Source organism: Amycolatopsis sp. MEPSY49 (assembly GCF_051337345.1).
Lineage (GTDB): Bacteria > Actinomycetota > Actinomycetes > Mycobacteriales > Pseudonocardiaceae > Amycolatopsis.
This window is the reverse complement of record NZ_JBDLYJ010000013.1, coordinates 1-55665: the sequence shown is the minus strand read 5'-3', so window position 1 is coordinate 55665 and position 55665 is coordinate 1. Positions and strand designations below refer to the sequence as shown.

At 70.5% G+C, this 55665-nt stretch carries 53 protein-coding genes (1 of these 53 only partly in view); 21 read left to right on the top strand and 32 right to left on the bottom strand.

What is annotated here, in order from left to right; all coding sequences use genetic code 11:
- From ABFJ78_RS39910 to edd, 4 genes are all read right to left on the bottom strand, one after another.
- Nucleotides 1–74 carry the 5' portion of an MFS transporter gene (locus tag ABFJ78_RS39910; RefSeq protein ID WP_436392658.1) on the bottom strand. It extends 1246 nt beyond the left edge of the window, so only the first 74 of its 1320 coding nucleotides appear in the window; its start codon is at nucleotides 72–74; its stop codon lies off the left edge, out of view.
- 17 nt (nucleotides 75–91) lie between these two features.
- Nucleotides 92–2059, bottom strand: coding sequence for a PEP/pyruvate-binding domain-containing protein (locus ABFJ78_RS39905; RefSeq protein WP_436392657.1), 1968 nt, complete (start codon nucleotides 2057–2059; stop codon nucleotides 92–94).
- Nucleotides 2060–2263: 204 nt separating this feature from the next.
- Nucleotides 2264–2869, bottom strand: a complete 606-nt coding sequence (gene eda / locus ABFJ78_RS39900; RefSeq protein WP_436392656.1) for a bifunctional 4-hydroxy-2-oxoglutarate aldolase/2-dehydro-3-deoxy-phosphogluconate aldolase — start codon at nucleotides 2867–2869, stop codon at nucleotides 2264–2266.
- Nucleotides 2866–4755: a phosphogluconate dehydratase gene (gene edd, locus ABFJ78_RS39895; RefSeq protein WP_436392655.1), complete on the bottom strand. Its 1890-nt coding sequence runs from the start codon at nucleotides 4753–4755 to the stop codon at nucleotides 2866–2868. Before edd ends, eda begins: the two co-directional genes overlap by 4 nt.
- A 249-nt stretch (nucleotides 4756–5004) precedes the next feature.
- Here edd and ABFJ78_RS39890 point away from each other — a divergent pair, with 249 nt between their 5' ends.
- Genes ABFJ78_RS39890 through ABFJ78_RS39865 form a run of 6 tightly spaced genes read left to right on the top strand, consistent with a single transcriptional unit; the run spans nucleotide 5005 to nucleotide 10494 of the window.
- A complete protein-coding gene (locus ABFJ78_RS39890) occupies nucleotides 5005–5292 on the top strand; it encodes a hypothetical protein (protein WP_436392654.1) in 288 nt (95 codons plus the stop codon).
- Entirely contained in the window at nucleotides 5289–6113 is an 825-nt protein-coding gene (locus ABFJ78_RS39885; RefSeq protein WP_436392653.1) for a hypothetical protein, read from the top strand. The genes ABFJ78_RS39890 and ABFJ78_RS39885 overlap by 4 nt, the downstream gene beginning before the upstream one ends.
- A 51-nt stretch (nucleotides 6114–6164) precedes the next feature.
- Nucleotides 6165–8081 (top strand): fumarate reductase/succinate dehydrogenase flavoprotein subunit, encoded by a 1917-nt coding sequence (locus tag ABFJ78_RS39880; RefSeq protein WP_436392652.1) that lies wholly within the window; start codon nucleotides 6165–6167, stop codon nucleotides 8079–8081.
- A complete protein-coding gene (locus ABFJ78_RS39875; RefSeq protein ID WP_436392651.1) occupies nucleotides 8078–8830 on the top strand; it encodes a succinate dehydrogenase/fumarate reductase iron-sulfur subunit in 753 nt (250 codons plus the stop codon). Before ABFJ78_RS39880 ends, ABFJ78_RS39875 begins: the two co-directional genes overlap by 4 nt.
- A gap of 27 nt (nucleotides 8831–8857) precedes the next feature.
- The gene (locus ABFJ78_RS39870) at nucleotides 8858–9382 is read left to right on the top strand and encodes a GNAT family N-acetyltransferase (protein WP_436392650.1); all 525 of its coding nucleotides are present in this window, start codon (nucleotides 8858–8860) and stop codon (nucleotides 9380–9382) included.
- On the top strand, nucleotides 9379–10494 hold the full coding sequence (locus tag ABFJ78_RS39865) for an amidohydrolase family protein (protein WP_436392649.1): 1116 nt from the start codon (nucleotides 9379–9381) through the stop codon (nucleotides 10492–10494). The genes ABFJ78_RS39870 and ABFJ78_RS39865 overlap by 4 nt, the downstream gene beginning before the upstream one ends.
- Here ABFJ78_RS39865 and ABFJ78_RS39860 read toward each other — a convergent pair.
- Entirely contained in the window at nucleotides 10478–10660 is a 183-nt protein-coding gene (locus tag ABFJ78_RS39860; RefSeq protein ID WP_436392648.1) for a DUF397 domain-containing protein, read from the bottom strand. The genes ABFJ78_RS39865 and ABFJ78_RS39860 overlap by 17 nt on opposite strands.
- 3 nt (nucleotides 10661–10663) lie before the next feature.
- A complete protein-coding gene (locus ABFJ78_RS39855) occupies nucleotides 10664–11515 on the bottom strand; it encodes a helix-turn-helix domain-containing protein (RefSeq protein WP_436392647.1) in 852 nt (283 codons plus the stop codon).
- Nucleotides 11516–11769: 254 nt separating this feature from the next.
- Here ABFJ78_RS39855 and ABFJ78_RS39850 point away from each other — a divergent pair, with 254 nt between their 5' ends.
- The 4 genes from ABFJ78_RS39850 to ABFJ78_RS39835 all read left to right on the top strand — a co-directional run bounded on the left by ABFJ78_RS39850 (nucleotide 11770) and on the right by ABFJ78_RS39835 (nucleotide 14292).
- Complete coding sequence (locus tag ABFJ78_RS39850) at nucleotides 11770–12702, top strand: DUF4037 domain-containing protein (RefSeq protein WP_436392645.1); 933 nt, start codon at nucleotides 11770–11772, stop codon at nucleotides 12700–12702.
- Complete coding sequence (locus ABFJ78_RS39845; RefSeq protein ID WP_436392644.1) at nucleotides 12695–13369, top strand: YoaK family protein; 675 nt, start codon at nucleotides 12695–12697, stop codon at nucleotides 13367–13369. Before ABFJ78_RS39850 ends, ABFJ78_RS39845 begins: the two co-directional genes overlap by 8 nt.
- A 111-nt stretch (nucleotides 13370–13480) precedes the next feature.
- A complete protein-coding gene (locus ABFJ78_RS39840) occupies nucleotides 13481–13870 on the top strand; it encodes a hypothetical protein (protein ID WP_436392643.1) in 390 nt (129 codons plus the stop codon).
- A 29-nt stretch (nucleotides 13871–13899) separates the two neighbouring features.
- Nucleotides 13900–14292, top strand: coding sequence for a hypothetical protein (locus ABFJ78_RS39835; protein WP_436392642.1), 393 nt, complete (start codon nucleotides 13900–13902; stop codon nucleotides 14290–14292).
- 1 nt (nucleotide 14293) lies between these two features.
- Here ABFJ78_RS39835 and ABFJ78_RS39830 read toward each other — a convergent pair whose 3' ends face one another.
- From ABFJ78_RS39830 to ABFJ78_RS39810, 5 genes are all read right to left on the bottom strand, one after another.
- Nucleotides 14294–15031, bottom strand: coding sequence for an SDR family NAD(P)-dependent oxidoreductase (locus tag ABFJ78_RS39830; protein ID WP_436392641.1), 738 nt, complete (start codon nucleotides 15029–15031; stop codon nucleotides 14294–14296).
- A gap of 99 nt (nucleotides 15032–15130) precedes the next feature.
- On the bottom strand, nucleotides 15131–16036 hold the full coding sequence (locus tag ABFJ78_RS39825) for an amino acid ABC transporter permease (RefSeq protein ID WP_436392640.1): 906 nt from the start codon (nucleotides 16034–16036) through the stop codon (nucleotides 15131–15133).
- A complete protein-coding gene (locus ABFJ78_RS39820) occupies nucleotides 16033–16719 on the bottom strand; it encodes an amino acid ABC transporter permease (protein WP_436392639.1) in 687 nt (228 codons plus the stop codon). Before ABFJ78_RS39820 ends, ABFJ78_RS39825 begins: the two co-directional genes overlap by 4 nt.
- A gap of 76 nt (nucleotides 16720–16795) precedes the next feature.
- Nucleotides 16796–17647, bottom strand: coding sequence for a glutamate ABC transporter substrate-binding protein (locus tag ABFJ78_RS39815; protein WP_436392638.1), 852 nt, complete (start codon nucleotides 17645–17647; stop codon nucleotides 16796–16798).
- Nucleotides 17648–17700: 53 nt separating this feature from the next.
- Nucleotides 17701–18429 carry an amino acid ABC transporter ATP-binding protein gene (locus ABFJ78_RS39810; protein WP_436392854.1) on the bottom strand — a complete coding sequence of 243 codons (729 nt, stop codon included), beginning with the start codon at nucleotides 18427–18429 and terminating at the stop codon, nucleotides 17701–17703.
- Nucleotides 18430–18704: 275 nt separating this feature from the next.
- Between ABFJ78_RS39810 and ABFJ78_RS39805 the strand changes: the two genes are divergently transcribed.
- The gene (locus tag ABFJ78_RS39805) at nucleotides 18705–19379 is read left to right on the top strand and encodes a response regulator transcription factor (protein ID WP_372668997.1); all 675 of its coding nucleotides are present in this window, start codon (nucleotides 18705–18707) and stop codon (nucleotides 19377–19379) included.
- A gap of 2 nt (nucleotides 19380–19381) precedes the next feature.
- Nucleotides 19382–20779 (top strand): HAMP domain-containing sensor histidine kinase, encoded by a 1398-nt coding sequence (locus tag ABFJ78_RS39800; protein ID WP_436392637.1) that lies wholly within the window; start codon nucleotides 19382–19384, stop codon nucleotides 20777–20779.
- On the opposite strand, the gene ABFJ78_RS39795 is transcribed toward ABFJ78_RS39800, so the two are convergent.
- Nucleotides 20776–21702, bottom strand: a complete 927-nt coding sequence (locus ABFJ78_RS39795) for a TAXI family TRAP transporter solute-binding subunit (RefSeq protein ID WP_436392635.1) — start codon at nucleotides 21700–21702, stop codon at nucleotides 20776–20778. The two genes, ABFJ78_RS39800 and ABFJ78_RS39795, sit on opposite strands and share 4 nt — an antisense overlap.
- Before the next feature lie 83 nt (nucleotides 21703–21785).
- On the opposite strand from ABFJ78_RS39795, the gene ABFJ78_RS39790 reads away from it, so the two are divergent.
- Nucleotides 21786–22991: an FAD-dependent oxidoreductase gene (locus ABFJ78_RS39790; RefSeq protein WP_436392634.1), complete on the top strand. Its 1206-nt coding sequence runs from the start codon at nucleotides 21786–21788 to the stop codon at nucleotides 22989–22991.
- 301 nt (nucleotides 22992–23292) lie between these two features.
- Entirely contained in the window at nucleotides 23293–24654 is a 1362-nt protein-coding gene (locus tag ABFJ78_RS39785; RefSeq protein ID WP_436392633.1) for a beta-1,3-glucanase family protein, read from the top strand.
- Between the two features lie 50 nt (nucleotides 24655–24704).
- On the opposite strand, the gene ABFJ78_RS39780 is transcribed toward ABFJ78_RS39785, so the two are convergent.
- Both ABFJ78_RS39780 and ABFJ78_RS39775 read right to left on the bottom strand, forming a co-directional pair.
- Nucleotides 24705–24938, bottom strand: a complete 234-nt coding sequence (locus tag ABFJ78_RS39780) for a hypothetical protein (protein ID WP_436392632.1) — start codon at nucleotides 24936–24938, stop codon at nucleotides 24705–24707.
- A 58-nt stretch (nucleotides 24939–24996) separates the two neighbouring features.
- On the bottom strand, nucleotides 24997–25653 hold the full coding sequence (locus ABFJ78_RS39775) for a TetR/AcrR family transcriptional regulator (protein WP_436392631.1): 657 nt from the start codon (nucleotides 25651–25653) through the stop codon (nucleotides 24997–24999).
- Between the two features lie 62 nt (nucleotides 25654–25715).
- On the opposite strand from ABFJ78_RS39775, the gene ABFJ78_RS39770 reads away from it, so the two are divergent.
- Nucleotides 25716–26807, top strand: a complete 1092-nt coding sequence (locus ABFJ78_RS39770) for an FAD-dependent oxidoreductase (RefSeq protein ID WP_436392853.1) — start codon at nucleotides 25716–25718, stop codon at nucleotides 26805–26807.
- Here ABFJ78_RS39770 and ABFJ78_RS39765 read toward each other — a convergent pair.
- The 16 genes from ABFJ78_RS39765 to ABFJ78_RS39690 all read right to left on the bottom strand — a co-directional run bounded on the left by ABFJ78_RS39765 (nucleotide 26785) and on the right by ABFJ78_RS39690 (nucleotide 45973).
- Nucleotides 26785–27936, bottom strand: a complete 1152-nt coding sequence (locus ABFJ78_RS39765) for an SMI1/KNR4 family protein (protein WP_436392630.1) — start codon at nucleotides 27934–27936, stop codon at nucleotides 26785–26787. The genes ABFJ78_RS39770 and ABFJ78_RS39765 overlap by 23 nt on opposite strands.
- Nucleotides 27937–27940: 4 nt before the next feature.
- Nucleotides 27941–28414 (bottom strand): hypothetical protein, encoded by a 474-nt coding sequence (locus ABFJ78_RS39760; RefSeq protein ID WP_436392629.1) that lies wholly within the window; start codon nucleotides 28412–28414, stop codon nucleotides 27941–27943.
- Nucleotides 28414–28842, bottom strand: a complete 429-nt coding sequence (locus ABFJ78_RS39755; protein ID WP_436392628.1) for a hypothetical protein — start codon at nucleotides 28840–28842, stop codon at nucleotides 28414–28416. Before ABFJ78_RS39755 ends, ABFJ78_RS39760 begins: the two co-directional genes overlap by 1 nt.
- A gap of 27 nt (nucleotides 28843–28869) precedes the next feature.
- Nucleotides 28870–35202: a phosphotransferase gene (locus ABFJ78_RS39750; protein ID WP_436392626.1), complete on the bottom strand. Its 6333-nt coding sequence runs from the start codon at nucleotides 35200–35202 to the stop codon at nucleotides 28870–28872.
- Between the two features lie 215 nt (nucleotides 35203–35417).
- Entirely contained in the window at nucleotides 35418–35690 is a 273-nt protein-coding gene (locus tag ABFJ78_RS39745) for a hypothetical protein (protein ID WP_436392625.1), read from the bottom strand.
- Between the two features lie 50 nt (nucleotides 35691–35740).
- Nucleotides 35741–36280 (bottom strand): hypothetical protein, encoded by a 540-nt coding sequence (locus ABFJ78_RS39740; RefSeq protein ID WP_436392624.1) that lies wholly within the window; start codon nucleotides 36278–36280, stop codon nucleotides 35741–35743.
- Nucleotides 36264–37358 (bottom strand): SPFH domain-containing protein, encoded by a 1095-nt coding sequence (locus ABFJ78_RS39735; RefSeq protein ID WP_436392623.1) that lies wholly within the window; start codon nucleotides 37356–37358, stop codon nucleotides 36264–36266. The genes ABFJ78_RS39740 and ABFJ78_RS39735 overlap by 17 nt, the downstream gene beginning before the upstream one ends.
- Nucleotides 37355–39607: a hypothetical protein gene (locus tag ABFJ78_RS39730; RefSeq protein ID WP_436392622.1), complete on the bottom strand. Its 2253-nt coding sequence runs from the start codon at nucleotides 39605–39607 to the stop codon at nucleotides 37355–37357. The genes ABFJ78_RS39735 and ABFJ78_RS39730 overlap by 4 nt, the downstream gene beginning before the upstream one ends.
- Nucleotides 39597–40676, bottom strand: a complete 1080-nt coding sequence (locus tag ABFJ78_RS39725) for a toll/interleukin-1 receptor domain-containing protein (protein WP_436392621.1) — start codon at nucleotides 40674–40676, stop codon at nucleotides 39597–39599. The genes ABFJ78_RS39730 and ABFJ78_RS39725 overlap by 11 nt, the downstream gene beginning before the upstream one ends.
- Before the next feature lie 32 nt (nucleotides 40677–40708).
- Nucleotides 40709–41731: an OmpA family protein gene (locus tag ABFJ78_RS39720; protein WP_436392619.1), complete on the bottom strand. Its 1023-nt coding sequence runs from the start codon at nucleotides 41729–41731 to the stop codon at nucleotides 40709–40711.
- Nucleotides 41732–42572: 841 nt separating this feature from the next.
- Entirely contained in the window at nucleotides 42573–42767 is a 195-nt protein-coding gene (locus ABFJ78_RS39715) for a hypothetical protein (protein ID WP_436392618.1), read from the bottom strand.
- Complete coding sequence (locus ABFJ78_RS39710) at nucleotides 42764–43489, bottom strand: hypothetical protein (protein ID WP_436392617.1); 726 nt, start codon at nucleotides 43487–43489, stop codon at nucleotides 42764–42766. The genes ABFJ78_RS39715 and ABFJ78_RS39710 overlap by 4 nt, the downstream gene beginning before the upstream one ends.
- Nucleotides 43490–43605: 116 nt before the next feature.
- Entirely contained in the window at nucleotides 43606–44019 is a 414-nt protein-coding gene (locus ABFJ78_RS39705; RefSeq protein WP_436392615.1) for a hypothetical protein, read from the bottom strand.
- Between the two features lie 148 nt (nucleotides 44020–44167).
- Complete coding sequence (locus ABFJ78_RS39700; protein WP_436392614.1) at nucleotides 44168–44899, bottom strand: hypothetical protein; 732 nt, start codon at nucleotides 44897–44899, stop codon at nucleotides 44168–44170.
- Nucleotides 44900–45035: 136 nt separating this feature from the next.
- Nucleotides 45036–45377: a hypothetical protein gene (locus ABFJ78_RS39695; protein WP_436392613.1), complete on the bottom strand. Its 342-nt coding sequence runs from the start codon at nucleotides 45375–45377 to the stop codon at nucleotides 45036–45038.
- A complete protein-coding gene (locus ABFJ78_RS39690) occupies nucleotides 45374–45973 on the bottom strand; it encodes a toll/interleukin-1 receptor domain-containing protein (protein ID WP_436392612.1) in 600 nt (199 codons plus the stop codon). Before ABFJ78_RS39690 ends, ABFJ78_RS39695 begins: the two co-directional genes overlap by 4 nt.
- A gap of 380 nt (nucleotides 45974–46353) precedes the next feature.
- Between ABFJ78_RS39690 and ABFJ78_RS39685 the strand changes: the two genes are divergently transcribed.
- The 3 genes from ABFJ78_RS39685 (at nucleotide 46354) to ABFJ78_RS39675 (ending at nucleotide 48664) form a co-directional block, all read left to right on the top strand.
- Complete coding sequence (locus tag ABFJ78_RS39685; protein WP_436392611.1) at nucleotides 46354–46920, top strand: NUDIX domain-containing protein; 567 nt, start codon at nucleotides 46354–46356, stop codon at nucleotides 46918–46920.
- A gap of 120 nt (nucleotides 46921–47040) precedes the next feature.
- The gene (locus ABFJ78_RS39680) at nucleotides 47041–47223 is read left to right on the top strand and encodes a hypothetical protein (protein ID WP_436392610.1); all 183 of its coding nucleotides are present in this window, start codon (nucleotides 47041–47043) and stop codon (nucleotides 47221–47223) included.
- A 133-nt stretch (nucleotides 47224–47356) separates the two neighbouring features.
- Entirely contained in the window at nucleotides 47357–48664 is a 1308-nt protein-coding gene (locus ABFJ78_RS39675) for a helix-turn-helix domain-containing protein (RefSeq protein ID WP_436392609.1), read from the top strand.
- Here ABFJ78_RS39675 and ABFJ78_RS39670 read toward each other — a convergent pair.
- A complete protein-coding gene (locus ABFJ78_RS39670; RefSeq protein WP_436392608.1) occupies nucleotides 48661–51630 on the bottom strand; it encodes a tetratricopeptide repeat protein in 2970 nt (989 codons plus the stop codon). The two genes, ABFJ78_RS39675 and ABFJ78_RS39670, sit on opposite strands and share 4 nt — an antisense overlap.
- A 280-nt stretch (nucleotides 51631–51910) precedes the next feature.
- Here ABFJ78_RS39670 and ABFJ78_RS39665 point away from each other — a divergent pair, with 280 nt between their 5' ends.
- From ABFJ78_RS39665 to ABFJ78_RS39655, 3 genes are all read left to right on the top strand, one after another.
- Nucleotides 51911–52564, top strand: coding sequence for a vWA domain-containing protein (locus ABFJ78_RS39665; protein WP_436392607.1), 654 nt, complete (start codon nucleotides 51911–51913; stop codon nucleotides 52562–52564).
- A gap of 234 nt (nucleotides 52565–52798) precedes the next feature.
- Nucleotides 52799–54292 (top strand): tRNA (N6-isopentenyl adenosine(37)-C2)-methylthiotransferase MiaB, encoded by a 1494-nt coding sequence (miaB, locus tag ABFJ78_RS39660; RefSeq protein ID WP_436392606.1) that lies wholly within the window; start codon nucleotides 52799–52801, stop codon nucleotides 54290–54292.
- Complete coding sequence (locus tag ABFJ78_RS39655; protein WP_436392605.1) at nucleotides 54289–54762, top strand: Rv2732c family membrane protein; 474 nt, start codon at nucleotides 54289–54291, stop codon at nucleotides 54760–54762. Before miaB ends, ABFJ78_RS39655 begins: the two co-directional genes overlap by 4 nt.
- 3 nt (nucleotides 54763–54765) lie before the next feature.
- Here the strand turns inward: ABFJ78_RS39655 and ABFJ78_RS39650 are convergent, their stop codons facing one another.
- Complete coding sequence (locus ABFJ78_RS39650) at nucleotides 54766–55224, bottom strand: hypothetical protein (RefSeq protein ID WP_436392604.1); 459 nt, start codon at nucleotides 55222–55224, stop codon at nucleotides 54766–54768.
- Nucleotides 55225–55665 lie beyond the last annotated feature (441 nt).

Genomic DNA, 55665 nt, shown 5'->3' with positions numbered 1-55665 from the left:
AAGAACTGGAACCCGTAGGTCAGCCGGACGGTGCGCCGGACGGCGGGGTTCGCGGGCAGGCGAAGGCCCAGCATGACGGTTTCTCCCGAACTCAGGCGGAATACGGACGCAGCTGCACGAGGTGGAGGTGCTCGCCGTCGGCGAGCCACTCGACGTCCACCGGTGAGCCGAACGTGTAGTCGGGCGAGAAGTGGCCCTGCAGCAGGCGGCCGGCGATCGCGAGCCGCTGCAATTGGTCGTGCGCCCGCGGGTCGAGATCCGCCGTGGCGTCGCCGAGGGACACCGTGCGGCCGCCGCCTTCGACCGTCGAGTACAGGTATTGCATGGGCAGCGCCGAACCCTCGACGACGTCGGTCACGCGCGGCGACACGTTGACGTACACCGTGCGGAAGTCCGCGCGGTTCATCGGGTTCGTCGTCACGAGCACGCCGCCGAAGTCGGCCGCGACCTGCTCCTGGATCACCACGCCCATGTAGCACTCGTCGAGGGAGATCCCCGCCTGGTGCCGCAGCCGGACGCTCCGCACTGACACCAGCGACGCCCACACCTCCTTGACGCTGGCGAAGATCCGCTCGGCCGTGGTGACGTGGTTGAGCGACTCGTAGATCCCGGCCGCCGAGAACCCCGCCAGGTCTTCGGCGTTCGAGGAACTGCGCACGACGAACGTCCGGACCCCGGCGAGCTGCGACACCAGCGCGGAGTCGATCTCCCCGGCGAGCGCGCCCGGCAGCCGCGCGGACCGGATCAGGCCCTGCAGCTCGACGCACAGCGGCTCGATTTCGCGGGCGTCCAGCTCCAGGGCCATCTTCAGCTTGCCGATGGCCTGCTGGATCCGCGGCGACGACTCGAGGAACCGCCGCTGCAGCGAGAACGGCAGCGCGATCCCACGTGGCACGCGGACGCGCTCGTCCAGGAGCCGGTGCGCGGCCGCGGTGAGGTCGGAGCCCGAGGGGACGTCCAGCAGCCGGGCCAAGTACGGCAGCAGGTTCTCCCGCGGCGGGCGCGGCACCTGGTAGAACCCGAGCAGCCGCTGCGAACCGTGCGCCAGCACGTGGTGCAGCTCGCCGAGGTTGGCCGCCTTCGTCCCGTACCGGTAGCGGTCGGTCGCGCGCAGCCGGTTCAGGTTCACGATCGGGCCGGCCCCGGACTCCGGCTCCTCCAGCGTGACGCGCTGGGCGTACCACTTCGGCGGCGAGGCCGACGCCGGCTCGGCGACCTCCCGCAGCGTGAGCCCCTGAGCGTCCACTGTGTACTCGACCCACTTGCCGTCGAGGCCGCGCCGCTCGATGTCGGCCACGGCGCCGACCTGCACGGCGTTCGGGATCTGCCAGCCGGTGGCAAGGACGTTGGTGTGCGACAGCGGGGTCGTGTGGCGGGCGTTGACGATGCCGGACAGGCGCGGGATGTCGTCGGGGACGCGGTCCATCACGATGATGTCCGACCACTCCAGCGTCGCGGTGCGGTACTCGGCCTCGGTGCGGAACGCGCGCAGCCGGCCGGTCGCCGTGCCGGGGTTCAGCGCGACGAACGGCGCCGTCGAGAACAGCTCATGCGCGAACACCCGCGGCAGCTCGCCCGGCGGGATCTCCCGGACGATCCGCTCCTGCAACTGGTTGGCCGGCTTGAACACCAGCGGCAGCGCCGGGTCGACGTACCGCGCGACGAACGCGTGGAACTCGCGGATCAGCGCGGCCGGCATCGTGTCGACCTCGACTGTCTCCAGCGAAAGCAGCTGCGGGTGGCGGGCGAGAATGCCGAGCAGGAACCGGCGGTCCGGGGCGTGGTAGAAGTCCTGGTTGTAGGAGTCGATCTCCGCGCGGACCCGTTCTTCGGGAATGCCGAGGATCTCTTCCCCGATATAGATCGCGTGAAAGGAATGGCGGGCGTCGTTCAGGAAGTGGATCACCGCGTTTTCGCGGTCGACCACGACCTTGACGAAGGAATAGCCGCCGAGGGTGCCGCCCAGCTGGTGGAGGGCGGACAGCGAAAGGCGTTCGCCGACGAGTGCGGCGACGTTCTCGGGGGCAGGACTGGGGGCGACCACATCGGTCAGGGACACCGGATCTCCTCGCTCGAAACAGCGAGGGGGAACGATAACAGGCCGGTAAATCACCCACCGAGGCCGCGATTGCTCCATTCAGCGGGATTCATGACCGCTGCCACACCCGCTCGGAGCACCGTTCCAGAAAGCTGGAACGGTGCTCCCGGAATGCGGACGCGCATTCCGCCGTTCGGGCGCGGCGATGACGCGGGGTGATCTCCGCTACAGCTGCGCGGCTTCGGCGGCCAGCTTTTCGATCGTGGCGGGGTCGAGCGACGCCGTCAGCCACGAACCGCCGATGCAGCCGACGTTCGGCAGCGCCAGGTACGACGGCGCCGACGCGACCGTGATCCCGCCCGTCGGGCAGAACTTCAACGACGGCAACGGGCCCGCGATCGACTTCAGGTACGCGATGCCGCCGGACGCCTCGGCCGGGAAGAACTTCAACGCCGTGATGCCGCGCTCGGCCAGCCGCATCGCCTCGGACACCGTGCTCGCGCCGGGCAGGAACGGCAGCCCGGTCTCGAAGCACGCGTCGACGACCGCGTCGGTGCAGCCCGGCGTCACGAGGAACTTGGCCCCCGCGTCCGCCGCCTGCTTCGCGTGGTCCGCCGCCGTGACGGTGCCGGCGCCGATGACGATGTCCGGCACCTCGGCGGCGACGCGCTCGATCGCCGACAACGCCGCCGGGGTGCGCAGGGTCAGCTCGATGACCCCGATCCCGCCGGCGAGCAGGGCCCGGGCCGTGGGGACCGCGTCGTCGGCGTCGTCGATCACCACGACGGGCATCACGGGGGACAGCTCGAGCAGGTCCTGACCGGTGGTCACTGACCGACCTCCTGGATTGTGAAAGCGGGCATTCCGAAGTGCTCCGGCGTCAGCGGTCCGAACACCGAAGCGCCCTGGTCAGCGGGGCCGACCGCCCGGCGCAACGCGGCGAACAGCTCTCGGCCGGTGCCGGTCCAGGATGCTTCGGACGGCGGTGCGTCCACAAGCTCACGGCGGGCGAGTTCTTCGTCACCGACGAGCACGTCGAGGCTGCCGGTGGCCGCGTCGAGCCGGATGACGTCGCCGTCCGCGATGCGCGCGATCGGGCCGCCCGCCGCGGCTTCCGGCGTCACCTGGATCGCGGCCGGGATCTTGCCCGACGCTCCCGACATGCGGCCGTCGGTGAGCAACGCCACGGCGTGCCCGCGGTCCATCAGCACGCCCAGCGCCGGCGTGAGGCCGTGCAGCTCCGGCATGCCGTTGGCCCGCGGCCCCTGCTGCCGGATCACCACGACGACGTCGCGATCCAGCTCGCCCGCCTCGAACGCGGCCTTGAACGCCTCCTGGGTGGTGAACACCCGCGCCGGCGCCTGGACGACCCGGTGCTCGGGCGCCACCGCCGACACCTTGACCACCGCGCGGCCGAGGTTGCCCTCGACCATCCGCAGCCCGCCGTCCGCGGCGAAGGGGCGCCAGACCGGGCGAAGCACGTCCTCGTCGAGGCTGCGGGTGGGGACGTCGCGCCAGACCAGCTCGCCGTCGGACAGGATCGGCTCGGCCCGGTAGCGGTGCAGCCCGAACCCGGCGACCGTGTGCACGTCCTCGTGCAGCAGCCCGGCGTCGAGCAGCGTGCCGACCAGGAACTGGATGCCGCCGGCGGCGTGGAAGTGGTTGATGTCGGCGCTGCCGTTGGGGTAGACCCGCGCCAGCAGCGGCACGACGGCCGAGAGGTCGGAGAAGTCGTCCCAGGTCAGCTGGATGCCGGCGGCCGCGGCGATCGCGACCAGGTGCATCGTGTGGTTCGTCGAGCCGCCCGTGGCGAGCAGCGCGATGACGCCGTTGACGAACGCCTTCTCGTCGAGGATCCGCGAGACCGGCGTGTACTCCTCGCCGCGCGAGATCGCGACGATCCGTCGGCCGGCTTCTTCGGTGAGCGCCTGACGCAGCGCCGAGCCGGGCTGGACGAAGCTGGCGCCGGGCAGGTGCAGGCCCATCACCTCGACGACCATCTGGTTCGAGTTGGCTGTGCCGTAGAAGGTGCAGGTGCCGGCGGAGTGGTAGGACGCTGCTTCGGCGTCGAGGAGGTCTTCGCGGGTCGCGAGGCCCTCGGCGTACAACTGCCGGACGCGGGCCTTCTCCTTGTTCGGCAGCCCGGAGTTCATCGGGCCGGCCGGGACCAGGACGGCGGGCAGGTGCCCGAACGACAGGGCGCCGATCAGCAGGCCGGGCACGATCTTGTCGCAGACGCCCAGCAGCAGCGCCGCGTCGAACATGTCGTGGGAGAGCGCGATCGCCGTCGACATCGCGATGACCTCGCGGCTGAACAGGGACAGCTCCATGCCCGCGCGGCCCTGGGTGATGCCGTCGCACATCGCGGGCACGCCGCCTGCGAACTGGGCGACCCCGCCCGCGGTCCGCACGGACTTCTTCAGCCACGCCGGGTACTCCTGCATCGGCTGGTGCGCCGACAGCATGTCGTTGTAGGACGAGACGATCGCGACGCCGGGGGCGCGCGCGGCTCGCAGCGCTTCCTTGTCGACGCCGTCCATGGCGGCGAAGCCGTGGGCGAGGTTGCTGCACGCGAGGCCGCGGCGGACCGGGCCTTCTTCGTGGGCGGCGGCCATGCGGCCGAGGTAGGCGGTGCGGGTCGCGGCACTGCGGGCGGCGACGCGCTCGGTGACGTCGGCGACGACTCGGTGCAGCTTCGTGGTGGGGGTGGGGCTCATGTCCGGCTCCGGATCACTGGTGTGGGGTGGTCCGCGGGACGGCAGCGCTGACGCCTCTGGGTCGTGACACTGGCCACAGTACCTCGGGAAAACGCCGAATCAAAATCGATTCAGAAGATCGACCCGCGTGACCCCGATCACCCCCAGAACCGTTAGTGTGCTAGTTGTCACACTGCACGACGCACGGTAAAGCCGTAGAGGGCGAGTGATCGCCCGGCTCCGCCGGCCCCACCACACCCGGGAGGATTGATGTCCACCTCCGAGATCGCCGAGCTGCGGCGAACCATCGGCCAGCTCAGGCAGTGCGTCGGCGCACTGCGCTCTCGTTACGGCGACGCGTCGGCCGTCCGCCGGCTCGCCAACGACGTGGAGCGCCTCGACATCGATACCGCGGACCTCGACGGCACGCCGCTCGCGGTGCCCGCCCAGGCGAAGGCGGCCGAACGCGTCCCCGTACCGGACACCCCGTACGACCCGTCCTTGTGGCACGGCGCCGATGACGAAGGCGTCGGCGGCTACCAGCGCGACCAGCGGTGAGCGCTCCGGCTGACAACGGCGTCGGCACCGGCGTCCGGGCCCCCAAGCGGGCCCGGATCGCCGAGCGCACCCTCCGGACGGACCGGTGGTGGCTCCAGCCGCTGCTGACCGTGCTCGGGCTGTCGGCGTTCATCATCTACGCGACGGTCCGGTCGTTCGTGCGCACCGCGTACTGGGTGCCCGACTACCACTACCTGACGCCGTTCTACTCACCCTGCCTGTCCACGTCCTGCGTCGAGGGCTCGAGCCACTTCGGCCACTGGTTCGGCGACCTGCCCGGCTGGATCCCGCTCGGGTTCGTCGTGCTGCCGTTCCTGCTCGGGTTCCGCCTGACCTGCTACTACTACCGCAAGGCCTACTACCGGGCCGTGTGGTTCTCCCCGCCCGCCTGCGCTGTCGCGGAACCCCACGCGAAGTACACCGGCGAGACGCGGCTGCCGCTCATCATCCAGAACGTCCACCGCTACTTCTTCTACGTCGCGCTGATCGTCTCGCTCGTCAACACCTACGACGCGATCACGGCGTTCCACGGGAAGACCGGCGGCTTCGGGTTCGGGCTGGGCAACATCATCCTGCTCGGCAACGTGATCCTGCTGTGGGCGTACACGCTTTCCTGCCACTCGTGCCGGCACGTGACCGGGGGCAGGCTGAAGCACTTCTCCAAGCACCCGGTGCGCTACTGGATCTGGACCAAGGTCTCGAAGCTCAACACCCGGCACATGGCGCTGGCCTGGACGACGCTCGGCACGCTGGTGCTGACCGACTTCTACGTCATGCTCGTCGCCAGCGGCGCGATTTCGGACCTGAGATTCGTCAACTAGCGCACCCCTCTCCCAGCAGCCAAGTCCCCAGTTCCGAGGTGGAATTCTTCTATGACCGAGGTCGAACGCCACAGCTACGACGTGGTGGTGATCGGGGCCGGTGGCGCCGGTCTGCGTGCGGTGATCGAGGCGCGCGAACGCGGTTTCCGCGTCGCCGTCGTGTGCAAGTCCCTGTTCGGCAAGGCGCACACGGTGATGGCCGAGGGCGGCTGCGCGGCGTCGATGGGCAACGCCAACTCGAACGACAACTGGCAGGTCCACTTCCGCGACACCATGCGCGGCGGGAAGTTCCTCAACAACTGGCGGATGGCCGAGCTGCACGCCAAGGAGGCGCCGGACCGCGTCTGGGAGCTGGAGACCTACGGCGCGCTGTTCGACCGCACCGCCGACGGCCGGATCAGCCAGCGCAACTTCGGCGGGCACACCTACCCGCGGCTCGCGCACGTCGGTGACCGCACCGGCCTCGAGCTGATCCGCACGATGCAGCAGAAGATCGTTTCGCTGCAGCAGGAGGACTTCGCCGAGACCGGCGACTACGAGGCCAAGATCAAGGTCTTCGCCGAGTGCACGGTCACCGAGCTGCTCACCACCGACGGCAAGATCGCCGGCGCGTTCGGCTACTGGCGCGAGAGCGGCCGGTTCATCCTCTTCGAGGCGCCCGCGGTCGTGCTCGCCACCGGCGGCATCGGCAAGTCGTTCAAGGTGACGTCGAACTCGTGGGAGTACACCGGCGACGGCCACGCGCTGGCGCTGCGGGCGGGCGCGAAGCTGATCAACATGGAGTTCGTCCAGTTCCACCCGACCGGGATGGTCTGGCCGCCGAGCGTCAAGGGCATCCTCGTCACCGAGGGCGTGCGCGGTGACGGCGGCGTGCTCAAGAACTCCGACGGCAAGCGGTTCATGTTCGAGTACGTGCCCGACGTGTTCAAGGGCCAGTACGCGGAAAGCGAAGAGGAAGCCGACCGCTGGTACGCCGACGCGGACAACAACCGGCGCACGCCGGACCTGCTGCCCCGCGACGAGGTGGCGCGCGCGATCAACTCCGAGGTCAAGGAGGGGCGCGGGTCCCCGCACGGCGGCGTGTTCCTCGACATCGCCAGCCGGTTGCCGACCGAGGAGATCAAGAAGCGGCTGCCGTCGATGTACCACCAGTTCAAGGAGCTGGCGGACGTCGACATCACGGCGGAGCCGATGGAGGTCGGCCCGACCTGCCACTACGTCATGGGCGGCATCGAGGTCGACCCGGACACGGCCGCGGCGAGCGTGCCCGGCCTGTTCGCCGCCGGCGAGTGCTCGGGCGGCATGCACGGGTCCAACCGGCTCGGCGGCAACTCGCTGTCGGACCTGCTGGTGTTCGGCCGCCGCGCGGGCCTCGGCGCGGCCGAATACGTGCTCGGCCTGACCGAGCGGCCCGCGGTCGGGCAGTCCGATGTGGACGCCGCGGCGAAGATGGCGCTCGCGCCGTTCGACCCGCCCGAGGGCGCCACGGCCGAGAACCCGTACACCCTGCACACCGAGCTGCAGCAGTCGATGAACGACCTGGTCGGCATCATCCGCAAGGCCGGCGAGATCGAACAGGCGCTGGTGAAGCTGGCCGAGCTGCGGGAGCGGATCCTGCGCGTGACGGTGGAAGGGCACCGGCAGTTCAACCCCGGCTGGCACCTCGCGATCGACCTGCGCAACATGCTGATGGTCAGCGAGTGCGTCGCGAAGGCCGCGCTGACGCGGACCGAAAGCCGCGGCGGGCACACGCGGGACGACTTCCCCGGCATGGACGCCGAGTGGCGGAACAAGCTGCTGGTGTGTTCGGCGACGGAGGGGGACAACCCGGTCGTCCCGGACATCGACGTCGTGGTCAAGGAGCAGGTGCCGCTGCGGCAGGACCTGCTGGAGCTGTTCGAATTCGGCGAACTCGGAAAGTACTACACCGACGACGAGCTCGAAGCGCACCCCGGGAGCAAGGCATGAGTTACAAGGCGAGTTTCCGGGTCTGGCGCGGCGACGACACGGGCGGCGAGCTGCAGGACTTCACGGTGGAGGTGAACGAGGGCGAGGTCGTCCTCGACATCATCCACCGGCTGCAGGCCACCCAGGCGTCGGACCTCGCGGTGCGCTGGAACTGCAAGGCGGGCAAGTGCGGCTCGTGCTCGGCGGAGATCAACGGCCGCCCGCGCCTGCTGTGCATGACGCGGATGTCGACGTTCACCGAGGAAGAGGTGATCACGGTGACGCCGATGCGGACGTTCCCGGTGATCCGCGACCTCGTCACCGACGTGTCGTTCAACTACACGAAGGCGCGGGAGATCCCGTCGTTCACCCCGCCCGCGGACCTGAAGCCCGGTGAGTACCGGATGCAGCAGGTCGACGTCGAGCGGTCGCAGGAGTTCCGGAAGTGCATCGAGTGCTTCCTGTGCCAGAACACCTGCCACGTGGTGCGCGACCACGAGGAGAACAAGGAGTCCTTCGCCGGGCCGCGGTACCTGATGCGCATCGCCGAACTGGAGATGCACCCGCTCGACGTCGCGGACCGGCGTGACGCGGCGCAGGACGAGCACGGCCTCGGCTACTGCAACATCACCAAGTGCTGCAGTGAGGTGTGCCCGGAAGGCATCCACATCACCGACAACGCGCTCATCCCGATGAAGGAGCGCGTCGCGGACCGCAAGTACGACCCGATCGTCTGGCTGGGCAACAAGCTCTTCCGCCGGGAGAAGTGAACCGGCTCCACCTGGCAAGGTGGAGGCATGGAGATCGAGCTTTTGCCGGCGTCGGCCGACAGCGCCGTGATCGAGCGGATCACGGCGCTGGTGAACCAGGTCTACGCCGAGTCCGAGAAGGGGTTGTGGCTGGGCAGCACCGACCGCACCTCCGCCGACGAGGTGGCCGGGTTCGTGCGGGCCGGGGAGATCGCCGCCGCTTTCGTGGACGGTGACCTCGCCGGGTCGGTGCGCGTCCAGCGGCTCGACGAGGCGACCGGCGAGTTCGGCATGCTGGCGGCCGACCCCGCGCGGCGTGGCCTCGGCGTCGGGCGGGAGCTCGTCCGCTTCGCCGAGCGGGCGAGCCGGGACGCGGGTTGTCGCGAGATGCAGCTGGAACTGCTGGTGCCGCGCGAGTGGACGCACCCGGCCAAGCAGTTCCTCGCCGAGTGGTACGACCGGCTCGGCTACCGCGTGACGCACCGCGCCGACCTCGCCGTGGACTACCCGCACCTGGCGCCGTCGCTGGCCACGCCGTGCGATTTCCTCGTCTACCGCAAGGCACTTGCGTGACGGTGCTCGCCGGGGCGCACGTGTTCGACCCCGAGACCGGCGAGACGACCCGCGCGGACGTCCGGCTCGACGGCAAGCGTATCGCCGAAGTCGGGCTGGGCCTCGACGGCCTGCCCGTCGACTGCTCGGGTGGACTGCTGATCCCGGGGCTCATCGACTGCCACGTGCACGTCGCGTTCCGGCGGCCCGAGCCGTTGCCGCGCAGCGCCCGGATTCTTGAGGCCGTGCCGGTGCTGCGGGGGTTGCTGGCGCGGGGGATCACGACCGTGCGGGACGCGTGGGGCGCCGACGCCGGGTTCAAGCACGCGCTGGCCCAGAGGTGGATTTCCGGGCCGGACCTGCTGGTCAGCCTGCGTCAGCTGGGGCCGACCGGCGGGCTCGGCGACGTGTGGGACCCGGCCGCGGGTGCCGTCGACAACTACGGCGACCCGTCGCTGCCGGACCCGGTGTTCGACGGACCGGACGCCGCCCGCGCGGCCGTCCGCCGGATGGTGCGCGCGGGCGCCGACTGGATCAAGGTCGGCGCGAGCGGCTCGATGCGGGCGGTCCGCGCGGGCGTGGACGTCCGCCCGACCGACGAGGAACTCGCCGCCGTGGTCGACGAGGCCGCCCGCTGCGGCCGCGACGTCCTGGCGCACGCGCACACCTCGGCGGCCGTGGTGTCGGCGGCCCGGGCGGGGGCGCGCAGCATCGAGCACGGCACGTTCCTCGACGACTCCGCCGTCGCCGCCCTGGCCGGCGCTTGGTACGTGCCGACGCTGGCGCCGATGAGCGACACCGAGTTCGCCCACCGGCACCGGCGTTCGCTGCGCCTCGCGGTGGAGGCGGGCGTCCGGATCGCCGCCGGTTCGGACCTGGCCCCGCGTCCCCATGTCGACTTGACGACCGAGCTGAGGTTGCTGGCCGCGGTACTGGGCGACGCGGCCGCGCTGAAGGCGGCTACCTCCGAGGCGGCGCGGCTGCTCAGGCTGGACGACGATCGGGGCCGGATCGAGCCGGGGTTGCGGGCGGATCTGGTGGTGCTGGACGGCGTGGATCTCGACGTGTCGGACCTGCCTGCGCGGGTGCGCGCCGTCTGGCACGACGGGCAACGGGTCAGCGAAGCGAGTTGAGGAGCTCGAACCACGCCCGGCGGGGAAAGGTAAGGTGCCCGGCGTCCGGGGCCTTGGAGTCCCGGACCGCGGTGACGCCTTCGTCGAGCGCGATCTCCACGCAGGTCTGGTGTTCCTGCCCTTCACTGTAGCTGCTCTTGAACCAGGTCCGGCCGTGGGACGTCATGGATCACTCCCTCATGCGTTCGTACTCGTCCGCAAACCGGACGAGCCACTCCCTCGATTGTTCCTCGGTAAGTGCCACCTGTTCCAGTCGCGTGATCAGGATGTAGAAAGCTTCGACGGCGACCCGGTCGTCCACGAACAAACCCGCTGTATAGGTCTCTTCGTAGACCACCGGCGGATGTTCGGGGAACTCCATCACGGTGAACGTCGTGGTGAGCACCCGGAACGTCGGGTCCGACTCCGGCACCAGGCGGATGACGCAGTGCGGTAAGTTGGTGGTGAGGACGAGGTTCTGCAGCTGTTCGTGCATGAGGTCCGGACCGCCCACGACCGAGCGCAGTGCCCGCTCGTGCACGAAGAACGTGCAGCGGGGCGGTTCTCGGCGTTGGAGCAGGTGCTGGCGATCCACGCGAGCCCGCGTCAGCACGCCCAGCCGTTCGGTGGTGTAGCGCCCGGTCAGTTCGAAACAGGTACGGACGTACTCCTCCGTCTGCAGCATCCCGGGGATCGCGGCCGGGCTGTAGTAGACGACCGCGTCCGCAAGGTTTTCCTGGATGATAAGGGATTTCATCGGGTCGACGAGCTTGTCGAAGTACGGCCGTACCCAGTACAGGTCACCCGGAGGTTTCGTCAGTTCGAGGAGCCTGGCGCGCTCGGCGGCCCTGGTGCCGCAGTGGGCGAGGTAGACCGCCGCGTCGATCGGTGAGATGCGGCGGCCGTTCTCCCACGCCGACACCTTCGACGCCGACCAGTCGGCGCGACGGGCCACCTCTCGCAGCGTCAGCTGCTTCAGTTCGCGTTGTGCCTTCAACTCCACGGCCATTTCGCGCGTGCGCACTGTGCTCTTTTCGGTCATGCCCGCACGCTAGAGGCGACCCCTGACAAAACAGCTCAAGCCGCGCAGGGATTCACCGCAAGGAGGTCAGTGTTCCGCCTGTGTGACAACAGATTCCGCTTGCGAAGCGCTGTGAAGCAGCTTCGCACGACGAAGCGCGCTTCGCTCGTTAGCAGGCCGACAAAGGGTTTGCCGGCGCTCGATCCGAAAGCCTATAAAGGCTGTCGCAATCCCGTCGGAGTATGCCGCGACGAAGTGGTCCTGGAGGTAAGGCGATGCACGTCCCCGGAATCGAGCTGAGCCGCCGGTTCTACGCCGAAGCGGTCGCGCCGGCCGTCGACGGGCCGCACACCGCCGCGCTGGTCGGGCCCGGCTCCGAGGTTCTCGGCTTCGACACCGCGCGCTCCACCGACCACGACTGGACCGCCCGCGTCTTCCTCTTCCTCCCGGAAGTCCGGGACGTCCCGATCCCGGGCACCTTCCGGAACCACCCGACGAAACTGGAAGTCGCGACGCTCGACGAGTGGGTCCGCGGCTTCCTCGGCTTCGACCCGCGCCACCCCGGCCGGCACGACTGGCTCGCCACCCCGACCCAGGTCTTCGCCGAGTTCACCGGCGGGGCGGTCCACCACGACGACCTCGGGTTCGAGGCGCTCCGGCGGCGCGTCGCCTGGTACCCCGGCGACGTCTGGCGGTACGTCCTCGCCTGCCAGTGGCAACGCATCGGCCAGGAGGACGCGTTCGTCGGCCGGTGCGGGGAGGCCGGGGACGAGCTGGGCTCGGCCGTCGTCGCGGCGCGGCTCGTGCGGGACATCATGCGGCTGTGCCTGCTGATGGCCCGCCGCTACCCGCCGTACAGCAAGTGGCTCGGGAGCGCCTTCGCGCGGCTGCCCGCCGCCGCGGCGTTGGCCCCGCACCTCACCGGTGCCCTCGCGGCGACGGACTGGCGGGAGCGCGAGCGGCACCTCGTCGCCGCCTGCGAGAACGTCGCCGGGCAGCACAACGCGCTCGGCCTCACCGACCCGGTCGACCCGCGCGCGAGCTGCTTCTTCGACCGGCCGTTCCGGGTGATCCACGCCGAACGGTTCGTCCGCTCCCTGGTCGGCGACACGCCGGTGATCGGGGCGATCGACCAGTTCGTCGACAGCACCGACGTGCTCGGACACCGCACGCTGACCCGCGTGGTGGTTGACTGCGCGCATGGCTGAACCGAAACCCCGCGACCTGGCCGCGCTGCTGCTGACGCTGACCGTCGTGACCGGCGTCGTCGACGCCGTCAGCTTCCTCGGGCTGGGCCGGGTGTTCGTGGCCAACATGACCGGCAACGTCGTGTTCCTCGGGTTCGCCGCGGCGGGGGAGACGACGCTGTCGGTGCTCGCGTCGCTGACCGCGGTGCTGGCGTTCCTGGCGGGCGCGCTCGCGGGCGGCCGGCTGGCCCGCCGCGACGACGACCACGACGCCCTCCGGCAGGCGACGGCGGTCCAGGCGGCGCTGGTCGCGGTGGCGGTCGTGCTGTCGGCGACGCTCGGGGCGGGCACGCGGCCGGGCAGCGAGCTGCTGATCGTCGTGCTGGGCGTGGCGATGGGCCTGCAGAACGCGGCGGTCCGCCGGATCGGCGCGCCCGACCTGACGACGACGGTCCTGACGATGACGCTGACGGGCTTCGCGGCGGACTCGAAGGCGGCCGGCGGTCCCGGGGCGCACCCGCTGCGGAAGGTGGCCGCGGTGGGGGCGATGTTGCTGGGCGCGCTGGCCGGTGGGCTGGTGCAGCTGCACGTCGCGATGTGGACGGCGCTGACGCTGGCCCTGGTGCTCATCCTCGGCGTGCTGGTGGTGCTGTGGCGGCAGCGCGGCCCGGTCGAGGACGCGGCCTGATTTCACGCCTGTGGGTGGCGTGGTTGACAGCGCGATCAAGATCGTCTTACGGTCGGTGGCCCGGAGCACGACCGCAGAGTCCCCACCGCGGAGCACGCCGAGGGGGCTTTCATGCGTTCGTCCACATTGTGCGTCCTGGTGGCCGTAGCCGCCGCGACGCTGCCGGGAACGGCCGCCGCGGCCACGGCGAGGATCCCGTGCACGCCACCGGGACCGCACACGACCGACACGACGTCCCTGACGCTCGTATCGGCCGGCGGTTCGCCGTGCACCGTCCTGCGGCTCATCGCCGGCCTGAACCTCGGCAGCGAAGCGCAAGGGCACTTCCACGTCTTCGGGCCGAACGGCGAAATCGCCACCAGCGCGGACAAGTTCTGGAGTTCGGGGGAGCAGTACCGCGTCGAGGTCGGTCAGGTCACCGGGGGCAGCCACCTCTGGTGCGTCGACTTCTGGACGCCCGCGAACAGCAAGCACGGGGAAACGAACTGCGTCGGTTTCTGAAGCCGGCGCGATCTCGAGGGGAGCTCACCATGGGGAAGGACCGTGTCCCGATCGTCCTGGGGTCGGTGGCCGTAGTGCTGGCGGCGACGACACCGGTCGCGTCGGCAGGCGAGGACGGCGGCAACTTCGGGGAGTGCGGCGTGCTGCCGGTGGCCACCCAGTGCTACATCGAAGCCCCGGGCTTCCCGGGCGGCAGCGTGGACATCGACATCGACGTGGTTCCCGCGCCCGGCGGCGAAGCGCTCCCGAACCGCTTCTTCCTGAGCGCGCCGGGCCAGCCGGACGTCTGCCAGGGGGAGTTCCGGGCGGGTGACCCGATGCGGACGTGGGCCTGCGGAGGCGGCGCGCTCCACGCCGGGACCCTGCAGCTGAACGTCGCCAAGCGCGACAACGAGTCCGTCAAGATGGTGCTGCGCTGGTAGGTCAGCCGAGGGCGCGGCCGCCGTCGACCAGCAGGCGCTGGCCCGTGACGAACCCGGCCTCCTCCGACGCGAAGAAGCTCACCGCCGCCGCGACGTCCTCGGGCGTGCCGAGCCGGCCCGCCGGGACCGAGGCGCGATACGCCTCGCGCTCCGCCTCGTCGACCTCGGCGTGGCGCTCCACCGGGACGAAACCCGGGGCCACCGTGTTGACCGTGATGCCGTCCGGGGCCAGTTCGCGCGCCCACGCGCGGGCCAGGCCGATCTGGGCGCTCTTGGCCGTCGCGTAGGCCGAGCGGCCGGGTGGCGGGCGGTCCGCGACCTCCGAGTCGACGTGGACGATCCGGCCGTGGCCGCGGGCCCGCATCCCCGGCAGCACCGCGTGCCCGAGGAGCACCGGGGACCGCACGAAGAAGTCCAGCTGCGCCAGGTGGTCCGGCCAGTCCACTTGGGACACCGGGGCCTCGGGCTGCGGGCCGGTCGCGTTCAGCACCAGCACGGTGATCGGGCCCAGCAGCGCGGTGACGCCGTCGACGAGCTCGCCGACCTGACGGCGGTCGGTCACGTCCGCGGCGAACGCCGCCGCCTTGCCGCCCTCCGCGAGGATGCCCTCCGCCGCCGTCTTGAGGTCGGCGTCGTCGTGGTGGCCGTTGACCGCGACGGCGAGCCCGTCGCGCGCCAGTCTGCGCGCGATCACCCGGCCGAGTCCGCGGGAGCTGCCGGTCACCAGTGCGACACCCATGCGCCCGACGCTAGGGGAGACCCCCGGGTAGGACAACCCGGGTGAAGCAGAAGCGGGTGGGTGCGACCCGCGCACCCACCCGCTTCCGACGACCGGGGATCAGGCCGAGCTGTTGCCCGTGGCGAAGTCGGTCGCCGCCACCGCCGCCGGGGCGGCTTCCAGCGGCTTCGCGCCCCGCGGGGCCTTCTTGCGCCGCGACAGCTTGCGCTCCAGGTACGAGGCGAACCACGACAGGAGCAGGTTGAGCGTGATGAAGATGATCGCGATGACGATCAGCGTCGGGATCGTGTTGTTGAAGTTGCCCGTGATCGGCCCGGACCCGCGGATCAGTTCGTCGTAGCCGATGGTCAGCTGACCGGCGAGCGCGGTGTCCTTCAGGATGACCACCAGCTGGCTCACCAGGGCCGGCAGCATGAGCGTGATCGCCTGCGGGAGCAGGACGTTGACCATCGTCTGGGTCTTGCGCAGGCCCAGCGCCGACGCGGCCTCGGTCTGTCCCTTCGGGAGGGACAGGATGCCGGCGCGGAACACCTCCGCCAGCACCGAGCCGTTGTAGAGCACCAGGCCCGTGACGGCGGCGAACAGCGGGCGGGTGTCCGCCTCGATCGGGGTGTAGTACGCGTACAGCGCCGCCCCGAACACCATCAGCAGCAGCACCGGGATGGCCCGGAAGAACTCCACCACCGCGCCGACCGGGACCCGGACCCACTTGTGCTGGGACAGCCGCCCGATGCCCAGCAGGGCGCCGATCGGCAGCGCGATCACGATGGACAGCGCCGCCGCTTCGAGCGTCTTCAGCAGGCCGGGCAGCAGGAACTGCGTCCAGGTCGACCCCTCGATGAACGGCTTCCAGAGCGCGCCCGCCCACTGGCCCTTCTCGTCGAAGCCGGTGTAGACGAACCAGGCCACCAGCAGCAGCACCAGCAGGAACAGCACCGTGTAGAGCCAGTTGCGGGCCTTGGCCTTCGGGCCCGGGACGTCGTAGAGGACGGACTGCGCGCTCATCGCTTGACCTCGGCTTTCTTGGCGACCCAGCCGAGCAGCAGGCCGAGTGGCAGGACCAGCGCGACGAACACCAGGGCGAACAGGATGAAGACCAGGAACAGCGAGTCGGACTCGTTCTCCACCATCGTCGACATCAGCAGCGACGCCTCGGCGACGCCGATCACCGAGGCCACGGTGGTGTTCTTCAGCAGCGCGATCAGGACGTTCGCCAGCGGCGCGATCACCGAGCGGAACGCCTGGGGCAGCACGATCAGCCCCAGCACCTGCGTGAAGTTGAGCCCCAGGGCCCGCGCCGCCTCCGCCTGGCCGACCGGGACGGTGTTGATGCCCGAGCGCAGCGACTCGCACACGAACGTCGCCGTGTAGACGACGAAGCCCAGCACCGCCAGCCGGAACGCGTTGTCGGCCAGCGAGGTGGGCGAGTCCGCGGCGGCCAGGTTGATGCCCAGCGTGGACGACAGACCCAGCGACGTGAAGATGATGATCACGGTCAGCGGGGTGTTGCGGAAGATGTTCACGTACGCCGTCGCGAAGCCGCGCATGATCGGCACGGGGCTGACCCGCATCGCGACGAGGATCGTGCCCCAGACGAGCGCCCCGATCGCCGAGAAGAACGTCAGCTGGATCGTGGTCCAGAACGCCTCGACGAGGTTGTAGTCAGGGTTGTCGAGAAAATCGAACACGGTTGTCCAACCTGGCCTCGGTATGGGAACGGTGCGCCGCTTTCACGGCGCACCGTTCGTCTTCACAAACCGGATATCAGGGAGCGATCGCCGGCGCGGCCGGGATCTTGTAGCCCGACGGGCCGACGTTGGCCTGCAGCGACTTCTCCCAGGAGCCGTCCTGCTCCATCGCCTGGATGGCCTTGTTGATCGCGGCCTTGCCGTCCGCGTCGTCCTTCTTCAGGCCGACGCCGTAGTTCTCGTCCGTGAAGCCCTTGCCGACCAGCTTGAGCTTGCCGGGCTGCTGCGCGGCGTAGCCGGCGAGGATGACGTCGTCGGTGGTCATCGCGTCCACGGTGCCGTTGAGGAGCGCGGTCACGCAGTCGGTGTACTTGCCCACCTCCTGCAGCTGCACCTCCTTGGCGTACTTCGTCTTCACGTTCTGCGCCGGGGTCGAGCCCTTGACCGAGCAGAGCTTCTTGTTGCCGGTCAGCGACTCGGGCCCGGTGATGTCGGTGTTGTCCGCCCGCACGAGCAGGTCCTGGTGCGCGATGAAGTACGGGCCGCCGAAGGAGACGTCGTTCTTGCGCTTGTCGGTGATCGAGTAGGTGGCGACGATGAAGTCGACCTCACCCTTCTTGATCAGGTCCTCGCGCTGCGCCGACTGCGCTTCCTTCCAGGTGATCCCCGACTCTTCGACGCCGAGCTGCTTCGCGATGTACTTCGCGACGTCGACGTCGAAGCCGGCGTAGGTGCCGTCCGGCTTCTTCAGGCCGAGGCCCGGCTGGTCGAACTTGATGCCGATGACCAGCTTCTTGTTGTCCTTGGCCCGCTGGACCAGGTTCTTGTCGCCGCTCGCGCCGCTGCCGGACCCGCCGCCGCAGGCCGTCAGGGCCAGCCCGGCGGCCATCACGACCGCGCCGACCTGCAGAACTCGGTTCAACCGCATCGTCTCTGGTGTTCCTTCCGAATCTCGTCCGGCCGCACGGCCGGGGAAAGTGCTCAGTGGGTCAGGATCTTGCCGAGGAAGTCCTTCGCGCGCTCGCTCTTGGGCGCGGTGAAGAACTCTTCCGGCGTCGTGTCCTCGACGATCTCGCCGTCGGCCATGAAGATCACCCGATCGGCTGCCCGGCGGGCGAAGCCCATCTCGTGGGTGACGACCAGCATCGTCATGCCGTCCTTGGCCAGGCCCGTCATGACGTCGAGGACCTCCTGGACCATCTCCGGGTCCAGCGCCGAGGTCGGCTCGTCGAACAGCATGACCTTCGGCCGCATCGCCAGCGCCCGCGCGATGGCGACGCGCTGCTGCTGGCCGCCGGACAACTGCGCCGGGTACTTGTCGGCCTGGTTGGCGATGCCGACGCGCTCCAGCAGCTCCATCGCCGTCTTGCGCGCGTCGTCCTTCGAGGCCTTGCGGACCTTCGTCGGCGCCAGCATCACGTTCTCGAGGATGGTCTTGTGCGCGAACAGGTTGAACGACTGGAACACCATGCCGACGTCGGCGCGCAGGGCCGCGAGGGCCTTGCCTTCGGCCGGCAGGGGGACGCCGTCGACGGCGATCTCGCCCGAGTTGATCGGCTCGAGCCGGTTGATCGCCCGGCACAGGGTCGACTTGCCCGACCCCGACGGACCCAGCACCACGACGACCTGGCCGCGAGGCACCTCGAGCGTGATCTCCCTGAGCACGTGCAGGTCGCCGAAGTACTTGTTCACGGCGGACGCCTTGATCATCGGCGCCGCCACCTCCGCGGTCATCTGGCCTCCAGGGTCGTTCGAATGCGGCGTGGGTCACCACGCGATGGCGAGAACCTACCGTTGCTGCCCCGGCCCGCAAGGCCGCTTGAGCAATACTTAGGGTTTCAACTGCGTATCGATGTCCCTTTTGGGGCTATCGGCGTCAGCGTAACCCACAGTCACCGTCCGGGTGGGCCGTGCGCGGCGGGCGGGGACGTCCTAGAGTTCGGCGCTACCGGCCGGTGGAGCGGGTCACCATGGGAGGCGGACGGGTGCGGGTGCTGCTGGTGGAGGACGACGACCGGGTCGCGGGCGCGCTCATCCCGGCGCTGACCCGCCGCGGCCTGGCGATCGCGCGGCTGGCCACCGGCGCCGGCGTGCTCGAACGCGTGCACGAGGTCGACGTCGTCCTGCTCGACCTGGGGCTGCCGGACATCGACGGCGTCACCCTCTGCACCCAGATCCGCGCGGTCAGCGACGTCTCGATCATCGTCGTGTCGGCCCGCGGCGAGGTCGACGACCGGATCCGGGGCCTGCGCGCGGGCGCCGACGACTACCTGGTCAAGCCCTACGACGTCGAGGAGCTGCTCGCCCGGGTCGAGGCCGTGCGCCGCCGGCGTCCGGAGCACACCGTCACCGAGCCGGTGGTCATCGAGGTCGGGGACGTCAGCGTAGACCTCGCGCGGCACGAGGTGCTGGTCGACGGGCGCGCGATCGCGTTGTCCCGCAAGGAGTTCCAGGTGCTCGCGCTGGTCGCCGGCGCGCGCGGCGCGGTGTGCTCGCGCGAGCACGTGCTGACCGAGGTGTGGGGGCACCGGGGCGCCGCGGAGAGCCGGTCGCTCGACGTCCACGTCGCGACGCTGCGGACGAAGCTGGGCCGCCCGGCGCTGATCGAGACGGTCCGCGGGGTCGGCTACCGGCTCGGCGGCGCGGCCACCCGGAGCTGAGCGTGCGCGTCCGGCTGCAGGGCATCGTGCTGACGCTGGTCGCGCTGCTGGTGTTCGGCCTCGGCATCCCGCTGGCCATCTCGATCGCCGCGGGCGCCCAGCAGGACCTCTTCCTCGACCGGCTCACCGACACCGCCCGGTTCGCGTCGCTGGCGCAGCGGCCGCTGCTGGACAACAAGCCGTACCTGATCGAGCCCGACGTGCGCCGCTACACCGAGGTGTACGGCGTCCAGGTGGTGGTCGTCGACCAGGACGGCCGCCCGGTCGTCACGGCCCTCGGCCCGGCCGCGGCGCGGATCGACCTCAAGGACGAACGGATCAGCGACCCGGTCCACGAGGCGCTGGCCGGCCGCCGGTCGCAGCCCGCCGGCGTGCTGATGCCGTGGGACTCGACGCCGCTGGTGCTCGCCGAGCCGGTGCTCGCCGACGGCGAAGTGCGCGGCGCGGTGCTCACCGTGTCCACCACCGACTCCGAGCGCGCCGCCGTGCTGTGGTGGTGGCTGCTGCTCGCCGCGGGCGGCATCCTCGCCTTCGTGATGGCGCTGGCCGTGGCGATCCCGGTCGTGCGGTGGATCCTGAAGCCGGTCAAGCGGCTCGACGACGCGACCGGCGCGCTGGTCGCGTCCGTGGTCAGCGGGCGCGAGGCCGAACCGGTGGGTGAGGGCGGCGGGCCGCCGGAGCTGCGGCAGCTCGGGCGCTCCTTCGACCGGATGGCCGAGAGCGTGTCGAGCGCGCTGGCCGCGCAGCGCGCGTTCGTCGCCGACGCTTCGCACCAGCTGCGCAACCCGTTGACCGCGCTGAAGATCCGGCTCGGGAACCTCGACGGCCACGTCGTCGACGACCAGTCCGCCGCCGACCTGGAGGCCGCACGCGTCGACGCCGGGCGGCTGCACCAGATCCTCGACGGCCTGCTCTCGATGGCTCGCGCCGAGGCGTCCGGCGGCGAGCTGGACCCGGTGGTGCTGGACGAAGCCGTCGCCGAGCGCGTCGCCGACTGGTCGGTGGTCGGCGAGGCCCGGGACGTCCGGCTGGTCGTCGACGCGGCGGGCGACGGCGTGCGCGTGCGGATGCCGCCGCGCGGCGCCGAGACGATCCTGGACGCGCTGCTGGACAACGCGCTGAAGTTCACCGCGGCCGGCACCGAGATCCGGGTCGCGGTCGAACGCGACGGCGACCGGGTGCGCCTGTCGGTCCGCGACCACGGGCCCGGCCTGCCGCCGGAGGAGCTCGACCGCGCGCTGGACCGGTTCTGGCGCAGCCCGGCGCACCAGAACGTGCCGGGTTCGGGGCTGGGCCTGGCGATCGTCAGCGAGCTGACCGCGCACTCCGACGGCGAGCTGACGCTCGACCTGCCCGACGGCGGCGGCCTGCGGATCACGATGACGTTCCCGGCCGCCTAGATCTTCTTGTCCCGGTAGTACCGCAGCGCGCCGGGGTGCAGGGGGATCGGCTGGGTCTCGATGCCCGGGTGGACGTCGATCGACAGCGCCGCCGGGTTCGCCAGCGCCAGCTGCTGGCGCGCGTCGAACAGCCCGCGAACCAGCGCCTCGGCGACGTCGTCGTTCATCGACTTCGGGACGATCAGGAAGTTCGGCACCAGCAATGTGGTCACCGGGCCCGGCTGGTTGTACGTGCTCGCCGGGATCGACGCGGTGCCGTAGACCTGGTTGATCTCCTGCATCTTCGGCATCACGTCGGCGATGTCGAGCAGGCGCAGCGACTGCGTGCCGTTGTAGGCGGCCAGCGTGGGCGTCGGCAGGCCGCCGGACCAGAAGAAGGCGTCGATCTCGCCGTCGAGCAGGGCCTTGACGGAGTCGTCGAGCCCGCGGGAGCTGGTGGTGACCGACCCGGTCAGATCGGTCGCCTGCAGGAGCCGGCGGGCGATGTACTCCACGCCCGACGATTTCGCGCCGGTCGCGATCCGGCGGCCGCGCAGCTGCCCGACGGTCTTGATGTCGGAGTCGGCGCGCACGACGACGTGCAGGTAGTCGTCGTGGATGCGGGCGAGCGTGGTCAGCCGCGGATCGCTCTTGTAGCGGTCGGCGGCGACGTCGGCGGCGACGAACGCGACGTCGGCGGCCCCGGCGAGCACCTTGTCGATGTTGTCGGGCGAACCCTGGGTCTGCAGCACGGCGGGCCGCTCGATGTCCAGGCCCGCGGCCCACGCCGTGGCGAGGGTCTGGGCGAGCTTGTCGTAGACGCCGCCGGGGTTGCCCGCGGCGATCCGCAGCTTCAGGTCGCCGAACCCGGAGCTGCACGCCGAGAGCACCAGGACCAGGACGGCCGCCATCGCGAGCGCCTGCCTCCGCCGCGTCGTGGCCACGGCCCGATCGTGCCAGATCCGGCGGCCCGGCGGTTGGCGACGGGCGATCCGGGCACTCCCGGTGCGGACGAAGGGAGAGCGGCATGGACGTCGTCGTCGTGGGTGGCGGGCTGGCGGGGCTGAGCGCGGCGCGGCGGCTGCGGCGGGCCGGCGCCGAGGTCACGGTGCTGGAGGCGGGCGACGACGTCGGCGGCCGGGTGCGCACCGACGTCGTCGGCGGGTTCCGGTTCGACCGCGGGTTCCAGGTGCTGCTGCCCGCGTACCCGGCGCTGCGGCGGCTGACCGACGTCGCCGCGCTGCGGCCGCGGCCGTTCACGCGCGGCGCGATCGCGATGACCGGTTCCGGGCGCCGGTGGCTCGCCGGGCCGTGGCACGGCCTGCCCGCGGTGCGCGGGGCCGCGGCGTTCGCGGTGAGCCGGCCCGCCGACAGCGCGCGGATGGCGGTGCTGGCGGCCAAGGACGTGCTGAACGCCGATCGCGCGGACAACGGGCGCAGCACCGCCGAGGAGCTGCGGCGCTGGGGGCTGACCCGGGCCACGGTCGAGGAGGTGCTGCGGCCGTTCCTGGCCGGGGTCTTCCTCGACCCGGCCCTGGCGACGTCGAGCCGCATGTTCCACCTGATCTGGCGCAGCTTCCTGCGCGGCGGGGGCGCGTTGCCCGCCGAAGGGATGCAGGCGCTGCCGCGGCAGCTGGCAACGGGGCTGACGGTCCGCACGGGGGTCGAGGTCGACGCGGTCACCGAGGACGGCGTCCGCACGCGGGACGGCGAAGACATCCGGGCGCGGGCGGTGGTGGTGGCGACCGACGGCGACGTGGCCGCGCGGCTGCTGCCGGAGGTGGCGGCGCCGGGCTGGCACGCGGTCACGACGTTCTACTACCGCGCGGACACCTCTCCGCTGCGCTCGCCGACCCTGCTGGTCGACGGCCTCGACGAGCTGCTGCTGAACACGGCGGTGCTCAGCGAGGTCTCCCCGGCGTACGCCCCGGCCGGCTCGGCGCTGATCGCCGCGTCGGTGCCCGACCGCGCGGACCCTGACCTGGAGCCGCGGGTCCGGGAGCGGCTGGCCCGGATCTACGACACGGACACCCGCGGGTGGGACCTGCTCGAGACGTACGCGATCCCGAAGGCGTTGCCGGTGTTCGGTCCCGGTGCGCCACTGCGGCGCGCGGTCCGGATCGGCCCGGGCCGGTACGTGTGCGGAGACCACCGGGACACGCCGTCGGTCCAGGGCGCGCTGGTGTCCGGCCAGCGGGCGGCCGCCGCGGTGCTGGCCGACCTCGTGGCCTGACGGCGTCGTGCGTCGCGGGGCAACGAGGCGGGCGTTCGAAGGCATGGCCGACTCCCGGGGATGAGGCCCCTGGGCGGGTGGCGGCGCCACGCAGAGGTTCGAGGTGGAACCGGTTCCGAGGATCGCTCCGGGGCGCGGAACTGTCAAGGGTTGACAGGCCGGGTGCGGTGGTATGAACCTTTTCACCGATCGTCCCCCGCCGGCCCTCGAGGGCATCCGCCCGGCGCTCAGGGGACGAGCCGGAGCGCGCCGTCCCCTGACCGGCGGCGGCTCCGCCCGCTTCCCCGGCCAGGGAGGAACCATGCCCTCGAACGTCCTGCCGCGGCGCCGTCGCCGCGGCCCCGGTACCCGCTTGGCGACCCTCGCGGCGGCCCTCGCGGTCGCCGTCCTCGGGCTCGCCGCCCCCTCGGCGTCCGCGGCGGACCCCTTGATCTCCCAAGGCAAAGCCGCCACGGCGTCGTCGGTGGAGAACGCCGGCACCCCCGCGAGCGCCGCGGTGGACGGCAACACCGCCACCCGCTGGTCGTCGCAGTTCAACGATCCACAGTGGATCCAGGTCGACCTCGGCGGCGCGGCGACCGTCAGCCAGGTCGTGCTCCGCTGGGAAGCCGCCTACGCGACCGCGTACCAGATCCAGCTGTCCGCCAACGGTTCCGCGTGGTCCACTGTGTACCAGACGACCACCGGCACCGGCGGCACGCAGACGCTGAACGTGACCGGCTCCGGCCGGTACGTCCGGCTCGCCACGACCGCGCGGGCCACCCCGTACGGCGTCTCGCTGTGGGAGTTCCAGGTGTTCGGCACCGGCGGCGGGACGACGCAGCCCGGCGCGGGCACCCCGCCGGACTCGTTCTGGGGTGACACGGCGAGCATCCCGGCCGCGCGCAACGTGCTCACCGTGAAGGTGCTCAACCGCACCAACGGCAAGTACCCGGACAGCCAGGTGTACTGGAACTTCGGCGGCCAGACGCACTCGATCGCCGAACAGCCCTACATCGACATGCCGGCCAACTCGGCCGGGCGGATGTACTTCTACCTGGGCACGCCGAACAGCCAGTACGCCGACTTCATCGAGTTCACCGTCGGGCCGGACGTCTTCAACGGCAACACCACCCGGGTCGACGCGTTCGCGCTGAAGCTGGCCATGCGGCTGCACGCCCACGACGGCTACGACGTCCAGGTGGGCGAGGACTACCAGACCTTCCAGGAGGACCGGTCGGCCACCTTCGCCAAGTTCCAGTCCGAGGTGCCGACGGAGTTCAAGGGCCTGGCGACGGTGAACGCGCCGTACCGGATCCCGGCCCCGGGCAGCGCGCCGGACTTCCGCGCCGGCGGCAAGTACGCGAACTACTTCACCGCCTACGCGCAGTCGGTCGGCGTCAACGAGCCGACGTCGAACATCACCGGCTGCGCCGGTTCGCTGGCCGGGAACCCCGACATGTGCGCGGCACTGAACCGGCACACGGCGCACCTGCCGCAGTCGCAGTGGCAGGACCCGGCGCGGTACTACCAGGCGGCCCCGGCGAACTACTACGCGAAGTTCTGGCACGACCACGCGATCAACCACCTCGCGTACGGCTTCCCGTACGACGACGTGGCGGCCCAGTCGTCGTTCGTCTCCCACGGCGACCCGCAGTGGCTGGTGGTCGCCGTCGGCTGGTGACCCGTACCCCGGTGCGGCGGCTTACGAGCTGCCGCACCGGGGCCGGTTCGTCAGTCCGACCAGCCGACGAGCCCCGCCCACCGGAAGTTCGAGTAACCGCACCCGATCCAGGTGACGAGGTACCCTTCGGCCTGCTTCTGCTGGGCGAGGGCGCTCCCGGCGGCCTCGCACTCCGCCTGGGTCGAGCCGGTGACGGTCTGCTGGTAGTACTTCGTCGCCGCTTCCGCGGGAGCGGCGAGGAGGGCACTGAGGACAACCACCGCGGTGGCCAGCTTCTTCACCATGCGGGCAGTGAAGCACGCGACGGAAAGCCCGAGGTGGGCAATTTTCCCGGCGCGCCGCTCAGCGCAGGGTGGCGATCCCGGCCAGGAAGATGTCGACGCCGGCGAGGAACTGCTCGCGGTCGTCGTGCTCGCGCAGCTGCGTGGAAACCCGGTGCACGAACGGGTATTTCTCCGGGTCGAGCTCGGCCCACTGCGCGGAGACCTTGGCCAGGAAAGCCGTCCGGTCCGCTTCGCCGTAGGCGAGGACCCGGGCGTTCGCGGCGTTCTGCCCGGCGACGCCGAGGACGTAGTTGACGAGCGCGCCCGCGGCGTCGAACAGTGCTCTTTCGGGGACACCGAGCGCGTCGAGCAGCCGGCCGGTGCTCTCGTAGATCTCCAGGAGCGCGGGGCGCCACGGCTCGCGGGAGAGCTGGGCGCCGACCCACGGGTGGGCGTCGATCGCGTCGAACAGGCCCAGGGCCACGGTGCGCAGGGCATCGCGGGCGTCCCCGTCGGTGACCACGCCGGTCAGGACCTCCGCGATGACGTCGTCGGTGGCCGCCGCGAGCAGGTCGCTCTTGTTCGCCACGTGGTGGTAGATCGCGCCGTAGCCGGTGCTCAGCCGCGTCGTCAGCGCGCGGAAGGTCAGCGCGGCCTCGCCGCCGTCGTCGAGGAGCCCGGCCGCGGCCTTGACGATCACCTCGCGGGACAGCCCGTCCGTGCGTCGTTTCGCCATGGGCTCATCATGCCATGGTTGGATCGCCGATCCAAAGCCGTGGTAGCGTCATTGGAGTGACGATCCAACGAACCACCACGATCATCGGAGCCGGACTCGGCGGCCTGGTGCTGGCCCGCGTCCTGCACGTCCACGGCATCCCGGCGACGGTCTACGAAGCGGAAGCCTCACCTGCGGCCCGCCGGCAGGGCGGAATGCTCGACATCCACCCGTGGAACGGCCAGCCGGCCCTCGATGCGGCCGGCCTGACGGACGGATTCCGCGAGCTCGTCCTGGCGGGCCGCGAGTCCTACCGCGTCCTCGACCGGACGGGGACGGTCCTGCTCGACCGGCCCGACGACGGCACCGGCGAGCGTCCCGAGGTCCAGCGCGGCGAGCTGCGGCAACTGCTGCTCGACTCGCTGCCGCCCGGGACCGTCCACTGGGGACGGAAGGCCACCGGCGTCCGGGCCCTCGGCGAAGGCCGCCACGAGGTGAGCTTCGCGGACGGCACCACCGTCGTCTCGAGCTTGCTCGTCGGCGCGGACGGCGCCTGGTCGCGCGTCCGTCCGCTGGTATCGGACGCGATTCCCTCCTACGTCGGCGTTTCCGTCGTCGAGACGTTCCTGTTCGACGCGGACACCCGCCATCCCGCCGCCGCGAAGGCCGTCGGCGCGGGATCGATGTTCGCGCCGGCGCCGGGCAAGGCAATCCTGGTGCACCGGGAAAGCGGCGGGACCCTGCACACGTATGCGCAGCTGCGGAAACCGGAGGACTGGGCCGGCGACGTCGCCGGGGAGTTCGACGGCTGGGCCCCGGAGCTGACGGCGTTGCTGACCGACAGCGACGTGCCGCCGGTGCTGCGCCGCCTGTTCACCCTGCCGGCCGGGCACCGCTGGGACCGCGTACCCGGGGTGACGCTGATCGGCGACGCGGCCCACCTGATGCCGCCGAACGGCGAAGGCGCCAACTTGGCCATGCTGGACGGCGCCGAACTCGCGCAGGCGATCGCCGCGCACCCGGAGGACGCGGAGAAGGCGCTGGCGGAGTACGAGAAAGCGATGTTCCCCCGCGCGGCGGCCGAAGCGGGGGAGGAGGACATCTACGACGTCATGCTCGGCGCGGACGCACCGCACAGCATGGTGGCCATGTTCACGGGAGCCGAGGCGTCGTGAGCAGTTCGCGGCCGCGCTCCGGGGTGATCGCGGCGGCCAGGACGGGGTCGGCGAGCAGGGCGACCGGGGCGATGTGGTCCGGTGTGCGCGGCCGCCAGTGCGGCAGCGCGGCCCGGACCGCGGTCCACAGCGCGTCGGGATCGTCCGGGTGCGCGGCCCGCGCGTCGCGCACCGGCCGGTCGAACTCCTCGTTGCCGTAGGTGAAGCCTTCCCCTGGCCTCGAGAACCGGGGTTCGTTTTCGGCGACCAGGGCCATGATCACCGGCCGCTCGCCGATCATCGCGCCCCGCAGCACGGACATCCGGCCCTGCCGCGCGCCGCGGAGGTGGTCGTCGAAGAGGTACGGCAGCAGTTCCTCGGTGAAGAGCGGGTCGGCGAGGAACCCCGCCGGCAGGAAGGACGGGTGCAGCAGCCGGCCGAGCAGGCTGCCGGCTTCGTACCAGCGGCGCGACAACAGCAGGAGCTGCGCGCGCAGCACGGTCGCCCGCTCACGGCCGAAATCTTCGGCTCGCTCGAGCACTTCGCCGGCGGCATCCACGTCACCGGCGAGCGCGGCGACCCGGGCTCGTTCGACCTCCGCGTCCCACGCGTCGCGCGTCTCGCCGGCCGGCTTGCGCATCTGGTGGAACTCGGCGTAGAGGTCCTCCATCAACGCGGTGAAGGAGGGGAACCGGGTGGGCGGTTCGGCGCGCCAGGAGAACAGGCTGTAGGCGGCCCACTCGCCGGAGCCGTCCACGTCGCCGGGGTCGAGGAACAGGATGCCCGCGTCGGTTTCCTCGGAGAGCAGCAAGCCGCGGGTGAAGTGGTTGCCGTCGGGTCCCTGCTCGTCGAGGTCTTCCCACTCTTCCCAGAACGGCTCGAGGTCGCGCAGCCAGCCGACCGTCGTGGTGTCGCGCATCCGGTAGACGAACCCGCCGGCGTCGCGCCATCCGTTGGTGCAGAGCAGGAACTGCCGGTACGACGGCGGCAACCGCACACCCAGCCGCGTCTCGGCCGCGATGACCTCGTCCTCGGTCGCGGCCGCGAAGCCGAGCCACCGGTCCCGCGTCACGGCGGGGTCGAGTTCACCGGGCTCCGCCGTGGTGATCCATTCCGCACTCCACTTGCGCAGCCACGGTTCCCAGTCCATGGACCTACCCGACCGTCAGCACGCGGTAGGGCTTGGGGAAGAACGCCCAGTGGTCGTCGCACCAGGCCAGGCCGTCGTAGGAAAGGCCGGCGGACTGACCGGGGGAGAGGTACCGCCAGGCGGCCCACACCCGCGTCGGCACCAAGAGGTCAGCCACCGACCGGTAGCCACCGGGGAAGGGCCGCGACATGGGGTTGTCATCGGCGAGCGCACCGGCCGGCGCGAGGTGGACGCGGAGGTTCGGACGGCCCGTCGGCCGGCGGAAGCCGATCCCGGTGGTCCAGTTTCGTTCGTAGTGCTGCCGGGCCGGTTCCACGGTGTCGCGCACGAAGACTTTGGCGTAGTCGGCGTCCCGCGGCCGCAGCTCCCGTAGCGCGGCGCCGGTCCGGTCCGCCGCGATCGCCCGGAGGATCGGTTCGAGCTGCACCTGGAGCGCGACCATCGAGGCTTCCGCCCGCAGCCGCGGGCTCGAGGTCATCACCGTTCTTCGTCGGCGCCGACTCCGCCGAGCCAATCGTCGAGTCCGCGGCTTGCCTTGCGTTCGGCGGCGTAGTCCTCGGGAGTGGGCCGGTACCACCGCAACCCGGTGCGGATGGTGAGCAGGTCGACCACGTAGGCGCTGATGTCGATCCGGTCGTATTCGACGTCGTCGCTGCCGTCCGGCGCGTACAGGAAACCTTCCTCGGCGACCTCGCCGACGAGTTTGACCACATTCTTGCCGCCGGCACCGGAAACGCCGATCGCGGAGATCTTGACCCCGAAGACGTACGCGATCTGTGCGGGCCGCCGTTGGAATTCGCCTCGGACGAAGGTGCAGCCCAGCGCTTGCCCGACGTGCGCGGCGACCTGCTCCGGCGCCTCGTCGGTATCCGCTCGGGCGCTGAAACGGATCTTCTGTCGTTTCATCCGGACTCTTTCGACATCGGGGTGACCTTACCAGGGCTGCTCCGCGCGGAGCGCGATCGTGGAATCCTCGATTCCCTTGACGTGCGGGAATTTCTCCTTGAGCGCTGCGCCTATCCGCTTCCCGAGCCGGACGAGGTCTTCCGGTTCTCCGCCATCGGGCATGATCTTCGTGCCCTCGGTGTCCAGCAGATCCGGGTGCTCGGCGGCGACCGCGGCGAAGGTCTCCCGGTCGACCACCACGTAGAGGTCGACGTCGAAATCGTACGGGTCGAAGCGGGTCCGTCCCTTGTGCGGACCGCGCAAGCCGGATTTCATGCTGCCGATGTACCCGATCTCCTGGCCGTGGTAGGTGAAACCGGCGACGACGTCGTCGATCTTGGCCCGGGCCTCCCGGAACGAAGCCTCCCAGGCCTCCGTGCCCTTCAGATCCACGGTCCTCGCCACGGTGCCTTCGGCCAGCGCCGGGTCTCCGGTCGTCGCCGCGAATTCCGCCAGGCGGTCCATGAGCTCACGAGCCTCCGCCGCCAGACCCCGGACTTCCTCTCCGGCCGCGCGTCTCCTCTCGGGAGAGAGCGTGAACTCGTCCCGCTGGTGCGGGAAGAGGTCGTCCCACAGCGCCTTGAACTTCTCGGCTTGTTCCGACTGCAGAGCGCGGATCTTGCCGCCGTACTCGGTTTCGAAGCGGGCACGCACGGCGGGGTCGGCGGTGCGGAGCATGTAGGCGCGGAAGTTGTCGATCGCGGTCCAGGTGCGGCGGTAGTCGGGAGTTCCGGGCAGCTGGCCGGCGAAGCGCTCGGCGAGCCGGTTCGCCGTGCTGGAGTCGAGGCCCAGGGCGTCCTGCAGGGCGGCGGTGGCGGCGCCGACGTCGGGCGCCCGGCGGGGATCGGGCCGTTCCTCCAGGCGGGTCATGGCCCGGGCCAGCCGGTGCGCCGCCGCGCGGGCGTCGAACATGGCCTGCACCGGCGCGGGCACGACCGGTCCGCCGCCGCGCGCGTAAGCGTCGGCGAAGTCCTGGCGAAGCAGGCCGATGTCCTGCGGGGTGAGCCCGAACTCGCGGCCGAAGTGGCCGATGCGCTGGGTGAACAGTGAGACGTCCCGGGCCGGCGAACCGATGGGGTCGCCGGCGGCGTTCATCGACTGGTGCAGGGTCGGGGCGTCGATCATCGACACGCCGGCGTCGGCGTCCCAGAGGAAGTTGCCCAGGTGGGCGTCGCCGTGGACCAGGGCGGCCGGGCCGGGGTCGGCCGCGGCCCGCGCCAACGTCGTCTCCAGCGCGGCCTGGATCCCGTCGATGTCGACGCCGAGCTCTTCGAGGAGCGGGCGGCGGGCCGCCAGCTCCGCGAGGTGCTCGCGGATCGCGGCGGCGTGCGGGGCGAGGTAGGCCGGGGACGCCTGCCGGTCGCCGCCGCGGTGCAGTTCGGCCATACCCTCGGCGACGCCGGTGACCGCCCGGCGCAGGTCGTCCATCGCCCGGTCGCGGTCCCAGGCCAGGGGTACCCGGCGGAGCAGGGCGTCCACCGACACACCCGGGGCGGCCGCGGTGAACAGCGCGCCGCGGCGGGTGCCTTCCGGGCCGGGCACCGAGGCGACGGCGAGGACGTCCGGCACGCCGAACGCGGTCAGCTCGGCCTGGCCGAGCCGGTCCGCGGCCGACAGCTCCTGGGCGAACTCGGCGCCGTCCGGCACGATCTTGACGTAGCCGGCCGGCTCGCCGTCCACCGTCACCCGGTACACCGGGCGCGTCGTCCGGGCCCGGCCGTCGTGGCCGCCGACCGGCTCCAGCACGACGTCGCCGTCGACCACCGTCGCGACCAGCGCGCGGATCGAGGCCGGCGAATCGTCCGGCAGGCTGGGCAGTTTCCGGAGCAGGTTCGCCACCGCACCCGGGGCGACGTCGCCGGTGTCCGTCCGCGTCGACCTCGCCGCCCGGCGGGCCACCTCGACCGATTCCGCCGGCCCGCGGAACCGGGCGGGTTTCTCCAGCGGCCCGGCCGCGCTTTCCTGGACCGCCGACTCCAGGCCGGCCTTGCCCATCTCCTGGAGGATGTCGCCGGCGTCGCCGGGGAGCTTGCCTGTTGCCGCGCCGATGCCCAGCTCCACGCCCTTGCCCGTCGCGCCGCCGAGGAACGACGACGTGCCGCGCAACGCCGTGCGGGCCGCCAGTGAGCCGCTGAGCGCGTCGCCGAGAGTCGTGGCGCGGCCGGCCGGCAGGGACTCGAACGCCTGGGACGTCACCGTGCTCGCCATGCCCGCGAGCGCGCCGGTCAGCGTGGCCTCCAGCAGTGCCGCGAAGCCCGGTCCGAAGCCCTTGCGCCACGTGGCTTCGTCCAACAGCGCGCCGCCGAAGCCGCCCAGGCCGCCGGTCGCTCCGCCGATGACCAGCAGGTCGCCCAGCGTGCTGCCGGTGATGCCGCCCATCGTCGGGGCCAGGCCCTCGGCCGATCGCAGCGTCGTCATCCCGGCGGCCAGGCTCTGGGCGCCGCCGCGCGCCACGATCGACAGGTGCTGGCCGATGCCGGCGGTGAGCGCCTGCACCGCCGTCATGCCGAGGTCGACAGCGGCCTGCTCCCAGCCGTACCGGCCACCGCTGACCGCGCTGTGCACGGCCATCGAGCCGAGGCCGGTCAGCCCGGCGATGGCGGCGATCAGCAGCGGGCTGGCCGCGCCGCCGGTGGCCACCGTGGCCACGGCGGCGGCGATCGCGCCGACCACCATGACCGCGGTGGTCAGGACCGACGCGTAGCGGTCGATCGCGGCGGCGTAGTTCTCGGCCGCCAGCTTGCTCACCCGCACGGCGGACGCGAACTCCCGCGGATCCGCGCCGGTGTACTTGCCGTCCTCGTCGAACAGGCCGCCGCCCGCGGCGATCGGGCGGCCCGCCGCGTCGGTCCAGACGGGGTTGCCCTTGTCGTCGACCCGCACGGTCGCGCCGCCCAGCGAGGTGGTCAGCCGGGACTGCGCCAACGCCAGGTCCCGGTCCGCCATGCTGTCGCCGGCCAGCCACGAGCCGAGCCACCCTGTCTCGTCCCGCTGCTGCTGCATGGTGAACGCGGCGACCTCGGCGCGCTCCCGGTCGTTGCGCGGCACGCCGAGCAGCGCCCGTTCCATCCGCAGCCGCTCGTCGCCGGAAAGCTCGGTGAACCAGCCCTGGCCGCCGAAGGTGCCGAGGTCGTCGTCGAGCGCGGTACCGGTAAGGCTCCGGTACTCGACGCGCATCGCGGCGATCTCGTCGCGGTCCATCCGCTCGACGAAGCGGAACATCAGCTCTTCGTCGGTGCCGGCGCCCTTCGAGGCGTACTTGAGGGCGAGCGCGGCCGTCTTCGGGGTCGGGTAGTCCTCGTGGGCGAGGCGGACGGCGAGCTCAGCGGCGTCCTTGTCGTCGCCGTACGCGGTTTTGAGCTGTCCTTCCAGGTAGTTCCTCGCGGACGCGGGCGTCCCGGCCTGGGCGGCGCCGCCGTAGTCGGCGGCGTACTTCCGAAAGACCTGGTTGCGCTCGTCCAGCGCGGCTTTCCGGTCCTGTTCCGGCACTTTCGCGCCCGGCTTGAGCCGCGGGTCGACGAGCGCGGCGTCCAGCTTGAGCAGGTTCGGCCCGCCGGGCCGCTGCGTCTCGACGCCGAGCCGGGCCGCGCGCGCCGCCACGGTGTTCTCGCCGCCCCGGATGAGCGCGACGGCGAGGTCCCGGTTCGCGCCGGTGACCTCCCGCGTCTCGACCGTCGAGCCGCCCTCGGCGTCGGTCACGGTCACCTGGATCGGCGCGAGCGCGTACTTCTCGACCGCGGCGGCGGCCTGCTGCGGCGCGACCTTGCCCGTGCCGGCGATGATGCCCGCGAGCTCCTGCTGCACCGCCACCCGGCGCTCGTCCGCGGTGGCCTGGGCGCGGCCGCGCTCGGCCGGGGCCTTGCCGTACTCGATGAGGGTGTCGTGCAGCGCGTCGAGGTCGCCGGCGCGGCGCGCGTCGTCGATCCGGTCCTTCATCCGGAACGCGTCCGCGAGGTTCTGGTTGCCCGCCGCGAGCGCGTCGAACACCTTCAGGTCGGTGCCGCCGAGGCTGTCGCGCACCTCGGCGAGCGCGTCCGCGCCTTCCTTGCTGCCCTTGAGCTTCTCGAGCTCTTCGGGCTTGAGGTTGCGCATCAGCTCCTCGATGCGCGCTTCGTCGTCGTTGTACCAGTGGGTGGACGCCCGCAGCTCGGCCGCGGCGCCCGCGGCCTGGTCACCCCGCAGGTAGGCCCGCGCGGATTCGAGTTCGTCGCCGCTGAGCTCGTCGGTCAGCGCCGCGTCGAGCGAGCCGTGCGCGGATTCGTACAGCCAGCGCAGCGCGCGGGCCTGCGTGGGTGTCAGGCCGCGCAGGGACTTCGACACCTTCGCCTCGTCGGTGCCCCAGCCATCGAACGCGTCCACCAGGGCGAACTCGCGCTTCTCCAGGTCCGACGCCACCCCGGCGGCGGCCGCTTCGATGTCACCGGCCAGCTTCACGGCCGGGTGCAGGTACGGCGTGAAGATCTCGCCGACGTACTTGTCCCGCCCGGCGTCCGTCGTCGTCTTCCACTCGGTGAACGGCGCGGTCATCGCCGCCTTCGTCTTGCGGACCGCCGCGCCGAACACCTGCTTGAGCGGCATGGCCCAGGCGTCCGCGACCTGCCGGATGCCGCGCGCCGTGGCCGCGAAGGACGCGTCGTGCCCGCCCACGAATCCGGCGATCCCTTGTGCGGCCGCCCTTCCCGTTCCGCGCAGCGCGGCCACCGACTCCGCGCGCGCCCGCCCGGAGGCCGTCGTCGCGGTCCGCTCGACCTCGTTCACCACCGCGCCGGTCGACGCGTCGGCCCGGGTCACCAGGCGCTGCTGCGCGACGCCGAGCTGGTCCACCTTCGGCCCCGTGTCGCCGACGGCCTTTTCCGTCGTCCGGCGCAGGCTTTCCGCGCCGTTCTCCGCCGCCGGCTTCAGCCCGTCGCGCACCGACGTGATCACCTGGCCGAACGCGGCCAGTCCGGTCGTCGCGGCCGTCCCGAGCCCGGTCAGCTCCGCGGCGGCCTGGGCGTGCGAGCCGTGCAGCAGCGCGTTGGCGTCGTTGACCAGGCGGTCCCGGGCCGCCTGGTGCCGCACGGCGATCGACTCGCGGGCCTCGCCGGCCATCCGGCGCAGCGCTTCGTGGCCGCTCCTCGCCTGCTTGCCGAGCGCGCCGTAGGCGGTGCTGGTGGCCTTCCGCACCGCGGCGCGGCCCTTCGTGTCGATCTCGGCCTTACGCGCTCTCAGCGCGGTGGCCAGCTCACTCGCGTCGAACTGGTCGCGCACCGTCTTGATCTGGCCGCGGTAGGCGTCCGACTGCGTCTTCGACGCGTCTCCGAGCGCCTTCACGGCCGCGTCGGCCAGACCGGGGACGGCCGCGCGCCGGGCCTCGTTTTCCGCTTCCGCCAACGGCGTCGCCCCGCCGGGGAAGAGCGTGGCCGCGGCGGCGCCGTAGGCCTGGACGGCCGCGATCGCCTGCCCGGCCGCCGTGGTGATCGCCACCGCGCTCTGCTCCAGCAGGTCGGTGTAGCCCGCCGCCAGGTCGTTGACGATCGTGGTGATCTGCTCGCCCGCGGTGTCGGCGTTGGCCCGCACCCGGCGCAACGCGCTCGCGGAGGCGGAGGCCACCTGCCGGCGGCCCCGTCGCACGGCGAGGCCGAGCCCGGCGGTGCCCTCCTCGTACGCGGTGTCGACGGTGCTCAGCGCGTCCAGGCGCAGGTCGTCCAGCTCGTGCTCGGCCGCGGCGACCCGGGAGCGGGCCCGGCCGTCCACCCGCTCATGGCGGTCCACCGCGGCCCGGCCGAGCCGTTCCAGCAGCGACCGCTGGGCCTCGTGGGCGCGCCGAGCGCGGTCGACGAGCCGAGCGAACGCGCGCGAAGCCGAGGCCAGCGCGTCCCGGTCACCGGCGCCGGGAGCGCGGACCGGCGGCAGCGCGGCCGGGGCGTCGAACCGGCGTGCGAACGACGGCAGCGCCAGCCGCAACGGCCCGGCCAGGCGCACGCCGTCGACCGGACGGCCGGCCACCCCCGCTGAGGGGGCTGCGGCGGCCTTAGCTCGGTCGTCGGTGGTTTTCGGGTCCTTCTTCGCGGGCGCCGGCTTGGCCGGCCGCTGCGGTGCGCGGCCGGTGGGCCCCGCCTTGGCCGCGGCCGCGACGGCCTGGTTGCCGACGACGTTCTGCCCGGCGAGCAACCGCCCGGACCACCCGGGCCGCGTCCCGCTCATCTCGGCGGTGACGGCGGCGTTGCCGGCCACCGGCTTCGAGGCGACGGGCCCCGGTGCCGCCGCGCGCGGACCCGCCGCCGCGGAGACGACCGGAGTCGCCGGCCGCGGCGAGCGGACCTTGAGGGGCACAGCCATAGGGGCAGCAGGATGGCACCCGGCACGTCGCGGCAGCGCCCTCGCGGCGTCACGGGCCCGTCACCGGTGCCCGGCCGGCCCGCCCACGGCACGGCGGCTTCACCTGGTCAGGCCGGGGTTACCTGAGGTGGTGCCGGCTCGAGGCGGATCTTGTCGGCCCGGCTATTCCTGCAAGCGCCCTTCCGTGACCTGACTGGCCAAGGAAGAACCTCCCTTCAGAGTCCCCGCAGGGCGGCCGAGCGCAGTTCTTCGAACTCTCGCTGGATGGGTGTGGGCAATGCACCGAGAAAAACCGGTCGGTAGGACCGGGCATTGGTGATCGCCTTGTGCTTCCCAGCACTCTGCGCGGCCGTTGCCGTCTGGCCGATCTCGGCGCAGAGAGAGCGCCGGCCCTCCGGAGTTCCCATGACCGCGCCCCGCAGATAGGACCGGGCCAAGCTGTCGAGCAGGGACTCCAGGTTCGCCTGTTCCGTCGATTTACCGAACATTTCGCACTCCTCGGGCTTTCCGGCACTGGCGGGCCGGGGGGCACAGGGGATCATTGGCCGACCGACGCCAGCCATACCTCCACGGGGCTGGCGCACCGCGGTGCGGTACCTGACGCGCAGTCCTGGTTGTTCCAGAGCAGGAATCCGGCGGCCAGAAGGACACCGATCAGCCACGGGCGGATCGTCCGGGTCAGGGAGAACTTGGGAAGCGCTCGCCTGACCAGGTCTTCGGTTCCCTCGATGACAGCCACCACGGCGGAGCCGTAGCCGTACACGACTTCCGGCGGGGTGCGGCCGAGTCGCCGTGCGACTCGGCTGACGCCGAGGTCGGGAAGCAGAAGCAGAACGAGCATCGCACGGGTGAGCAGCTTCACCGGGTGGACCAGTGCGCCGCCCAGCCACGGGAACAGCTTGGCCGTGAGCAGGCGCAGCAGGGCGAACGTCAGGAACCCGGCGACGACCAATTCCACGAATGTTCGGATCCAGAAAGGAAAACCGATCTGCGTGGCCGCGCTGTCCAGCAAGCCGATCAGGTCACCGAGCACCGGAACGTCCGCTACCGGACTGAGTAAATCAGGCTTTGCCGACATCGTCCTCGTCCTCGTCTTCGTCGTCCAGGTCGGCGCGGCTGGACTTCGCCGTCACCGGTTTCGGCCCGCTCTCGACAGCAGGCTTGCCGACGAGTGTGTCGTTGGCGTCGGCGAGCAGGCCGGCGACGTCCTTCCGGGTCACCAGCCGAGATTCCAGCAGCGTGTTGAGCACCGTCATCGACCGGTCGTAGTCGAGCTGCTTCTGGTCCTTCCACAGCTCGAGCACGTCCTGGATGTCTTCCTTGTTGCCCGAAAGGCGCAGCGCGAGCATGTTGATGTCGCCTTCGCGCAGTACTTCCGCGTAGAACCTCAGGCGCTCCTGCTTGAGTTCGAGTTCGTGCTTCTCCTGCATGTTCTTCAAGGCACGCTCGTGCTCGGCCTGAAGCACTCGCAACTCTTGGGCACCCAGCTCCGTCTCCCGGTCGCGGATCCGCTGGGTCCGCCGGGCGATGTGGTCGCGCGTGCTCTCTTCGAGGGCCAATACCGCCGAACAGTTGACCACCTCGACGACCTCCGAGACGCGGATCACCTGGTCGCGGAACTCGTGGGCGATCTGGCGCTCGGCACTCGCGCTCTTCTCGACCTCGAACCCACGAGTGATGTCGCGCAGCCGCTCTTCGAGAACGTCGCGGATGACAGCGCGCGGTTCGACTGTCTTCGCTCGTACGGCGGCGACAGGGTCATGGACCCGCCACGTCACCCGGACATTCGCGGTGAAGTAGAACGCCTCCTCCTGCGACGGCAACTCCAGCGAGTAAGTTTCGTAGTGCGGCTGGATGTCGACCAGGTACATCTCGCGCGGAGTGGCCAGCCACAGCTCGCCCATGGTGAGCCGGCCGCTGCCGAGGCGGTAGTCCCCGCTCTTCGTCACGTAGACCACGGCCGAATGGCCGGAAGACGCCGGGTTGTCCTTGCGGAGAGAGGCACGGCTGACCTCAATCGTCCGGACGATCGGTACCGGAGGGGGGCCGGTCTCGGGTTCGGGCTTCGCGTCGGATTTCGGTTCCGGAGCCGGCTCAGACGCTCTGGCGTCGGGCGAGCCGGCGGCGTCGTTCGGGGCAGGGGGCGGAACGGTCATCGAGTCTCCTCTTTCTCGTCGAAGTGGCGAAGTACTGTCCGGGCCGCGTGGCTGGCGCCCTGCCGGGCGCCGGCCCACTGCTCGAGGTCGTAGCGAATGCCGGCGAGGTCGCCGGAGCACCGGCCGATGTCCCGGAGGAGGTCGGCCAGGGGCTCAGCCATGGCGCGGTCTTTACCGGAGATCCGAACCCAGTCCTTGAACTCCTGGTAGGCGCCGCGCAGGAAATCGGCGGTCTGCAGCATCCGGGAGAACAAAGTGAGGATCTGCGTTCTCCGGTCGTCGTCTTGTCCAGCCAGCCAGACCAGCACCGGCCAGTGCTCCGAGCTGCCTTCCACGCTGACCCGGACATAGCGGGAGATGATCAGCACCGCCAGCAAAGCGGTGTCGCGCCGGTCAGGCGGCTGACCGTCCCGAGACCAGCGGATGAGTGCGTCGAGGACTTGACCGGGGTCCGCGCGCAGGAACAGCTCGCTCATCCCTTCACCGACGGCGTAGGCGGTGACCGGGACGGCGGCCTTGCGCATCAACCTCAGGGCAGTTCTCGTGCTGATCGAAGTCATGCTGCCCAGTGCTTCCGCGGCGGTCGCCCGCAGCGCCGGGGTACCCCGGCGGGACCACCTGTCGAGCAGTTTGGACACCACGTGCACGAGCTCCGGGAGCTGGCCGGGCACGTGCAGCGCCGCGACGGCCGCTCTCCGCTCGTCCGGGTCGCCGGATCCGGCCCAGCGCACGATCATCCGGTTGTACACGTAGGAGAAGTCGTACTGGCTCAGTGCTCCGACCGCGACGCCGACGCGGGCGCGGACCTGCGGCGCCTCGATCCCGCCGAGGTCGTAAAGCCAATCCAGGACGACGTCGAGGGCATCGGTGTACTGCGCCTGCAGCCGGTCCAGCACACGCGCTGGGAACCGTTCGTCCCGGAACCGGATCTTCCGGATCTGGACCTGGCCGTAGATCGTCTCCTGCGTACTGTCCACGAGCTCCGCTCGTGCCCACTCGACTCGCTTCGAGAGCTGTGTCGCGAAGACACGTCGCGCACGATCCTCCCGGCGTGGGGCCTCCAGCCGCTTGAACCGGTTCGCGAGCATTCTCGCGGCCGTGGAGACCATCTGCACGGATTCGTCGTTGAAAACGGCCAACGCGATGACGAACGCGCGCTGGTCCGTGTCGGGCAGCGCATCGAACCAGCGGGAGAAGTCGGCCGAACTCGCTTGGGAGTAGCGATCGCGGACGTAAGCGAGGTCGAGCCGGTCGTTGGCGACATCGATCAACAGCTGGCCCAGCTTGGCCAGCTCACGGGGCGGAAGCTCGTCACCGAGCTGCTCGACGATCTCCAGGACTTCGGGCCTGGTCAACAACGTCTGGTCAGCGGTCGTGGAGCCGGCGAGTTCCCAGGCGACGTAGCGTTCCAGCAGCGGCTTCGGCTGGATCCGGCCGAAATCCGTGACCACGAAGTCGCCGATTTCGCTTTCGCGCAACCGGACGGACTCGTCGACGATGACGACGAGCATGCATCCCTGCTCGCGCATCGTCTGCTCGAGCTGCTCCGCGTGGAACGCCTGGAAATCCGCGGCTTGACCGGGATCCAGCGACTCCAGGAGGTAGCCGTGCGACGGTTCGAGTTGTTCGGCGGTCAGCTCCTTCAGCGGGCGGTCGGGATCGAGCTTTCGGACGCCTGCACGGCACGTCTCGGCCAGTAGCCGAAGTGCGGTCGTCGTCCGGCCAGTTCCCTTCTTCGTCTGGATGAACAGCAGTTGGCGGTGTTCGAGCCGGTACCGAAGCTCGGCGTAGCCTTCCGGCTCCACATATGACTGTTCGATACGGTCGAGCACGTCCGGGGGGACCATGCCGCTCCGAAGCCGCAAGTCGACGTCACGGTAGCCGCTCGCACCGTGCCGATCACCGACCTGTCCGACAGATGTGGCGCCGAGGAAGAAGTTCGCGGTGCCGAGGGAGCCGGCCAACCCACCGGTGTTCCAGCCGAGCAGGGACCGCACGGCCGCGTCGACCTCGTCGCTGAACCGGCCACGCGCCTGCGCGCTTTCCGGGTCGGCTGCCTTCTCCTGCGCCGCATGGATGTCGTCCTCGTTGTCCTTCTCCTCATCGTCCTTTTCGGAATCCTTGTCGGACTGCGCCTCCTCGGATCGCTTACTTCGATCGGTGTTGTCCCGTGGGGGCGGTGGGGGCGCGGGTTCGGCCTTTTCCACCGGTTCCGGTTCCTGTTCCGGTGTCGGCGACTCAGTCGTCATGGCCGGCACCTCCGTAGTAACGGTCACCGACCTGCCCGATAGGCGAGCGGTAGAAGAGGTTGTGGGTGTCCCCGTGGGTGATTGACGGTCCGGTCGGCGTCGGCGTCGGCGTGGCTTGCCGGTCTGGTGGGCGCGGATAGCCGAACACCCGGACGTGGAGCGCCGTCCCGGTTGCCGTGGTGACGAGGCGGTACAGCGACGGATTGCTACCGCCCCGCCCGGGCCGGATCACGGCGTCGTAAACCCTCTCGGTGGCAATGACGGCGCAGCAACGCGCGTCCGGAATCCGGGCGACGAAATCCGTGACAGCGGCGGACAAGGCCGCCTCGACCGCGGTGTTGACGTCGAACGCCGCCGGATAGTCGACGGGCGGAACCTGTCCGCAGTGCACCGCGATCCTGAGCGGACCGACCCGGCTCTCACGGGAGGCCCGCTCGGCGGCGTTGGCCAGTGTCGTCACGACTTCGGCCGTCCGCAACGCGGTCTCGGGAATCACGCCGATCACCCGGGAGGGGGCCGTGAAGAGCTGCTCCGAGGTGAGGTTGACCCGGCACTCCGTGAGCGCGTGCTCCAAGATTCCGCGGAGGGAGTCCGGCGATCCGCCCGTCAGCACGACGATCGACGAGTCGACCGGCGCGGGTCCTGACCCGCTGCCGTGCTTGGCCAGCAGAATGGTGGCCAAGCTCGCGGGCGAGGTGATGCGCGCGTCCACGTGTCCGGTTGTCGCGCGCAGCCCCGGAATGGGTGTGTCGTCGAAGCGGATCGGCAAGATGTAGTCGCCCTGGCTGCGGAACGCTCGATCCTGGGCTGAGCGCCGTTCGTGCCGGGTCCACATCCGGCGCGCGAACGCAGCCGAAGCGAACAAGACACAGAAACGGGACTGGCGGTTGTACACGTCGTCGAGACGCGTGTAGAGATCCGCGCCGAGCAGGTCGGCTGTCTCTTCGGAGTCGTAGAACACGCGCAGGCCCGCGGTGAGAAGGTGCCGGGCCACGTCCTCGACGTACGGTCGCTCTTCGGCCGCGAAGGAAAGGCAGAAGTCGTACTCGTAGCGGGGCTCGTCGGTCATGGGGCCTCCTGTTCGGTTCCCGGCCTGCCCGGTCATCGGTGCGTCACCTCGACGATCACCGTCCGGTTGCGTGCGGCGGCGGCCGGGATGAGTGAGCCGTCGGAGTCGTGGTCGGGCACGTAGCCGTCGAAGTAGCTGCCGACGCCGGTGGTGGACACCTGCTCACGCTTGGCTCCCCGCTCGACGAGGAGCTCGGCCACGGCGTTCGCCCTCGCCTCGGCCAGGGCAACCTGCCCGTCACGGGCGCCGTTGCGGGCAGTCGTTCCGGTCAGCCGCACGCTGCGGCTGGTACGGCCGGTGAGCCAGCGGGCGACCGGCGCGATCACCTCGGCCGCCGCCGCGGCGTCGCGGAACTCCGCGCGGTCCGGCCGGAACCCGACCTTGCCGTCGTCAGGCAGCACGAGCTTGGTGAACTGGTCCGGGTCGAGGTTGTCGGGCAGGGGGACGGGAACCGCGCCGACCGCCGGCACTCCGGTCGGAGCCGGTCCGCTGTGGGGCTCGGGCAGCACGGCGACGCAGTCCGCTTTTCCTGCCTTGACCACGGCCTTGTACAGCTCGGTCAGCTGGTTGTGCCGGGCGGTGTCGAGAGGTGCCTGCGGTGCCGCCGTGTCGCCGATGCCGGCGAGCAGGACAGTCTTGTGCCGCAGGTCGGGCACCGCCTCGCCGAGCGCGCCCGCGACCTCGGCGGGGTCGGCGTCAAGCAGGCCCGGTTGGCGGAAGTCGAGCGGTGGCAGAGTCTGCAGACCGGAGTCGACCAGCACGACCGTGCCCGGGCCGTCTCCCGTCGCGTGCGCGGCGACGGCGAGCGCGCCCAGTACGTCCGCTTCGGGGACCTTGGCACGCACCGACGTCACCATGGTGGCGAACTTGCGGACGAACCCGGTCCGGTCGTTGTCCAGCTTCGCGGTGTTGTTGGCATCGGAATGGAAAGTCGCCGACTCGGTGACCGCCGGACGTCCATCGACGTTGATCACCGAGACCTTGAGCCCCGGGGTGTGGTCCGGCACGCCGGCCACCGCGGCCTGGACAATCTGCCCGACTTGCTCCGGCAGCACCGGTTGAGGGTTACCGGACCGACCGCCGGCCGCGACGGCGAGGGGACCAACGGCCTGGCACTGTCCGGTCTGCGCGGCCACGGGTGTGACGGCGTCCGTTCCGGAGCTACACGCGGCCAGGGCGGGTAGCAGCGCCACCGCGGCCAGCAGGGCGTGGGGGAGACGACGAAATCCGAACAAGGTTCCTCACAACTTTTCGATGTCGGGCTGGGTGGCTCCGGAGCCGAGAGCCGCCAATCCGTGGCGGTCCCCCGGTCCGAACGACCCGGTGATGGGACTGGAATGCATGACAGCGCTTGCCCGCAGGGCGTGTCCCAGCCCCAGGGCGTGTCCCAGCTGGTGTCGCAGGTGCGCGGTGGTCTGGCCGGGATCCACCACGCAGAGACCGCGGTCGAGGTGTCCAGCGCCTTGCGCAGTGCTGAGCTCGCAACAGTTCTCGCCGGATGCCGCAGGGCGTACGAGGATATTGCCCGGAGCCACGTCGACGGCCCGCGCCGCGGGTGGATGTGCCGATGCCATGCGCAGCGTGAGCCCGGTCAGCAGGCCGAGCTCGGCGACGACCTCGTCGAGGTCGGCCGGCGGCCTCCACCCCGCGGATTCGGCTGGTCTGACAGCGATGGGGAGTGCCGGCCGCCATCGGACCGGATTCCGCCCGTGGCAACGGACGAAGGTGAAATCGACACCGTGGGCCATCGGCAGCGGTCCGGCAGGCCATCGGGTCGGCGGAAGTGGCACGGGCGGTGCCGGCGTGCCGGCCTCGCGCAGGGCGACGTCCGGGTATCGGCCCAGTGGTCCATTCGCCGTCCGGCCATTGCGGCGGGATCGCATGCGTTCGCTCCGTTCAGTTCCAGGTCCAATGCCGCCGGCAGGCCGGGCAGACGAGTCCCGACGTGCACTCCTGGCAGAGCCGGCCCGAGTCGTAGGCGCCCGAGCAGGCCGCGCACACGTCGAGCTCCTGGCGGCAATGCGGGCAGCGGGGCTTGGGCGGCTCCGCGACGGTTTCCCGGCCGATGAGTCGCTGGTACCACCCGCTCATCCGGCGCGCCGCAGTTCTTCGTCACCGTCGTCGTCCGGCTCCGCGGCCGGGCCGGGCGACGGCAGTGGCACGGGTCCGGTTTCCGTCACGCCCGTCTTCGCCGGGTCCTGCATGTGCACGGCCATCAGGTGCCTCGCGTAGTTCGCGAGCTCGGCGCCGAGTGCTTGACGCTCCCGGATCGCGGCGGTCATCCGCTCGTCCTCCCGGTCGAACTCCCCGACGCACTGGTCGACGACGGAGTTCGCGCGGACCTTCAGCGCGTCGAGGCGGGCGACTTCGCTGCTCTGCCGAGCCGATTGACGGACGAAACGACGGTGGGCGAAGTAGACGGGGTTGTAAAGGCGTTCGGCTTCGAACGCGGTGCACAGTCCGCTCACGACGTAGAGGGCGAAGAAGAACCAAGCGGCGTAGTGGCCGCGCTGGACCTCGGCGGGATCTTGCCCGGTTCCCACTCCGAACCCGATCGCGGATTCGGTCAGCTCGGCGCTGTGCGCGCGGACCACCAGCAGCACGACGCCCAGCGCCAGCCAGGCGATCGCGAGGATCACGATCGTCGGGACGACGCCGGTGCGGCCGTGGCGCAACCCGGCGATGGCGACCCCCGCGGTAGCGGCGGCCATCAGCGCCAACGCGGTCGCGCCGAGCGCCATCAGCGACGAGAACACCTCGGCCTCGTTCAACAGAAGGTCGAGCACGGATTTGAACGCGACAGTGTCGGTCATCGCACCGACGAAGATCAGGATCGCGGCAGCGACCAGACCGGCGGATCCGCGGCCGGCAAGCAATTCCGGGGCAGCCCACCCGGTCGGCTTCTTCCGGTCGGTACCGAAGACACGGTTCATCGCTCATCCTCCTCTTCGTCGTCGCGAACGGGCGCCGGCCGGTCCGGGCCGACGTCCCGCCGGTGGCCGGTGAGCTCGGAGCGGCATTGTTCGAACGCCTCGTTGAGACGATCCAGCTCATCGGAGGCGTGCCCAGCCTGGAGTTCCAGCTCTCGCCGGTACTGCGTTGCTTGGCCGAGGTGCAGCGCGAGCACCGTCTGGTGGTCGAGGTACTCGCTGCGCACGGACTCGATCCAGGCGGCCACCCACGATTCGATGACCAGATCGAGCGCCGCGCCAGTGCCTTCGTCGACCGCGTCTCCCAGCTGTTCCACCAGCTGACGCACGCGCTGGCGGCAGGAACCCCGTTCCGGTGCGGGCGGCATGTCGAACGGCACTGCGCGCCAGCGGTCGATCTCGGTCAGCTGCACGAAAGGACCGGGCTTGCTGTCGGGCCCTGGCCGGTCGGGCATGACGTCCTGCCAGGTGGGCTCGGCCGGTTCGGGTCTTCCACGGCGGCGGCGAAACATGGCGAATCCTTCGTGGTCGTGGTCGTGGTCGTGGTTCTGGGGCGAGGAGTCAGCGCTGCTCGGCCGGCTCGGGCGGTGCGTGCACGCCGAGCGTCTCGGGCTCGTGAACCCAGGCAGGCAGCCGAGGCCGGGCCAGTGCGAGCAGCGGGATGAGCGCGCCGCCATCGGGGTGCCGGCGGACGAGGTGGCGTTCGTAGGTACGGCACCGCCGCTGGGCGTGTTCGTGATGGAGCTGGATCCGGGCCAGGGTCAGCCTTTTCCGGGCGACGATCCCTCCCTGTAGCCGGGCCAGCTCGATGTGGAGGGAGCGAGCCTGCTCCACCGCGCGCCGCTCTTCCTGCACGAGGGGGCCGCGGCGCCCGTTGTGCTCACGCTGGCGCCGGGTCCGGACCAGTTGCTCGTCCACTCCGGACTCGACCGCGTTCCGCCGGGTGAGCTCCTCTTCAGAAGGCACCGCCGGCGTCGCGGCCAGCCGGGCGCGGGCCTCGGCGACCTTCTCTTCCGCGCTGGTGATCTCGCCCTCGAGCTCTTTCCGCCGCCGGACAAGCGGGTGTATCTCTTCCTCCTGCCGGAGCAGTTCGCGTGCGGCGAAGACATTGAGGTGGTGCTGACGCACCCCGTGGTACGGCGTCGCGGCGAATTCATCGTTCACCGGGAGCGCGGGAAATCCCGATTTGCCGTCCTGGCGTCCGGCTCGCCGGTCGGCCAGCCGGGCCACAGGCCCGTAGCCGAGTGCTTTCCGGCGTAGCTTGTCGGACTCGCGGTCGGGGTTCTTCGACATGCGGCTCCTGTCGGGAGGTGGCGCGGCGCGCCGGACAGCTGGGACTGGTGGTGCCGAGCTTCTCCCGGCTCCGTGGAACGTCGGTGGATCACGAATGGACCAGAGGCCTTCACCGTGGATTCCGGTCGCGCCGGGGTCAGTGCGATCGGAACCAGCGCCGGATCAGGGTTCCGGTGAAGACCAGCAGCGCGAAGAAGATCACCGCCCTGACAAGATCCCCGTGGTCGTCCGCGTTACCTGTGTACGACGCTGCTCCATAGACGAAGAAGACGATGTCGACGAGCATGATGCCAAGCACCCAGCGTCCGGCGTACGAGCGAGCTCGAGCGACCTGTTGATACGTCCGACGGTCGCTCTGGTCGAGGTAGTCCCCGTTGTGGATCGTCTGCCCGCCCTGCGCGATGTAGTTCGTGCCGCCCTCGGTGTGGTTGGACTGCCGGCCGCGTGGGTCGCTTCCGTGATCGGGTGGGAACGTCATCGTCGGCCTCCTTCGGTGCCGTTGTTGTTGACCGTCTGCGTGCCCTGGCAGATGTAGTTGGTGCCACCGGAGACCGATGTGTACTGGTTCTGCGGGCGGTCCGGAGCCGACCGCCGGGGGCCGTCGTTGGAGGTCTCGCCGTAGGCCTCCGTGAGTTCGTCGATCAGTCCACGGAGGTCGGTGGTGAAACTCCGGTCGCGAAGCCGCCGACAAGTCGAGCTCGACAGCGATCGGACGTCGGCGGGCAGCTCCGCGGCGGACGGGAGGCGCACGTCGTCGAGAAGTACCGGCACGACCGGGATACCGTGTTCGAAAGCCGTGCGCAGTTCGAACCTGACCCAGTCCCGCGGATCCGCGAGCCGCGATCGTCCGCGGTCGTCTTGAGCGTCCAGCCAGTGCGGACCGATGATCGCCAGCACGAGGTCGGCCGCGGAAACCGCGTCCCGAATGGACATCGGATACAGTTCGCCGGCGCGAAGCGAGTCCCGGTCGCGGAAAACGCGCTGCCATCCGGTTCTGTTCGCGAGTCCCGCCGCGATCTCCCGTGCCACGTACATGCTGTCCTCGTGGCGGTAGCTGATGAATATGCGGCGCATCGATCATTTCTCCTTCTGTGGCGCCGGACCGGGCTGAATCCGGCGCACAGCGGTCATCCACGGGAACCGGCGCCGACCGACAATGGAGTTCGAGTGGAACTCGAACTTGCCCCGGCGAATTCGACGTCCTATGGATCGACGTCGAGCTCGTGCTCGTTACGGCGTTTTGGAACTGTTACTTCGGTGAAGAATGACCGTCATCAGCCGATGCTTCGGCTCTTCGTGCCGTGGGCAATGATCATGTTGGGCTTCGTCCTCGGGTGACTACCGGGAACGCGGAGGCGGCCTTCACCCGATTGCGACGATGATGCGGGGTCCCGTTGGACCGGGCGTGGATCGGACGTGTATCGCTCGGCGGAGCGTTGTGATTGACTCGGGAAGTGATCGACGATGGACCGGATCCTCCACCGCGACCCTGGTCGCGGCTGCGCTCCACCAGTGTGTTCTCCTCACCGTGGTTCGACGTCCGGAATGACGCGGCCGTCCGCCCCGATGGTTCTACCGGCCGGTATGACCATGTCGTGTCCAGTGGCTCTGTCACGGTGGTCGCGCTGGCGGAGGACGGCCGGGTGGCCGTGACACGGCAATGGATCTACACCCACGGCGAAACCCAGTGGCGATTGCCCGCCGGCCGAATCGACTCCGCCGACTCGAACCCCCGCGCCGCGGCGGCCAGGGAGCTGCGTGAGGAGACCGGGATTTCCGCCACGAGCTGGCGTCATCTCGGCACGGTGAACTGCGCGGACTCCTTCACCAACCATCGTGATCACGCCTTTCTCGCGACCGAATTGGATCAGGGCGCCGCGCGGCTGGAGCCCGGCGAAGCCGACCTGCGCGTATACCTGCTCCCTTTCGAAGAGGCGTTGTCGCTGGTCACCGATGGCCTGATGCCCCACGCCGGCAGTTCGTTCGCCTTGCTCATGGTTCGTGCATTGGGCGTTGGATGAGCGAGTTGACCGTTTCCTGAAACGTAGGGAACGTGCAACCCGTTGTGGACCGAGCCTGGTCGGATGAATCCTCGGAACCAGCGCAATCGCGCTCGTTGAGAATCAATTCGAGGAGTCGTCATGTCTGTTTCGTCGTCTGTTCGTGGTCTGGTCAAGGTCGCTGCCGCGGTCGCCACGCTGACCGCGCTCGCCGTCCCGGGCTTCGGTCTCGCCACATCGCTCGCGGATGGCGGGTCCGCCGCGGTTCCGGCCGTGACGTCGCCGCCCTTGGCCGCTCCCGACGGGCATTCCTGGATCGACTGAAAGGCGTGGACGGCCGTTCTGCTCCTCCGGTGGGTTCCGGCGCGGAGCCGGACGGCCGTCCGGCACATTGCTTTAGTTCGGTGACGATGCTGTACTGCCCGCAGGGTGAACCTCGCGAAACGGGGAGGTTGGCGTGGTCGAGTCGTTCGGTCGGAATATGCGGGAGCTGCGGCAGGAGCGCGGCCTTTCGCTGGAAAAGCTCGGCCGCAAGATCAATTACAGCAAGAGCTACCTCAGTAAGATCGAAAACGGTCTGAGCGCGCCGACGGCCGACGTCGCGAAAAGATGCGACAGCGCGCTCGAGACCGGCGGCACGCTCGCCGCGATGATCATGTCCGCGAAGCCCGGGATACCGGAGTGCGGGCCCGAAGCCGGGAATGGCTACGACGGGGTCACCGACGAGGTTTGGGTGATGGTGATGGATCTGGAAGGAACGTCCGGCTTCCACCGACTCCCGCGTCGGCAGGTCCTCGCCGGATTCGGGATCGCGGTGGGATACGCGCTGACCGGTGGCGCCCGGCCGACGGCCGACCCCACGACGATCGCCGGCCTGCGCGGCGCGTTCGACCACTACCGCAGGCTCGGCACCACGAGCCGGCCCGGCATCGTTTTGCCTCAAGTCGTCGCACATGTGCACACGGTGCGTTCGCTCGCGGGCGGCGCACTCGCGCCCGAAGTGCGCGACGAATTGCTCGTCCACGCTTCGAGGGCCGCCGAGTACGCGGGCTGGATGAGTCAAGAGGCCGGTGACGACCGGGCCGCCGCGTGGTGGACCGCGAAGGCGGTCGATTTCGCGGCTTCCGGCGGAGACCACCACCTGGGTAGCTACGCGCTGGTGCGGCAGGCAGAACTGGCTTTGTACCGGCAGGATTCCCTCAGCACCGTCGAATTGGCCCTGCGCGCACAGGCTGATCCGTCGGCCGGGCCGCGGATCCTTGGGCTCGCGGCCCGATGCGAAGCGCAGGGACACGCGCTGGCCGGTGCTCCCGACGACTATCTGCGCGCACTGGAACGCGCCAGGGCGCACCTGTCCGAAGGTGCGCCGTCCGGGGCTCCGGGCCTGGTGCTCGGTTCCGCCAGCGTCGTCGACGAGGTCGCTCTGGCCGAAGGCTGGTCGCTCTATGACCTCGGCCGTCCCGCCGACGCCGCGGAGATCTTGGACCGGGAGCTGCCCAGGATCGCCGCGGACGCGAGGAGGGCGCGCGCCCGGTTCGGAGCGCGCCGCGCTTTGGCGCACGCGGGCAACGGTGAAATCGAACATGCCTGCTCGCTCGCCCGTGAAGTGCTCGCGGACGCGGCGCACGTCGACTCCGCCACAGTGCGGATCGATCTTCGCCAGCTTTCGCGCACGCTCGCCCGATGGCACAACCACCGGGCGGTGCGCGAACTGCTGCCCGAACTGGCTGTCGCGTTGAGGGTCGACCGGGTCCAGCCCACCTAACTGGCCGCGGTACATCCGCACCGGCACCCGGCCACCTCGGCTCGTACTTCGTCCGCCTCCGTCCACCCCATTTCCTCGAAGGCCGCCAGTGCGGCGCTCCAGTGCACGGCGGCAGCGGCGTGCTCGCCGGTGCGGTGCAGTACTTGTGCGGCGCCGCGGTGTGCGTGAGCTTGCTTGCCCCGGTCACCCGTTCCGCGGGCGAGGTCCAGGGCCGCGAGGCAGGACGTGAGGCTTTGGGTGTGCTCCCCGCGGGCCAGCTGGGTCGCTGCCCGGTCCAAGTAGAGCTGGGTGCGAAGACCGGGCTCCGCGACGGTGTCGGCGACGGCGCGCGCGAGCTCGTGGTGACGGACGGCGTCATCGAGCCGCTGTTCGAGGCAGTGCACCACACCGATGTTGTTGAGCGCGTAAGCCTCGCAGCTGCGGTCGCCCACGTCCTCGGCCAGTGCCCTGGCTTCTTCGTGGTTCGCCAATGCGTCGGCGTGGCGGCCCAGCCGACGTCGCACCACACCCAAGTTGTCCAAGGTGTGGGCGAGGCCTTGGGTGTGACCCAGCTTGCGCAGCAGGCCCGCGGCCGCGACCAGTCGTACTTCGGCGAGCTCGAGATCGCCCCGCAGCTCGTGGAGCTGCCCGACGTTGCTGAGTACGTGGGCCTGGCCCCGGAGATTTTCGATGTTCTCGTACTTCCTCAGCGCAGACTCGTAGTTGGCGATCGCCGAACGGGTGTCGCCTCGGTCCGAGTCGACGCTCGCGATGGCGCACAGCGCGCCGGCCTGGCCCAGGTCATCACCCAGCTCCGTCGAGAGGCGCAGTGCTTCGGTGGCCAGTTCGAGCGACGGCGCGGCTCTGCCCGCCGTCCGATGCGCTCCGGCCAGCCGCAGCAGGACGTAGGCGAGCCCCGGCCGGCTCGCCCCCTCGGTTTCGAGGACCTTCCTGGCGAGCTCGAGCGTCTCGGTCCACTCCTCCAGGAGCCCGCCTGCGTAGTAGTAGCGCCACAAGAGCACAGCCAGCTGCCAGGTGTGCTCGAGGCGGTCGTGCCGCGCCGCGTACCGGATCGCCGCGAGCAGATTCAGCCGCTCCTCGGACAACCAGGTCAAGGCCGCCCGGTTGTCGCCGAACCGGACCGCGGAAGGGCACTCACGCCGGATGGCGGGCTGCCGGTCCTGGTCGAACGGGTAGGCGGTACGCATCGCGTTCGCCGTCGTGACCAGGTAGAAGTCGAGGAGTGAATCGAACCGGTCGGTATCCGCGCCCGCCTGCGCGGGGAGGCCGGCCGCGTATTCTTTGAGCGGATCGAGGATCCGGTACCGTCCTCGCACGGGTTCTTCCAGCAGGCTCGCGCCCAGCAGACCGTCCAGCAGTTCTTGCGCCCCGGAGGGAGCGGTCCCGACCAGCGCGGCCGCCGCGGGCAGGGTCAAGTCGTGCCCCGGCAGTCGCCCGAACAGGCGGAACAGCTGTTGCTCCAGCTCGTTGAGCTGCCCGTAGGAGACCGCGCAGGCGCTGGCGGCGCGCCCAGCCAGCCCGGGGGCGTCCCGCCACGGTCCCGACTCGTCGAGCAGCGCCGTCAGTTCGGCGAGCGTCCACGAGCCGTGCAACCGCAGCTGCGCGGCCAGCATCTTGATGGGGAGCGGGACGTTTCCACACCGTGCCACGAGGCTGTCGACGAGCGCCGGCTCACTCCGGACCCGATCGGCGCCGACCAGACCGTGGAACAGCTCGATGGCCGCTTCCGGCCGCAGCGGCCCCAGCTGGATCTCGTCGGCGATGTCGACACCTCCGGTTCGCCGACTGGTGACCAGAGCGGCGCAACCGGGTTCGGCCGGCAGGAGCTGCTGCGTCTGCTCTTCGCCCGCTGCGTTGTCCAGCACGACCAGCGTGCGCGTTCCGGCCAACGCCGCCTGGTAGCAGGCGATGCGTTGACTGATCGTCGGCGGGTGCTGTTCGGGTGGCATCCCGAGCGCCGTCAGCAGACTGGCCAGCGCGTCCTCGGTGGTCACCGGCGCCACTCCCGGTGTGAAGCCGTCGAGCTGCACCAGCACCTGACCGTCGGGGAAGCGTTCGCGCAGCAGGTAGGCCGCTTGGACGGCGAGCGCGGTCTTGCCGATTCCCGGCATCCCGCTGATCCACAAGACCGCCGACCGCTGCGCGGCGGCCGCGACGAGTATCCGCGACTCGATCATCGCCAGTTCGTCCCCGCGGCCCCCGAAGTGGGGCGGCCGGCCGGGCAGCAGGACGCGTCGGCCGGTCAGCTGGGCGAGCTTCGCCAGCCGGCGCAGCTCGATCGGGACGTCCATGCCGTAGTCGTTGAGCGCCGTCCGCGTGTCGTGGTAGACGTTCATCGCCTGCACGCGGTCGCCGTTGGCCACCAACGCCCGCACCAGCAGGCCGGCGAGCTTGTGCCGCGTCGGTTCGGCCCTCACGACTTGCTGCAGCCGGTCGCGGACCCACCGGTGGTTCCCTTCGGCGAGTTCCAGCTCGGAGAGGTCGCCCAGAACATCGAAGTACGCCTCTTCCGGCGAGAAGAGACCGGTCGAGCCGACGCGATCGCGATCGAGGTCCTCCAGGTACCGGCCACGCCACAACCCGGCGGCCTCACGCAGCAAGGTGAGCCGCCGGGTCCGGTCGGGGCAGTTCTGCGCCTGGTCGCGCAGGGTCATGAACCGCACGAGATCGATCCGCTCGGGCGCGATCCGAAGAACGTAGCCCGTCGCGACGCGGTCGATGACCGGTCGATCGGCCGGCTCGGACCTTTCGAGGATTCTTCGCAAGCGCGCGACGTAGCCGGGAACCAGGTTCGTCTTCGGCTTGTCGACGCCGTTCCAGACGATGTCGGTGAGCCGTTCGGCCGACACGGCGCGGTTCGCGTGCAGTACGAGGACAGCGAGAATGTACCGTTGCTGTAAGTCACCGAGCTCGACGGGATGACCGTTCGTTCGCAGTTCGAATGGGCCCAACAGGAGCACTTCCATGCCGCCTCCTCCGACGCGGTGTCACGACACTCTCAGTGAAACCGATCCTTCGGGGGCATGAGAACACGTCGGGGTTCTGGTCCATTTTTCGTCCACTTTAAGTCCTTTTGTGTCCTGAACCGGCGGTCCGACGTCCACGAGCGGTCCATGCCTTGTCCAAGCCGGGATGTGAGACTTCCGGAAGAGTCTGCAGGAACGGAGAGAAGCGGTCCTGCGTAGTGGCGGGCGAGACCCGCGGTCACGGTGAATCACCGGCCTTCCCCCGAACCAGGAGAACCCGATGTCCGATCGAGTCCTGCCCTTCTACGTGGTCTGCGACGAGTCCTACTCGATGGCAGATCACCTGGACCTGCTGAACGACTGTCTCGATGACGTGTACCGGGTCGTACGCACGGATTCGGCTCTGGCAGGCCGGGCGCGGCTGGGGATGATCGGTTTCTCCCGTGAAGCCCGGGTCGTTGCTCCGCTCTCCTGGAGACCGGAAAGAATCGCCAGGCCGGGGCTCAGAGGGGGAGCGGAGACCAATTTCGGCGCTGTGTTCACGACACTCCGTGAAACGATCGAGCGTGACGTCGAACGGCTCCGGGCCGAATCCTGCTCGATCGACAGGCCCGCGGTGTTCTTCCTGTCCGACGGGCAGCCGACCGATCACGCGGACTGGCCCACCGCCCACGCGAGACTCCTGGACGAGAACTGGCCGGCTCGTCCCCGGATGATCGCGTTCGGCATCGGAGACGCCGACCGGACGACTATGCGCCGGATCGGTACCCATCGCGCATACCTGAGCCGGACCGGCGTGACGCCCCGCCGCGTGATTCGCGAGTTCGCGAAGACGCTGACCAGTTCGCTGATCCTGTCCGGGGCGACCGCCGGCGGCCTGCACGTGCCGGCGCAGGTCGTCGGCTTCACCTCGCTGGAGCCGACGTCGGCCTGACCCGGGCAAAGCCGCCGCACCTGGCGCCGATCGTCGCCTTCGACATCGCCGTTGGTCCACAGACCGGTCGGTGTGAGGGTCTGGTCCCGGCACGTCCCCCTGCCGCAGGTCGTCGTTCGCGAGTTCCGGGCTGGTGACCTGGGCGGTCTTCCGGCGAGTTGTCCGCCAAGCATGGTGGACCGGCTCGGTGGGGGGCAGCTTTACCAGGTGAGGGCAGGTCTACCCTGGTGGTTGATGACCGAGAACCAGGCACCCAGGGCGTACCAGATCCGCACCTTCGGCTGCCAGATGAACGTGCACGACTCCGAGCGCCTCGCCGGCCAGCTCGAGGACGCCGGGTACGTCCCCGTCGACGGCGGGGCCAAGCCCGATCTGATCGTGTTCAACACCTGCGCCGTGCGGGAGAACGCCGACAACAAGCTCTACGGCACCCTGGGCCACCTGCGCCCGGACAAGGTCGCCAACCCCGGGCTGCAGATCGCTGTCGGCGGGTGTCTCGCGCAGAAGGACCGCGGGGAGATCGTCAAGCGCGCTCCCTGGGTCGACGTCGTCTTCGGGACGCACAACATCGGGTCGCTGCCCACGCTGCTCGAACGCGCGAGGCACAACGCCGAGGCCGAGGTCGAGATCCTCGAGTCGCTCGAGACCTTCCCCTCGACACTGCCCGCGAAGCGCGAGTCGTCCTACGCGAGCTGGGTGTCCGTTTCCGTCGGGTGCAACAACACCTGCACCTTCTGCATCGTGCCCGCGCTGCGCGGCAAGGAGCGCGACCGGCGGCCCGGCGAGATCCTCGCCGAGGTCGAGGCGCTCGTCGCCGAGGGCGTGCTCGAAGTCACGCTGCTCGGCCAGAACGTGAACTCCTACGGCGTCGAGTTCGGCGACCGGCTCGCCTTCGGGAAGCTGCTGCGCGCGACCGGCGCCATCGACGGCCTGGAGCGCGTGCGCTTCACCTCGCCGCACCCGGCCTCCTTCACCACCGACGTCATCGAAGCGATGGCCGAGACGCCGAACGTCTGCCACCAGCTGCACATGCCGCTGCAGTCCGGGTCCGACCGGGTGCTGCGCGAGATGAAGCGGTCCTACCGGTCGGCGCGCTTCCTGAAGATCCTCGACGAGGTGCGCGCGGCGATGCCGGACGCGGCCATCACCACCGACATCATCGTCGGCTTCCCCGGGGAGACCGAAGAGGACTTCCAGGCCACGCTGGACGTCGTCGAGCAGGCGCGCTTCTCCAGCGCGTTCACCTTCCAGTACTCGAAGCGCCCCGGGACGCCCGCCGCGACGATGGCGGACCAGCTGCCCAAGGAGGTCGTGCAGGAGCGCTACGAGCGCCTGGTCGAGCTGCAGAACGCCATCTCGTGGGAAGAGAACAAGAAGATCGTCGGCCGCCGGGTCGAGCTGCTCGTCGCCGAGGGCGAGGGCCGCAAGGACGCCGAGACGAACCGGATGAGCGGCCGCGCCCGCGACGGCCGCCTGGTGCACTTCACGCCGACCGGCGCTCTCGTCGACGGCGCGGTGCGCCCGGGCGACGTCGTCGAGACGGTCGTGACCTACGGCGCGCCGCACCACCTGGTGGCCGACGGCGACCTGCTGTCCCACCGGCGGACGCGGGCCGGCGACAACGCGGAAGCCGGGCTGAAGCCGAAGACGAGCGGCGTCACGCTGGGACTGCCGGGGTTCGGTGCCCCGGCCGCCCTGCCTGAGCCGGTGAGCGGGTGTGCGCTGTGACGGAGTCCAAGGGCAACGGCGAGCTGGCCGAGCTGGCCGCCGAGATCGACGAGGTGGGCGACCGGGCGTCGCGCACGGTCGAGCTGGGCCGGCGCGGGTTCACCATCGCGGTGTTCACGTTCGTGCTGCTGATCTGCCTGATCCTGCCGTGGGTCGGCGACCACGCGGGCTGGCAGGTGCTGGCCGGCGAGGGCGGCGGCATCCCGCAGCTGTTCGCGGCGACGTCGACCGCCGTCGGCATCCTGGCCTCGGCGCTGGCGCTGGTGACGCGCCGGTGGTGGCTGGCCTGGGTGTGCGCCGCCGGCGGCTGGTTCGCTTCGGTGGACGGGCTGCTGGCGATCTGGTCGCAGCAGTCGTCGCACGCCAGCGGAGCCGCGGGCGGCGGACCCGGGTACGGCCTGATCATCGCCTGGATCGCGATGATCTGCCTCGCGGTGCAGTGGATGCGCACCGCGTTCTCGCGCTCGTAAGACTCAGCCCACCCGCAGGGTGAGCGTGCTCGACGAGTACGCGGCGGCGTACAGCGTCGTCTCGGGGTGGTAGAGCCGCAGCGAGATCGTGGCGCTCAGGCTGAAGCTGAGGCTGAAGGAAAAGCCCCCGTTCGGCCGGCAGGTCGTGTCGGCGAGGTTCACCCAGACACCCGCCTGCAGCTGCTGCACGATGACGGTTTCGAGGGTCTGGGTGCCGTCGGTGCGGGCCGCGTCGAGCACCTTGAGGTTGCCCTTGAGGTCGACTTTTTCGTTGACCTTGACGTGGTCCTTGCCGAGCTTGCCGTCGACCTTCACCTTGCCCTTGCCGGTTTCGGCTCCAGCGGAGGCGCTGACCGGCGCGGCGGTGGCGGGGGCGGCGAGAGCCGGGACGAGCCCGGCGACGGCGATGCCGATCACCAGAGCGGAGAGGGTCCTTCTGGTGCTGAGAAGTGTCCTGGTCATGATCGAAGTGGAGCACCGGGAGCCGCGGAGAGCGCCCCGAAACCCCCGGTAGTGGTGGCGACCGGACCGCTTCGGGTGACGTGTTAACCGTCCGCTTGCCGGAGGGCCTTCGCCTGGACTGAGCCGGTGTCGGCCTCGAACCGGCGCGGAGTTGGGCGAGCGGCGCTTCCGGTGGCGGGCGTTGTGAAAGGGTCATTCATGTCGTCGGACGAGGTGAATGAGTCGTTCACTACATCGGTGCCGACGCGAGCCGCCGGCCTCACGAGCGCACTGGCGGGCCTCCCGCTGCTTCGAGCAGGGCCTGCGACCACGGGCCGGGAAAGCAGGCCCCGCCCTCCTTGGCAGACCCCGCCCTCCTTGGGCAGGGTTCCGGCAAAGTCAGGTCAGCGCGGCCGATCCGGTCGCCCGCACGTCATGAACGGGTCGTTCACCTCGTCAGAC

What these genes read in the sequence shown, in the direction of transcription:
- ABFJ78_RS39665 (WP_436392607.1), top strand. Translation starts at nt 51,911, where the DNA reads ATGTCCGATCGAGTCCTGCCCTTCTACGTGGTCTGCGACGAGTCCTAC.
- edd (WP_436392655.1), bottom strand. Translation starts at nt 4,755, where the DNA reads ATGAGCCCCACCCCCACCACGAAGCTGCACCGAGTCGTCGCCGACGTC.
- miaB (WP_436392606.1), top strand. Translation starts at nt 52,799, where the DNA reads ATGACCGAGAACCAGGCACCCAGGGCGTACCAGATCCGCACCTTCGGC.
- ABFJ78_RS39730 (WP_436392622.1), bottom strand. Translation starts at nt 39,607, where the DNA reads ATGACGACTGAGTCGCCGACACCGGAACAGGAACCGGAACCGGTGGAA.
- ABFJ78_RS39790 (WP_436392634.1), top strand. Translation starts at nt 21,786, where the DNA reads ATGGACGTCGTCGTCGTGGGTGGCGGGCTGGCGGGGCTGAGCGCGGCG.
- ABFJ78_RS39870 (WP_436392650.1), top strand. Translation starts at nt 8,858, where the DNA reads ATGGAGATCGAGCTTTTGCCGGCGTCGGCCGACAGCGCCGTGATCGAG.
- ABFJ78_RS39755 (WP_436392628.1), bottom strand. Translation starts at nt 28,842, where the DNA reads ATGAAACGACAGAAGATCCGTTTCAGCGCCCGAGCGGATACCGACGAG.
- ABFJ78_RS39700 (WP_436392614.1), bottom strand. Translation starts at nt 44,899, where the DNA reads ATGTCGAAGAACCCCGACCGCGAGTCCGACAAGCTACGCCGGAAAGCA.
- ABFJ78_RS39785 (WP_436392633.1), top strand. Translation starts at nt 23,293, where the DNA reads ATGCCCTCGAACGTCCTGCCGCGGCGCCGTCGCCGCGGCCCCGGTACC.
- ABFJ78_RS39780 (WP_436392632.1), bottom strand. Translation starts at nt 24,938, where the DNA reads ATGGTGAAGAAGCTGGCCACCGCGGTGGTTGTCCTCAGTGCCCTCCTC.
- ABFJ78_RS39825 (WP_436392640.1), bottom strand. Translation starts at nt 16,036, where the DNA reads ATGAGCGCGCAGTCCGTCCTCTACGACGTCCCGGGCCCGAAGGCCAAG.
- ABFJ78_RS39735 (WP_436392623.1), bottom strand. Translation starts at nt 37,358, where the DNA reads ATGACCGTTCCGCCCCCTGCCCCGAACGACGCCGCCGGCTCGCCCGAC.
- ABFJ78_RS39860 (WP_436392648.1), bottom strand. Translation starts at nt 10,660, where the DNA reads ATGACGTCCCACGGCCGGACCTGGTTCAAGAGCAGCTACAGTGAAGGG.
- ABFJ78_RS39835 (WP_436392642.1), top strand. Translation starts at nt 13,900, where the DNA reads ATGGGGAAGGACCGTGTCCCGATCGTCCTGGGGTCGGTGGCCGTAGTG.
- ABFJ78_RS39830 (WP_436392641.1), bottom strand. Translation starts at nt 15,031, where the DNA reads ATGGGTGTCGCACTGGTGACCGGCAGCTCCCGCGGACTCGGCCGGGTG.
- ABFJ78_RS39710 (WP_436392617.1), bottom strand. Translation starts at nt 43,489, where the DNA reads ATGACCGACACTGTCGCGTTCAAATCCGTGCTCGACCTTCTGTTGAAC.
- ABFJ78_RS39810 (WP_436392854.1), bottom strand. Translation starts at nt 18,429, where the DNA reads ATGATCAAGGCGTCCGCCGTGAACAAGTACTTCGGCGACCTGCACGTG.
- ABFJ78_RS39890 (WP_436392654.1), top strand. Translation starts at nt 5,005, where the DNA reads ATGTCCACCTCCGAGATCGCCGAGCTGCGGCGAACCATCGGCCAGCTC.
- ABFJ78_RS39745 (WP_436392625.1), bottom strand. Translation starts at nt 35,690, where the DNA reads ATGTTCGGTAAATCGACGGAACAGGCGAACCTGGAGTCCCTGCTCGAC.
- ABFJ78_RS39840 (WP_436392643.1), top strand. Translation starts at nt 13,481, where the DNA reads ATGCGTTCGTCCACATTGTGCGTCCTGGTGGCCGTAGCCGCCGCGACG.
- ABFJ78_RS39845 (WP_436392644.1), top strand. Translation starts at nt 12,695, where the DNA reads ATGGCTGAACCGAAACCCCGCGACCTGGCCGCGCTGCTGCTGACGCTG.
- ABFJ78_RS39765 (WP_436392630.1), bottom strand. Translation starts at nt 27,936, where the DNA reads ATGGACTGGGAACCGTGGCTGCGCAAGTGGAGTGCGGAATGGATCACC.
- ABFJ78_RS39680 (WP_436392610.1), top strand. Translation starts at nt 47,041, where the DNA reads ATGTCTGTTTCGTCGTCTGTTCGTGGTCTGGTCAAGGTCGCTGCCGCG.
- ABFJ78_RS39855 (WP_436392647.1), bottom strand. Translation starts at nt 11,515, where the DNA reads ATGACCGAAAAGAGCACAGTGCGCACGCGCGAAATGGCCGTGGAGTTG.
- ABFJ78_RS39880 (WP_436392652.1), top strand. Translation starts at nt 6,165, where the DNA reads ATGACCGAGGTCGAACGCCACAGCTACGACGTGGTGGTGATCGGGGCC.
- ABFJ78_RS39725 (WP_436392621.1), bottom strand. Translation starts at nt 40,676, where the DNA reads ATGACCGACGAGCCCCGCTACGAGTACGACTTCTGCCTTTCCTTCGCG.
- ABFJ78_RS39715 (WP_436392618.1), bottom strand. Translation starts at nt 42,767, where the DNA reads ATGAGCGGGTGGTACCAGCGACTCATCGGCCGGGAAACCGTCGCGGAG.
- ABFJ78_RS39850 (WP_436392645.1), top strand. Translation starts at nt 11,770, where the DNA reads ATGCACGTCCCCGGAATCGAGCTGAGCCGCCGGTTCTACGCCGAAGCG.
- ABFJ78_RS39670 (WP_436392608.1), bottom strand. Translation starts at nt 51,630, where the DNA reads ATGGAAGTGCTCCTGTTGGGCCCATTCGAACTGCGAACGAACGGTCAT.
- ABFJ78_RS39750 (WP_436392626.1), bottom strand. Translation starts at nt 35,202, where the DNA reads ATGGCTGTGCCCCTCAAGGTCCGCTCGCCGCGGCCGGCGACTCCGGTC.
- ABFJ78_RS39690 (WP_436392612.1), bottom strand. Translation starts at nt 45,973, where the DNA reads ATGCGCCGCATATTCATCAGCTACCGCCACGAGGACAGCATGTACGTG.
- ABFJ78_RS39775 (WP_436392631.1), bottom strand. Translation starts at nt 25,653, where the DNA reads ATGGCGAAACGACGCACGGACGGGCTGTCCCGCGAGGTGATCGTCAAG.
- ABFJ78_RS39815 (WP_436392638.1), bottom strand. Translation starts at nt 17,647, where the DNA reads ATGCGGTTGAACCGAGTTCTGCAGGTCGGCGCGGTCGTGATGGCCGCC.
- ABFJ78_RS39760 (WP_436392629.1), bottom strand. Translation starts at nt 28,414, where the DNA reads ATGACCTCGAGCCCGCGGCTGCGGGCGGAAGCCTCGATGGTCGCGCTC.
- ABFJ78_RS39875 (WP_436392651.1), top strand. Translation starts at nt 8,078, where the DNA reads ATGAGTTACAAGGCGAGTTTCCGGGTCTGGCGCGGCGACGACACGGGC.
- ABFJ78_RS39650 (WP_436392604.1), bottom strand. Translation starts at nt 55,224, where the DNA reads ATGACCAGGACACTTCTCAGCACCAGAAGGACCCTCTCCGCTCTGGTG.
- ABFJ78_RS39740 (WP_436392624.1), bottom strand. Translation starts at nt 36,280, where the DNA reads ATGTCGGCAAAGCCTGATTTACTCAGTCCGGTAGCGGACGTTCCGGTG.
- ABFJ78_RS39695 (WP_436392613.1), bottom strand. Translation starts at nt 45,377, where the DNA reads ATGACGTTCCCACCCGATCACGGAAGCGACCCACGCGGCCGGCAGTCC.